We start from the raw sequence: 56,590 nt of genomic DNA, 5'->3' as shown, positions 1-56,590 counted from the left end.
TCTCGCTGGCGAGCATTTCGGCGCGGCGGATATCGGTGATGTCGACCAGCGTGCCGAGCACGCAAAGCGGCGTACCGTCGGCGCCGTTACAGATGCACACGCAAAAGAGTCCATGCCGGATGTCGGACTCGCCGTCTTCGAACTCCAGTTCGATCTGCGTGGCCGAGCCGCTCTGCAGCGCTTCGCGCGTCAACTGTTCGAGACGTGAGCTATTGTCCTTCCCCCAGGCATGCACGTCCGCGCTCGTGCGGCCGATCACGGCTTCGCGCCTGAGGCCTGTCGCCTGCTCGTAAGCCCTGTTGACGCCGATATAGCGCCCTTGCAAGTCTTTGGCGACGAGCGGATACGGGACCATTTCCATCATCGTCTGCTGGAAGTTCAGCTGCGACTCGAGCTCACTCTCGGTGCGCTCGCGTCGGCCCACTTCACGCTGCAGCAACACATAGGCGCGCAAGGTCACCAGCAGCACGACGCCGATGCCGATCAGCACGGGCAGCAGCCGCAGTGCCGTCACGCTCCAACCGCCTTGCGGCGGCGCGTCGCCCGTCACCCATTTCTGACGGATGCGCTGGCGCTCGGAAGCAGGCATGGCGAGCAGCGCGCGGTCTATCAGCCCCGTCAACGGCGCGAGGTCGTCACGAACCGCGAAGCCGACGGGAGCTGGCTCGCGCACCACGCCGACCACTTTCAGCACGCCCGCATATTCCCGTGTCAGCGCAGCGTCGATTTCCGCGACGTTGCCCACCAGCGCGTCGGCGCCGCCGGCGGCCAGCAGTTTCAGCGCGGCATCGAGATTGGGCGCGACCGTCGCGTGCGTCGCGACGACGCCGTACAACTCGAATGGCAACGCCCCCTGGCTATGCATCGACACCACGATGCGGCGCGCGGCAAAATCGTTGAGGCCGCGCGCAGCAGGTTCCGCCTCGCGCGCGACGATGACAAGCGGATAGGTTTCGTAGGCGCGGGTAAAAGTTGCGTGCTCCAGTTCGGAATCATTGCGCGTGGCAGTGGCGAGCAACGCGACGTTACCGCGGTTGAAGTCGGCAATCGTGGTCGGCCAGTCCTTCGCTGGAGCGCGGTGAAACGAGAGGCCGAGCGTGCGGCCCAGATAGTCGAGATAGTCGGCGGCGATACCCGCGGGACGGCCAAGCTCGTCGAGCGTGGTGAACGGCGCCCAGTCGGCGTCGAAGCCAACGGAAAGCGGCGGAAGCGACTTGAGCCACGCCTGCTCCTCACGGCTTAGCACGAGACTGGACACCGACGGCTCTGGTCGCGATTCGAAACTGCCGCCGATCCAGCGCGCCCGGATTGCGGCTTCGTCGTCCGGCCGCAACGCGGACAGCCCGCGGTCCAGCTTGTCGCGCAGCTCGCTTTTCGCGGCGGGCACGGCAAAGCGCATCTCGCTCGCCTGCCCCGTCTCCTCGAACGCGATACTGAGGTCACGGAATTCCGGGTCCGCCAGATAATGCCGCACGGCAGGCGTAAAACCGAAATAGGCGTCGTCGTCACCCCGCTTGATGGCGCGCAACGCGGCAAGCGTGTCGGCGAAGCTGTCGATACGTGCGCGCGGGAAACGCTCGCGTAGCACGGCGCCGAGCGCGAACCCCCGCTCGATAGCGACGCGCGCGCTTTGAATCTGTGCCTCGCCCGTGAAAGCCATCGCATTGCTCGCCCGCGTCACGACGGAAGTCGATCCCCGAAAATACGGCACCGAGAACGACAGGCAATGCTCGCGCTCCGGCGTGCGGGCTATGCTCATCAATACATCCACGCGATTCGCGCACGCGGCGGCAAGCAACTCGTTGAGGTCTGGAAACGACTTCGTCGTGATCTCGACGTCCGGCCCGACGACGGCGCGCAGATAGTCGACGCTCAGCCCGGTGATACGGCCTTCCTGAAACATCTCGAACGGCGACCAGCCGTTGGTGAGCACGCCGACTATCAGTCTGGACGGAAACGCTGGTGGACGCGCGCCAAGCGCGGCTTGGGCCGGCTGACCGCTCAGCAGTATCAACAGCAGCGCGAGGCTTGCCTTCAATGCCAGGCAAACTCCCGGCAACCAGGCGCGACGTGTGGCGTGAACACGAGAATGGGTGAAGATGCGCGATCGGTCCATGTGCGTACGCTCAGGCCGACTCGCCATGCCGGCCCCCCCGGGACGGCTGCGCGAAGATATCGCCCGGGTCGCCGGACAGATGCGAATGGAGCAAGCCGGCAAGCATGCCGCCCGCCAGCGGAGCCGCCCAGAAGAGCCACAACTGGTCGAGCGCCCAGTCGCCTACGAACAGCGCCGGTCCCGTGGAACGCGCGGGATTCAACGATGCATTGGTGATGGGCGTCGCAACGACGTAGCTCAGCATCAGCCATACGCCTGCCACGAGCGGATCGATCAGGTTCGCCGACTGGACATTGGAAACGAGCATGCGCACCAGCACGAACGCAAACGACATGGTGATTTCGACGGCCAGCGCGGAATGAAGCGGATAGTCGCCGGGAGAATGGTCGCCATATCCGTTCGCGCCGAACTCGCTTGCTGCGAGTTCGAAGCCGGGACGTCCGCTGGCGATGTAGACGAGCAGCGCCGCACCTGCGAGCGCGCCGAGCACCTGCGCGGCGATATACGGCGCGAGATAGCGAACGGGAAAGCGTTGCGCCGTCACGAAACCGACGGTGACGGCAGGATTGAAGTGGGCGCCCGAGAAGCGCCCGAGTACATAGGTCGCTGTAGCCAGCGCGAGACCGAATGCGAGCGGCGCAGCGAGAAGGCTATTCCCCTGCGCCCCAGCGTTGAGCATGGCCGTGCCGCATCCAACGAACACGAGCCACGCCGTCCCGGCACCTTCGACAACCAACCGCTTTCCCAGCCCTGACATGCATCCTCCCGTAACGGCTCGTCGCGGCAATTTTTTGAGACGGCTTACATACTTGCGCCGGGTGTCGATTGATTCGCATGACAAATCAATGTTGGCGCCGCTCCCCCGCGATCCGGGAGTCCAACAGAAGATTGTTGGCCCCGTGAACGAGATAGAGAATCAGACAACTCCTAAACCATTCAGGTGAGGCCGATCTGGCAGGCAAAGTCGATCACGTCAGCCTCCGTCTCGAGTCCGAGCTTGCGCATTGCATTGCGCTTCTGCGTGCTGATCGTCTTTGCGCTACGGTTCAGCCTGGCGGCAATCTGGCCGATGGTCAGACCGCTCACGTACATCGTGAAGACTTTCCATTCGCCTGCGCTCATCACGCCGGCCCGCGGCTGCGGTGTGCCCGCCTTCGCAATGGCGGCGCGCGCGTGATCTGACACGTAACCTTGACCAGTCAGCGCAGCGTCGATTGCGTGAACCAACGATGCGGTGATATCGCGCTTGTCGACGATCGCCGCAACGCCATGCTGCAGCAGCCCCATCAGGATGGACGGCTGATGAATCATGGTGAGCACGACAACCGGCAACTGAGGCGTCTGATGCAGCAACCGCCGCAGGAACTGGATCGCATTGCTTTCTCCGTCGATACCCGGCATGCCGATATCCGTTACGACGACGTCGCATGCGCATGCATCGAGCAGTTCGGCGAGCGCCTGCGTGTTCGCTGCTTCGCCCGCCACCGACACATGTGCGATCTGTTCAAGCAGACACCTGACGCCCACGCGTACACACGCGTGATCGTCGGCGACGATGACGCGAATCTTGTTTTCCATCTTGTTGTGATCTTGTTGATGGACCGTCACCGTACAGCGCGTTCCCCTCGAGGACGGTCACTTCGCCAGGGTTGCAGCTTCGCTGCGTCAGCCTCTTTTGCCCGACCCGCCGGGGCTGCTTGATGGATCGTCAGGCACCAATCCATGTTCGACGGCGAACCGGAATAAATCGGCATCGCTATGCAGCGACAGCTTGCGCATTGCAGTGCATTTCTGTGCGCTGATCGTCTTGACGCTGCGGCCGAGCCTCAGCGCAATTTCGGTCACGCCGCGCCCGGTCGCATAGTGCGTCAACACTTCGAGTTCGCGTCGCGAAAGAACCTGTCGGACATAGTCGATCCGGCGCGACAACGTGGCGTCGGCAAGCAACACGCGAATGGCGGGGCCGACATAGCATTCGCGCGCCAACGCGGTGATGATCGCCACATGGATCAGATCGATACGGTCGCGCTTGCTGAGGACCGCACCCACGCCCAGCGAAATCACCTTTTGCAGGCAATCCGCCGCGGTTTCCATGGTCAGCACCACGACCACGACGTCGGGATGACGTTCCTTGAACTGTCGAACCATTTCGACGCCGTCGCCATATACGCCGCCGGGCATGTGCAGATCCATGACGACCAGCTCGCATTTGATACGCTGCGCCTCGGCGAACAGCTCCGATGAGTCCGTTGCCTTCCCAACGATCTCGATATTGGGGAACCCCGACATCAGATTCTCCATCGCGAGCAGGACCAATGGATGGTCGTCGGCGATGACGGTGCGGATTGGCCGTGTCACATCCTTTCTGATATTCACGCGTGATCGCTCCCTGTGCTCTGTAGATTGGTATTGATTTGGCGAGCCTTTAGCCGGCTGAGGATCAGACATTCAACCGCTTCCCGACATAAGACTTCTCTGAATTTGAATGGACCTCTAACAACTACGCTTGATTAGCGGTCCTGTATAACTTTCTGTGCGAAACCGTACGCCCGCACGAACGCAAAAAGCCCTGGGTCGTTGCTGACGCCCAGCTTCGCCATTGCGTCGCGCTTTTGCCGGCTGACCGTCCGCACATCCCGCCCCAGGTCACGGGCGATTTCGGAGATCGACTTGCCGCGCACGAACATGCGGATCACCTCGGCCTGGCGTGGGGAAAGATTGCGCATGGGCGATATGCCAATCGGCTCACCGCTCGCTTCTGCGAGCGTCAGCAGGATCGACTGGCTGACGTAGGAACGGCCCGCGCCCGCCGCGCGGATAGCCGCGGCCAGTTCGTCCATTGATTCGCTCTTGTTGAGCATGCCGGTCACGCCGTCAGACATGATCGACCGGAGAATGGCCGCGTTAGTCAAACTGGTCAGCACGACGATGCGCACCTCCGGCCAGCCGCCCCGGATGCGCCGGATCAGCCGCAGCCCGTCGTCCGCGTCACCCGACGCATCCGGCATGGTCAGGTCCGTGACCAGCACATCGCATGAGGTCTTGCTCATCAGTTGAACGAGCGACGAAGGGTTCGTCGCCTCGCCGACGATCGTGAATCCTCCGTGCGCCACGAGCGTGGCCCGGATACCGAGCAGAACAAACGGATGATCGTCTGCCAGCATGATTCGAAGATTCACTATTGCCGCCTTGTTATTGGTTTGTGTTTGTCGATGTCGAAACGCTCATTTCGCAGCAACGTCGAAACGAGCTCGCTTTACGACAGCGCTCGCGACATATAGCGAATCATGTTCCGACAAATGAATCAAAACATTTACGTCAAAAACGGAATATCAGAGAGTTCCGAATCAATGGCCGATTCAAAGATAAACTACAAGGTTCGTTGAGTAATTACCGATTTCAGAATTCTCCATTGAGATAGCGCTTAACCATTTTCATCACGCTTTTTCCGAAATTTCCAAAGAGCTGCTAGGAAACCACAGCGCTCAGAACGACGGCACGCAGAGGCGATCGGCGCACCCGGCTCGCTCTCGCAACATCGCGCCAATGCATCTTAGATTCGCCTTGAGTACGAGGTACGTCGCAGAATCACGGTCACGAAATATGCTCGCGAGAGAAGAACTCCCTTAGAAATCGAAACCCGTTAAATCAACCACTAAAATAATTCCTACTTTCACAGCAGAAACATCAGACACATCAGATCGAATTTCATCCATAGGACGAACTCGATTAACTTCACCTCGAAGCAATACCGCAAATAAAAAAGGCGTCCGGCTCATCACCGGACGCCAAAAGAGATGTTCAGATAAGTGTCGACGCGATCACGCCCTGGCTCTCGACGCATAGCGCGCCGTGCGCACAGGGCGCGGGAAGATGGGCAGCGCAATCAGCGCGCACACGCTCGCGATCGCCCACACGGCCGGCCACGAGGTCGCCGCGAGCAGCGGCGGGATGGCGAGCGGCGTCACGAACAGGGTCATGAACGCGCACGTGTTGCCCATCGCCAGCGCGGTGCCGGCGCGGCGCGTGCCCGCGAGCGTCGCAAGTTCGGTGTAGGCGACGCCGTGCCATGCGGACGCGCTCACGCCACCGAGCACCACAATCGCCGCGAGCACGATCGCGATTGCGCCATGCGCGCCGTGCGCGCCGTTGGCGCCCGCGGCAATCAGCGCGAGCGTCGCGAACAGCAGCGCCGTCAACACGCTGCAAGCGCGCATGTACCGACGCCGGTTGCCGTGCCGGTCCGTCCAGCGCCCGCTCCACACGCGCGCGACGGCGGCGCCCGTCTGCACGGCGGCCATTGCCGCGCTGATCTCGAACACGCCTGCATGGCCGAAGTCGTGAAGAAAGACCGTCGCGAACGTTACGACGGCGAGCTGCGGCACGCACAGCACGCCGATGCCGAGCGCAACACGCCACACGCCGGCATCGCGCAGCGGCGAAACAGACTCGGCCGAGGAAGCCGCGGGCTCGCCGCCCGCCCCTGATTGCTGGCCGGCCGACGCAGCCGCGACGGGCGGCTCGTGCAGCCAGCGCCACGCGAACCACGCGGTCACCGCACACAGCACGGCGAGCACGCCATACACGGCGACGAAGCCGAAATGCGCGGCAAGCGAAGGCAACGCCAGCGCGCCCAATCCGCCGCCTGCGGGCACGGCCGTCTGCCGGATGCTCATCGCGAGGCCGCGCTCGCCTTCGCGAAACCACGCCATCACCGCGCGCCCGCTCGACCCATTGACGCTGCCGCCCAGCAGCCCGACGGCCAGCAATCCGAGCGCGAGCGGCACGATGCCGGGCGCATCGGCGCCGTGCGGCACCACGAAGCCTGCCATCGCGGCGAGCGCGGCGGCCGTCGTCAGGAGGCCGAGCAGCAGCACGCGCCGGTCGCCCCATCGGTCGGTGAGCAATCCCCATGGCAATTCGCTGACGGCGATGCCGAGCCCCAACATGCCGAGCACGAGGCCGAGCCCGCCGTTGCCTATGTGATAGCCATTGCGCAGAAAAATCGCCGTCGTCGGAATGCCCGAAAACGCGGCCGAAAAGCTCGCGTTCGCGGCAAAACCGACGCCCAGCACCTTCCAGCGGTGATTGCCGCCCATTGCAGATCCCTGTCCCACGCTCGCCTCCAGTTGTATCGGTTGGCGACCATCGTAGGATTGGACGATCAATCGGAAAAGCGGGAAAATAAGATGTCATCCATCGGAGAATCCGAAACATGAACCAACGTGCGTTCGACCTTGCGCAGTTGCGCACCTTCGTTGCCGTCGCGGAAGCGGGCAGCGTGTCGGCGGGTGCGGAGCGCGTGTTCCTGTCGCAATCGTCGGCGAGCGAGCAGTTGAAGAAGCTTGAAGAGCGCGCGGGCCAGCCGCTGTTCTTGCGCGGCAAGCATGGCGTCACCGCGACGCCCGCGGGCGCAAAGCTGCTCGACCACGCGCGCCGCATTCTGGCGATGAGCGAAGCGGCGTTCGAAGATCTGCAAGGCCGCTCGCTCGACGGCGAACTGCGCATCGCGATCACCGACTACTATCGGCCGCAGGATGTCGCGCGCGTGCTGAAAATGTTTTCGGAGCAGCATCCGCGGCTGCGGCTGCATGTAACCGTGCTGCCGAGCGCGGTGATCGACAGCAGCGTCGAAGACGACACGACGTTCGATATCGGCCTGTCGCTGCGCATCGTCGCGCCGGACACGAAGCGCGCAGTATCGAACCACCCGCACGCGGCGAGCACCGTCGTGCGGCGCGAAAAGCTGGTGTGGGCCATGTCCGCCGACGCCGAGCCGAGACACGTCGCCGCGCCTTTTCATCTCGTGCTGCTGCCGTCCACGTGTCAGCTGCAACGCTTCGTCGTCAGATTGCTGGACGAGAACAAGGTGCCGTATCTCGTCTCGCATTCGGCATCGGGCATGGCGGGTCTGCAACTGGCGTTGAAGGCAGGGCTCGGCATCTCATGTCTGAATGAATCGTCGATCGGCCCGGGCATGGTGCTGTGTCCGCCGGCCATCGGCCTGCCCCAGTTGCCTGCCGTCGAGTTCCATTTGCTGCCAGGACGTCCCGGCGAAAACGCACGCGTCACCGATGCGCGCGAAGCGTTCATGCGTCTGCTCGCGTGAATGCATTTGCAGTATCTGCACAAGTGCTTAGTTGACACGACAATTGCTGCAACTGTTTTTGCTGCGTTGAAACGCGCCCGATTGCCACCTATGATGATTGCAACGCCAACGTCATCCCGATGCCTTACTGTGTCGACGCGTTCGCCGCATCGACGGCAGGCGCGAGGCATACGCGCGTCAAACCGTACCCTCTTCTGCGGGCTTTTACGGGCTTGACTAGACTGTCGTCGCCGCGCATCAAGTATGCAAGAGAAGCAGTTATTCGCATGTCGTGGGTCGCTTATGCGGCAGCGGTAGAGAAGCAAAAGAGAAGAGCGCAATGCGTTTCTTCTCAAGGGTGCAACACAACGATACCTACAAACCCTATTTCCCTACGAGGCCAGTCGTGCATCGCAGAACCATCGGCTCTTCGATCCTTTTGCTGCTGTGCGCCCTTTGTGCGCGAGCGTCATCCGCAGCGTCGAATGACGCACCCGCGCCGTCGGCGATGGACGAGAAAATGCACGCCTGCACGACCTGCCACGGCGCGCAGGGCCAGGGACGCAACAACGATTACTTTCCGCGTATCGCGGGCAAGCCCGCCGAATACCTGTTCAATCAGTTAACGGCGTTTCGCGACGGCGGCCGCACCTATCCGCCGATGGGTTATCTGCTCGCATTTTTGCCCGACGAGTACCTGCACAAGATCAGTCAGTACTTCGCCGATCTGCAGCCGCCGTATCCGAATCCCGACACCAACCCGGTGCCTCAAGCGACGCTCGATTACGGCAAGCAGGTCGTCATGCAAGGCGACACGAAGCGCGGCATACCGGCGTGCGCCGCCTGTCATGGCGAGCGTTTGACGGGCCAGCAACCTGGCATCCCCGGTCTGCTCGGTCTGCATGCTAGCTATATCGCCGGGCAGATGGGCACGTGGCGCTCGGGCACGCGTCACGCGCTCGCACCGGACTGCATGCACACCATCGCCGTCAAGCTGAGCGACAAGGACATCACCGCCGTATCGAGCTGGCTCGCGCGCCAGCCGCGTCCCGCCGATCCGCGTCCCGTGCCGCGATTGCCCGGCAAGCTGCCGCTCGCATGTGGGAGCCAACCGGAATGAAGACTCTCTCCTTTAGCTCCGTGTCGATCAGCTCCGTGTATCGCATGCCGCGCGTCGCGCGCCGCATCGCCGTGTCGCTCGCCGTGGGCGCCATGTTCACGCTCGCCACGCTCGCGCCGAACTCGCCGCTCGTCGCCTGCGCGCATGCGGCAGAAGCCGCGCCGCCTGCTGGACCGGACACGCGCCCCGAGATCGTCAGGCGCGGCGAGTATCTTGCGCGCGCGGGCGACTGCGTGGCCTGTCACACAGCACCGCGCGGCAAGACGTTCGGCGGCGGCCTCGCGATGGAGACGCCGTTCGGCACGTTCTACACGCCGAACATCAGCTCCGACAAGGAGTACGGCATCGGCAAATGGACCGCCGACGAGTTCTTCAAGATGATGCGCACGGGTAAAAGTCCCGACGGCAAGCTGATCTATCCGGTGATGCCGATTGCGGCCTACACCAAAGTCACGCGCGAAGACTCCGACGCGATCTTCGCGTATCTGCAGTCGGTGGAACCCGTGCATCAACCGAGCCGCAAGCTGGAGCTGCGCTTCCCGTTCAATCAGCGCGAGCTGCTGATCGGCTGGCGCTCGCTGTATTTTCGCGAAGGCGAGTATCAGCCGAACCCGAGCCGTTCGGTCGAATGGAATCGCGGCGCGTATCTGGTGGAAGGGCTCGGCCACTGTTCGATGTGTCACACGAAGATCAATCTGCTCGGCGGCTCGTCGAAGAGCGAGCAGTTCGCGGGCGGCCTGATCCCCGTGCAGAACTGGTACGCGCCGTCGCTCACGTCCGACAAGGACGGCGGTCTCGGCGACTGGAGCATCAAGGACATCGTCGATCTGTTGCAGGCGGGCATCTCGGATCGCGGCGCGGTCTACGGCCCGATGGCCGAGGTCACGTATCACAGCCTCCAGTACCTGAGCGATGACGACGTCAAGGCGATGGCCGTCTATCTGAAGACGCTGCCCGACAACGACCCCGGCCGCAAGACGGGCCCGTCGGCGACCGTGAAGCCAACCGTGTTCGAGAACGGCCAGCGCATCTATATGCAGAAGTGCGCGACCTGTCACGGCGAGCACGGTGAAGGGCGACTGCAGCACTATCCGCCGCTGGCGCACAACCAGTCGATCGAAATGGACTCGGCCGTCAACCCGATTCGCATCGTGCTGAACGGCGGTTTCCCGCCCGGCACGCGGCGCAACCCCGAGCCGTATGGCATGCCGCCGTTCGCGCAGGAACTGAACGACACCGATCTCGCCGCCGTCGTCACGTATATCCGCACCGCGTGGGGCAATCATGGCCAGCCTGTGACGGCGAAGCAGGTCAATGAACTGCGCAAGGCGCCGTTGCGCTAGCACACATCAGTCGCATAAACCCTGTCTTCGGAGATATGGCAGATGGACCCTAACGTTCACTCCGGCGACCGTTCCGGCAACGCTTCGGACGACGAAGTCCAACGCATCGTCGCGCAAGGTCCGCACGGCGCAATCGCGGTCGCGGGCGTAGCGGCCGTGGTGGTGCTGGCAATCTGGATCGGCTTTTACTTTCTCGTGTTTCTGCCGCGCGGCGTCATTCACTGATCATGTCGACCCAACCTTCTCAATCGCCCGATAACGGCCACGACATCGCCGAGCGCTCTGAACGGCGCTGGGCCTGGTTCGTCATCGCGATCGTCGTGTTCATGCTCGTGGTCGTCGTGTATTCGGGCTTGCACTACGCGATGATGCCGCCGTCGCGCGTCGAAACCGTCGACCCGTCGCGGCTGCAAATGTCGGGCGAATTCGTCGAAAGCAATCTGGGAACAGGCGTCGATCCCGACGGCAAGGTCGTCGTGCGCTTCATCGCGCAGCAATACTCGTTCACGCCGCAATGCCTGGTCGTGCCCGCCGGCACGGACATCACGTTCCGCACGACCAGCGCCGACGTCGTGCATGGCCTGCTCGTCACGGACACGAACATCAACACGATGGTCGTGCCGGGCTACGTCGCGACGTTTTCCTCCTTCTTCGACAAACCCGCCGATCACCTGATGCCCTGCCACGAGTTCTGCGGCTTCGGCCACCAGACGATGTGGGCGCACGTGAAGGTAATCGACAAGGCTGCCTTCTTCGAACAGGCAAAACAACATCGGAGGCTCAGCTGTGTTTCACGCTAAGCGACTCGTTCTCGCGCACTTCTGGCTCGCGTTCATCGCGTTCGGAATCGCGCTGCTGCTGGGCGCATGGCAGATGCTCGTGCGCAGTCCGCTGCATCCGTGGATCGGCGAACCGGAGCTGTACTACCGCTCGGTGACGGCGCACGGCACCGTCATGGCCTACGTGCTGCCCACGCTGGTGGCGATGGGCTTCGGCTATGCGATCGTCGAACTCGCGCTGCAACAGGCGCTGGTGGGGTTGAAGTGGGCGTGGGGCGCGTTCATCCTGCTGGTGGTCGGCGCGGTGATGGCGATGATCCCCGTCGCGGCGGGCCAGGCATCGGTGCTCTTCACGTTCTATCCGCCGATGATCGGCAGCCCGTTCTATTACCTCGGCGTCGTGCTCGTGGTGGTCGGCTCGTGGATCTGGGTCGCGCTGATGGGCATCAACCTGCACATCTGGAAGCGCGCGAATCGCGGCAAGCCGGTGCCGCTCGCGATGTACGCGAACGTGGCGGGCGCGTATCTGTGGGCATGGACGGCCGTGGGCGCCGCGCTCGAAATCCTGTTGCAGATTCTGCCCGTCGCACTCGGCCTGAAGTCGACCATCGACGCGGGCCTGGCCCGCGTGCTGTTCTCGTGGACGCTGCACGCGATCGTCTATTTCTGGCTGGTGCCGTCGTATATCGCGTACTACACGCTGGTGCCGCGCGCGATTGGCGGCAGGCTGTATAGCGATTCGATGGCGCGCGTGTCGTTCATCCTGTTCCTCGTATTCGCGATGCCGATCGGCATTCACCACCTGTTCGCCGATCCGCAGGTCGGTGCGGGCTTCAAGTTCGTGCATGCCGTGTTCACGGGCATGGTGTCGGTGCCGACGCTGCTCACCGTGTTCACCATCTGCGCATCGGTGGAAATCGCCGGACGGCTGCGCGGCGGCAAGGGCGCATTCGGCTGGCTGAAAGCGCTGCCGTGGGACAACCCGATGATGCTCGTCATCGCGTTCTCGTTCATCATGCTCGGCTTCGGCGGCGCGGGCGGGCTCATCAACATGAGCTATCAGCTGAACGAGACCATTCACAACACGCAGTGGGTCACGGGGCACTTCCACCTGATCTTCGGCGGCGCGATCGTCATCATGTACTTCGCGATTGCGTATGAGTTGTGGCCGCAACTGACGGGCCGCGCGATCGGCTCGCTGAGCCTGATCCGCTGGCAGTTGTGGCTGTGGTTCATCGGCATGATGGTCGTCACGCTGCCTTGGCATTACGTCGGTTTGCTGGGCGCGCCGCGCCGCATGGCGTACTACGACTACAGCAACCCCGCGATTGCGCCGCAAGCCGTCTGGGTCGCCGTGTCGGCATTCGGCGGGTTGATTCTGGTGATCTCCGGGTTCCTGTTTCTCTACATTCTCGCGAAGGCGCAGTTCGGCGCGATCGAGCAGCCCAGGCAATTCCGCTTCAGCGCGCCTGTCCATCCCGTCGAACGCGTGCCCGCGGCGTTGAACAGCTTCGGCCTGTGGGTCGCGCTGATGATCGGACTGACGATCGTCAACTACAGCGTGCCCATCGCGCAACTGCTCGGCTTGCAGCAGACTTCGGTGCCGGCCGTATCGGTGGGAGCGCGGTCATGAACGAAGAACGCGTCTTCAGCCTCAGCAACCGGTGGTTCACGTCGAGCGTCGGCGGCGTGATCGTGATTGCCGTCGTGTCGATCCTGATCGGCTTTGTCTGGCTGCCGTCGAAGCATCCCGACTTCACGCAACGCGGGCTGTGGGCGACGATCTGCAGCGCAGCGGGCGCGCCGTCGAGCTGGTTCACGCAAAGCGACAACATCGCCGGCCCCGCGCCGAGCAACGTGCTCGTGCTGCCGCCTCTGCCGCCGTGGGGACGCACGCGCCCGAGCGCCGACTCGATCGGGCGTGGCGCTACGCTGGCGCAGAACTGCTCCATGTGTCACGGCGTCGAAAGCCTGATCCAGGTCACGGCGCCCGTGCTCGCCGGGCAATATGCCGACGTGGTCTACAAGCAGTTGCGCGACTACCAGAGCGGCCAGCGCGCGAACGCGATCATGCCGCCCATCATTGCGCATCTGAACGACCGCGATCTGCACGACCTCGCGAACTACTATTCGACGCTGCCCCGTCCCGCCGCCGTCGAGCAGGCAACCACGGATGACGCGACCATCCGCAAGTTCGTCAACGAAGGCTCGCCGATGCGCAACATCGCGCCTTGCGCGGCCTGTCATGGCGACCGCGACCGCAAGGGCGCCGCGCCCTGGCTGGGCGGGCAGTCGTCGGTGTATATGGCGGCGCAGCTGCGCGCGTTCGCCAACGGCGACCGTCATAACGACATCAACGAACAGATGCGCAACGTGGCGCGCAATATGACGCCGGAAGAGATCGACGGGGCCGCGAAGTATTACGCTGAAAGGCAGCCTTGAAGCGTTACGTCGAAAGACGAACGGCGGTGCAAGCCTGAAGGCTTGCACCGCCGTTTTGTTGTATGGCCGTGCATTTCTGTGCCGCGAGTGAATCGCACTTCGCGATTCACTCATGCCTGGCCACCGCGATCAAACCGCTTCCGCCGCCTCCATCTGCATCGCCACGTCCTGCCTGTGTGTCACGACATGGCGCGCTGCACCTCGCGACGCCGATGCCTGCCCGCTGTCCGTGCGGAACACGGCCACCGCTGTCGTCAGCCGGCGCGCCTGCTCTTCGAGCGAACTCGCCGCTGCCGCCGCCTGCTCGACGAGCGCCGCGTTCTGCTGCGTCACTTCGTCCATCTGCGCGACGGCGAGATTCACCTGATCGATGCCCGTGCTTTGCTCGGTCGCGGCCTCCGCGATCTCGCTCATGATCGCGCTGACACGCGCGATTGCATCGACGATGTCCGTCATCGTCGAGCCCGAACGCTGCACGAGGTCCGCGCCCGCCGTCACGCGCTCGTTCGATTCGCCGATCAGACCTTTGATCTCCTTCGCCGCTGCCGCGCTACGCTGCGCAAGCGAGCGCACCTCGCTCGCCACCACCGCAAAGCCACGGCCCTGCTCGCCTGCGCGCGCTGCCTCGACGGCCGCGTTCAAGGCGAGAATATTGGTCTGAAACGCGATGCCTTCGATCACGCCGACGATATCCGCAATGCGCCGCGAGTCGTCGACGATCTTCTGCATCGTGCCCACCACCTGCTGCGTGAGATCGCCGCCCTGCGCTGCGAGTGTCGATGCGCCCTGCGCGAGCGAGCTTGCCTGCTTCGCGTTGTCGGCCGTCTGCTTGACGGTCGACGTGAGCTCTTCGATGCTCGCCGCCGTTTCTTCCAGCGACGCCGCCTGCTCTTCCGTGCGCTGCGACAGGTTCGTATTGCCTGCGGCGATTTCGCTCACACCGGTATCGATCGAATCGGTGCCGTGACGCACGGTGTTCACCGTCGCGATCAGCGACTCCTGCATCTTGCGCAGCGCCGCCGCGAGACGTCCCATTTCGTTGTCGCTAACGTTGTCGATACGGCCCGTCAGATCGCCGTTCGCGATGCGCTGGAACTGTTCGATGGTGGCATCGACGGGATGGACGATGGCGCGAACCATCATCATGCGTCCGAGCCACGCGAAGATCAGCGTAGCCGCCATGCCGATCGCGACCGCGACGCTGATCGTGTAGAAGAGTTGCTGTGCTTCCTGGTAACGTTGCTCGGCGTGATCGAGCTGCAGCTTTTCGAGCGTCAGCATCGCCTTTTCATAAGCGCTGTAGAGCGGCGACAGCTTGTGCGCCTGAAGTTGCTGGAAGGCCGCCTTGTCGCCGGACTTGAGCGCCGCGAGCGCGGGCTCGGCGCCTTCGTGCAGGAACGCATCGCGCTTGTCCTGCATGTCCTTGATGAGACGCTGTTCGTCGGCGTCGTTGCTGGCCTTGCTGATGTAATGCGCAAGACGTTCGTTCGACACCTTCTGATACGTATCGAAACGCTTCAGCACCGCGTCGGCGCCTTCCTGATCGTTCAGCTCGATCAGCGAGGAGTAGGTTGCCAGCGCGAGACGCAGGCGCAACAGCTGGCCGGCGCTGCCTTCGAGATCCGCGACGGCGGGCGTATCGACGGTGTACATCTGTTGTAGCGACGCATTGCTCTCACGCAGCGATAACAGACCCGCCGCCGCGCCGATCAGCAATACCACGCCGAACAGCACGACCATCAACGTAAGGTATGCGCGAATCGAAAGACCTTTCAACATGAAGCATGTCTCCTATGGCCGCCTGGCGGGACTCGTCGAGTTCCACGGCAGGCTTGCTGCGCCCAGGCCCATAGGCAAGGTCCGCAACCCGATTAAAAATTAAGCAAACGCACCACATTTTCAGTTACGGCTGATTCGCGAAAAACTTTATGGCCTGTCAGGTCGCTTTCGACTGAAACGCTCGCTAATTGATCTGGCGCATAGACATGTGTCGCCTTGCTAAATATTTCTTCTCGCTATTTGGGTTTTCCGCGCTGGATTTAACAGTTCCGATAGGAACTTGCCCGCGCCGCAAAGTTGTTGGACATTAGCTAGGCGACGGCTATGTGGACCAGACTCATGCAAGAGACCTTGTCAGCGCTCGTGGTGTTCGCCCTGCTTCTGGCGGGAACGGGCGTCGGCTTTTTCGGCAAGGCTTATCTGCCTGAAGAGCATCGCAGGCACGAGACGCTTCAGCTGATCCAGCTCGTGATGACGATGCTCGTGACGTTCGCGGCGCTGGTGTTGGGCTTGCTCACGGCATCCGCGAAAAGCAGCTTCGATACCGTCGGCAACGACTTCCGCTCTTATGCCGCAGAACTGATCCAGCTCGACGCGGCGCTGCGTCAGTACGGTCCCGAGGCGCAATACTCGCGTACGCTGCTGCGCGCGTACACCGCTGCCGCGATCGCCGCGACATGGCCCGGGGAGGACCCGCCGTCGGGCGACTATCCACGATTCAAGTCGGATCTGAACCACGACAGGCTCGAAGGCATCGGGCTCGGCGAAATGCTGAATGAATCGTTTGTCGCCGTGCGCCAGCTGCAGCCGCTCGACAGCTACCAGCAACACACGCAGGCCGAATGCATCGCGCGTTTCGAGCGCGTCATCCAGGCCCGCTGGAAGTTGATCGAAGAAGCGCACAGCTCGATCTCGAAGCCCTTTCTCACCACGCTCACCTTCTGGCTGATGATCATCTTTCTATGCTTCGGCATCGTCGCGCCCCACAACGCGCTGGCCGTCGTGATGATCGTGCTGGGCGCGGTGTCGATTGCATCGGCCGTGTATGTGATCGTCGATCTCGACACGCCGCTGACGGGCCCGATCGTTTCCTCCAGCCTGCCGATGCGCGATGCGCTCGCGCATCTCGACCGCGCCTCCGCGCCCCCCTTGGTCGGCCATTAGGCGCTTGTTAGCCGACCTTCAGCCGACCTTCAGCCCGCCCGCCGCGTCGAAGATCTCGCGCAGCCATTGCGCGAACACCCGCACGCGTGACGACAACTGACGGCTTTGCGGGTAGAGCACGGTGACGGGCATCGGCGGCGGCGGAAATTGCGGCAGCACGACAACCAGGCTGCCCGCGGCGAGTTCGCTTTCCACGCGATAACGCGGCACCTGCACGAGACCCAGCCCAGCGACGGACGCGCCTGTGTACAGATCAGTGCCCGTCACGGAAACGATCGCCTCGATATTCACCTCGACGATGCGTTCATCGACGGTGAATTCGAGCGGCAGCGCGTTGCCCGTCGCACTCGACATGTAATTGACGGCGCGATGCGTGGTGAGCGCGGCGAGATCGTCGGGCATGCCGTGGCGTTCCAGATACGCCGGGCTCGCGACCGTCACCTGTTCGAGCCGCGCGACGCGCCGCCCGACCATCGACGAATCCTGCAGATTCCCCGCGCGCAGCACGCAATCGACACCCTCGCGCACCAGATCGACCAGCCGGTCGTCTTCGCCGATATGCAGCTCGATACCCGGATAGCGCGCGAGAAACGTCGGCAACGCGGGCACGATGAAATGCCGCGCGAGCGTGCCTTGCAAATTCACGCGTAACAAACCCTTGGGCGCGGCGTCGCGAAACGAACCCTCCGCTTCTTCCATGTCCGCGAGCAGACGTACGCAGCGGCGGTAATACGCTTCGCCGTCGTGGGTGAGGCGCACGGTGCGCGTCGTGCGTTCGAGCAGCCGCGCGCCGAGCCGCTGCTCCATCCGCTTCATCAGGTTCGTGACGGTCGCGCGCGGAATCTGCAGATCGTCCGCCGCACGCGTGAAGCTCTGCCGCTCGGCGATACGGACGAACACCTGCATTTCCTGAAAACGGTCCATGACGGTATGCGGCGGCTTGGCTTCCGCGCCATTGTTAAAGTGAATGGAATGATGATAACAACTTTCGGCTGATTATCTCTTTGTCGAGATATCCGATCATCCTTCTCACGCACTCACCACTTCAAGGAATCGGATCATGAACAACGTCAAGAATGCACAGGTTGCGATCGTCACGGGCGCGTCGCGGGGTATCGGCGCGGCCATCGCGCGGCGGCTCGCCAGCGACGGCTTTGCGCTCGTCGTGAACTACGCGGCAAGCTCGAAGGAAGCGGATGCGCTCGTCGCGGAGCTGAAGGCGCAGGGCGCGGCGGCGATTGCGGTGAAAGCGGATGTCTCGAATGCCGACGACGTGCGCCGCATGTTCGAAGCGACGGAACAGCAACTCGGCAAAGTCGACGTACTCGTCAACAACGCGGGCATCCTGAAGACGCTGCCGCTCGCAGAAACCAGCGACGCGCTGTTCGCGCAAACCTTCGATATCAACGTGCGCGGCACCTTCAACACGCTGCGCGAAGCGGCAACGCGGATGAATAGCGGCGGACGTATCGTCAACTTTTCGAGCACGACGCTCGCGCTGAACATGCCGGGCTACGCGATCTACAACGCAACCAAGGCAGCCGTCGAATCGTTCACGCATGTGTTCGCGAAGGAGTTACGCGGGCGGAACATTACCGTCAATGCCGTGGCGCCGGGGCCGGTAGCGACTTCGCTGTTTCTCGACGCCAAGACGGAGGAGCAGATTCAGACGTTCGCGAAGATGCCGCCGCTGCAACGTCTGGGACAACCGGACGATATTGCTTCCGTGGTCGCGTTTCTTGCAGGGGCGGATGGCGCGTGGGTGAACGGCCAGATTCTGCGGGCGAATGGCGGGGTGGCTTGAGGCTTCTCGCCCGCCGCTTTACACCGGATTTGCGTTTGCGATCCGGCCGAAACGTCGGCATGTAAAAAAACACCCCGCTCGATGGCGGGGTGTTTTTGTGTTCGTTCGTCGACGCTTGTGGTCGTGGACGGCTTCAGAACGGAATATCGTCGTCCATTTCGTCGAACCCGCCACCAGCCGGCGCGCTCGGACGGCTCTGACCGCCGCCACCGCCGCCCGACACACGGCCTGCACCACCGCCGCCGCCCGACATGCGGCCACCGCCGCCACCGCCGCGCTCCATTGATTCGCCACGGCTATAACCGCCGTCGTCGCCGCCACCACCGCCCGCGCCACCACGGCCGCCGAGCATCTGCATCTGTTCAGCGACGATTTCCGTCGAGTAACGGTCGGTGCCGTCCTGCGCCTGATACTTGCGCGTGCGGATGCGGCCTTCGATGTACACCGCCGAGCCCTTCTTCAGATACTCCGACACGATCTCAGCCAGGCGCCCGAAGAACGAAATGCGGTGCCATTCCGTCATTTCCTTGAATTCACCGGATTGCTTGTCCTTGTAGCGATCAGTCGTGGCAAGGCGAATGTTCGCCACTGCGTCGCCGCTCGGAAGATAACGGACTTCCGGATCGGCACCCAGATTGCCGACGAGAATGACCTTGTTCACGGATGCCATGAGTTTCTCCTGTTGATTCCGTTGCCGGCGACGCGGCGCCGATGGCGCCTCGCGCCCCAGCCGCCTGTGTCAGTGAACGGAAAGCGCGCCGCTGCGCCCCGATTGACCGCCGCCTTGTAAATTCGTGCCGTAAAAGCGTTACGCCTTGCGTGGCGGCTGTTTCATGCTGGCCGCGATTATAAGCCAGCAAGCGACAAGCCCTGAGCATGCAAAAAACACGGCGCTCTGTCCATCGACTTTCAAAAGCCAGCCGCCGATCACGCCGCCCATTGCAAGGCCGATCGACTGCGTGGTGTTGTAGACGCCCGCCGCCGCGCCCTTGCGGGTGCCCGGCGCCAGCTTCGACACCAGCGAAGGCTGCGAAGCCTCGAGAATGTTGAAACCGAGAAAGTAGACGAACAGAATCGCGGCCACAGTCAGAATGGTATGCGGTGCGATGCCGAGAAGTAACTGGCCGATCAGGATAAGACCAATCGCACCCAGCAGCACAGGCTTCATCTTGCCGCGCTTTTCCGCGGCGATGATCGCCGGGACCATCATCACGAACGCGAGGCCCATCACGGGCAGGTAAATCTTCCAGTGCGACGAGACGGGCAGGCCGCCCGCCTCCAGAATGCGCGGCACCACGAGAAACAGCGCCGTCTGCGTCGCGTGCAGCACCAGCACGCCGAAGTTCAGACGCAGCAGTTCCGCGTTGTGCAGGACTTCGCGGAACGGCGCGGGCACATGCACGGGCTTCGGCGCGTCGGGAACGATCCACAGCACGACGCCGATCGCCAGAATCGAGAAAATGCCGACCAGCGCGAACAGGCCGCTCATGCCGAGCCAGTGAAACACGATCGGCGCGCCGACGATCGCCACCGCAAACGACACGCCGATCGAGCCGCCCACCATCGCCATCGCCTTGGTGCGATGCTCTTCGGCCGTCAGGTCCGCGATGAACGCGATCACCGCCGACGACACCGCGCCCATCCCCTGGATCACCCGGCCGACGATGATCCACGTCATGTCGTGCGCGAACGCGGCGACGAAGCTGCCCAGCGCGAAGATCAGCAAGCCCATCGCGATGACCGGCTTGCGGCCGATCATGTCGGACACCCAGCCGTAGAAGATATAGAGCAGCGACTGCGTCACGCCGTACGCACCCAGCGCAATGCCGACCAGCAGCACGTTGTCGCCGCCCGGGATCGTCTTCGCGTAGATCGAGAAGACGGGCATGATCATGAAGAGACCCAGCATGCGCAGCGCGAAGATCGCGGCAAGCGACACGGTCGCGCGCAACTCGGGCGCGCTCATGCGTGTGGAGGTGGCGGACGGATTGGACATCGGGAACGATTATTGAATGAACGGGCAGCGAATGCGCGGTAGCCCGCATGCACGACGCACGCGCAGCCTCCGACGCTGACCGAGCTTACAACGGCTGCCTGGTGCCTTGCAGAAGGCAGAAATCGCCCTCACATACGAGCCATTCGCCACAACGCTGAACCGCGAAAAAACGACGCTTTCGTCTTTGTCAGCGCGCCGTTTGCGCACTGTCAGGAAGCCGTAACGGCGGTCTGGAAAAGTCGTTATAGTAGCAGGTTTAGCCTTCTCCTCTTCCCGCCGGTTCATGGAACAAATCCGTATCCGTGGGGCTCGGACCCACAACCTGAAGAACGTCAATCTCGACCTGCCGCGTCACAAGCTGGTCGTGATTACCGGCTTGTCCGGCTCGGGCAAATCGTCGCTCGCCTTCGACACGCTCTACGCCGAGGGCCAGCGCCGCTATGTGGAGAGCCTGTCCGCGTACGCCCGGCAATTTCTGCAACTGATGGAAAAGCCGGACGTCGATCTGATCGAGGGTCTGTCGCCCGCCATTTCGATCGAGCAGAAAGCCACCTCGCACAACCCGCGCTCGACAGTCGGCACGGTCACCGAAATCCACGACTACCTGCGACTCCTTTACGCACGTGTCGGCACGCCCTACTGCCCGGACCACGAAATTCCGCTGGAGGCGCAAAGCGTCTCGCAGATGGTGGACGCCGCGCTTGCGCTGCCCGAAGACACACGGCTGATGATCCTCGCGCCCGTCGTCGCGAACCGCAAAGGCGAGCACACGGAGCTGTTCGAAGACATGCAGGCGCAAGGCTTCATCCGGTTTCGCGTGCGCTCGGGCGGCGGCACGGCGAACGAAGGCGTCGCGAAAATCTACGAAGTCGACTCGCTGCCGCAGTTGAAAAAGAACGACAAGCACACCATCGACGTGGTGGTTGACCGTCTGAAGGTGCGCGCCGACGCGAAGCAGCGTCTGGCCGAATCGTTCGAAACCGCGCTGCGTCTTGCCGATGGCCGCGCGATCGCGCTCGAAATGGACACCGACAAAGAGCATCTGTTCAGCTCGAAGTTCGCGTGTCCGATCTGCTCGTATTCGCTGCAGGAACTGGAGCCGCGCCTTTTTTCGTTCAACAATCCGATGGGCGCGTGCCCGGAGTGCGACGGCCTGGGCCAGATCACGTTCTTCGACCCGAAGCGGGTGGTCGCGCATCCGTCGCTGTCGCTCGCGGCGGGCGCGGTCAAGGGTTGGGACCGGCGCAACCAGTTCTACTTCCAGATGCTGCAAAGCCTCGCGGCGTTCTTCGAATTCGATATCGACACCGCGTTCGAAGACCTGCCCGAAAAGGTCCGCCAGATCCTGCTGTATGGCTCGGGCAAGCAGACGGTGCCGTTCTCGTACATCAACGAGCGCGGCCGCACATCCGTGCGCGAGCATGTGTTCGAAGGGATCATTCCGAATCTGGAACGGCGTTATCGCGAGACCGATTCGGTCGCGGTGCGCGAGGAGCTGGCGAAGTATCAGAACAACCAGGCGTGTCCGTCGTGCGAAGGCACGCGTTTGCGCCGCGAAGCGCGTTTCGTGCGAATCGGCGCGGACAGTGACGCGCGCGGCATCTTCGAAGTCAGCGGCTGGCCGCTGCGCGACACGCTCGGCTATTTCCAGACGCTGCGGCTCGAAGGCGCGAAACGCGAAATCGCCGACAAGGTCATCAAGGAAATCGTCGCGCGTCTGATGTTCCTGAATAACGTCGGGCTCGATTACCTGTCGCTCGAACGCAGCGCCGAAACGCTGTCGGGCGGCGAGGCGCAGCGCATCCGTCTCGCGTCGCAGATCGGCTCGGGGTTGACGGGCGTGATGTACGTGCTCGACGAGCCGTCCATCGGCCTGCATCAGCGCGACAACGACCGCCTCATCTCGACGCTCAAGCATTTGCGCGATCTCGGCAACTCGGTGATCGTCGTCGAGCACGACGAAGACATGATTCGCATGGCCGATTATGTCGTCGATATGGGGCCGGGCGCGGGCGAGCACGGCGGCATGGTGATCGCCGAAGGCACGCCTGACGAAGTGCAGGCTGACCCGGCGTCGATGACGGGCCAGTATCTCGCGGGCGCGCGGCGCATCGAATTCCCCGACGACCGCAAACAGCCCGACGAACGCCGTCTGCGCATCATCGAGGCGTACGGCAACAATCTGAAGCACGTAACGCTCGATCTGCCCGTCGGTCTGTTGACCTGCGTGACGGGCGTGTCGGGCTCGGGCAAGTCGACGCTGATCAACGACACGCTGTATCACGCCGTCGCGCAGCATCTGTACGGTTCGTCGGCCGAGCCTTCGCCGTTCGAGGCGATCGAAGGGCTCGAACATTTCGACAAGGTCATCAACGTCGACCAGTCGCCCATTGGCCGCACGCCGCGCTCGAATCCCGCCACGTACACGGGCCTCTTCACGCCGATCCGCGAGCTGTTCGCGGGCGTCCCCGCCGCCAAGGAACGCGGCTACGATCCCGGCCGCTTCTCGTTCAACGTGAAGGGCGGGCGCTGTGAATCGTGCCAGGGCGACGGCGTGCTGAAGGTCGAAATGCACTTCCTGCCCGACGTATACGTGCCGTGCGACGTCTGTCACGGCAAGCGCTACAACCGCGAAACGCTCGACATTCTCTACAAAGGCCAGAACATCAGCGAAGTGCTGGAGATGACGGTCGAGCACGCATACGACTTTTTCAAGGCGGTGCCCGTCGTCGCGCGCAAGCTGAAAACGCTGCTCGATGTCGGTCTGGGCTATATCCGGCTTGGCCAGTCGGCGACCACGCTGTCGGGCGGCGAGGCGCAGCGCGTGAAGCTGTCGCTGGAACTGAGCAAGCGCGATACGGGTCGCACACTGTATATCCTCGACGAGCCGACCACGGGTTTGCACTTCCACGATATCGCGCTGTTGCTGGAAGTGATCCATCGGTTGCGCGATCAAGGAAATACCGTGGTCATCATCGAGCATAATCTCGATGTGATAAAAACTGCCGACTGGGTCATCGATCTCGGGCCCGAAGGCGGCGCCGGCGGCGGTCAGATCATCGCGCAGGGCACGCCGGAGCAGATTGCGAAGTCGAAGGCAAGTTTTACCGGACGCTACCTCGCGCCGCTGTTGCAGCGCGACAAGGCGGCAGGCGAAGCGGCAGCAGGCGCGGACAATGCGAAGCAGGTGGACAGCGAAGAATCTGATGAGGAAGCGGAGGCAACTGTCATCGAAGGCGCTGCAGAATCGGCGAAACCGGCCGTAAAACCGGCAAGGTCAAAAAAGGCCGTTGCCGCAGATGCGCCGAAACCGGCATCGAAATCGACAGCGAAACCAGCGGCAGGAACAGCAAGAGCAACGGGCAAGGCACGGGCGAAAGCCGGCAAGCCGAGCGTCAAAACCTGAGGTTGGAGACTATAGAAAGCCATGGCCAAGCGTAATCCGGCCCGTGATGACGGGCAGGTGCAGGATCTGCGCCCTCGCCCGGTCAGGCTGACCAGCGACATGAGCCTGCCGAAACTGTCGGCGGTCGAAATCGGCAGCTACATCGTCGCGCTCGTCGCGATGTGGGCGGTGCTCGAACTCAGGCTGCTCGGCGCGCTGCTCGCCGGCATGCTCGTGTACCAGCTCGTCCACACGCTCGCGCCCCGCATCGAAAAGCACATGTCGAGCGGGCGCGCGCGCTGGCTCGCGGTGGTGATTCTGTCGGCGGTGATAGTCGGTGCCCTCACAGGCTTCACCGTCGCCATCATCGAACACTTCGAGAAGGACGTGCCCAGCGTGCAGAAGCTGCTCGACCAGGCCATGTCGCTGATCGATCAGGCGCGCGGCCGTCTGCCGCAATTCGTCGCGCAGAACCTGCCCGTCTCCACCGAGCAGATGAAGGAAAAGGCCGCCGTGCTGATGCAGACGCACGCGAGCACGCTGTCGCAAGGCGGCAAGAACGCGGCGCGCATCTTCACGCATGTGCTGATCGGCATGATCATCGGCGCGATCATCGCGGTCGGCGCGACCCGGCATATGCAGCGGCTGCCGCTGTCCACAGCCTTCATCACGCGCGTCAGCCGTTTTGCCGACGCGTTCCGCCGCATCGTGTTCGCTCAGGTGAAGATCTCGGCGATCAACACCGTGTTCACGGGCATTTTCCTGTTGCTGCTGTTGCCGCTCTTTCACGCGCCGCTGCCGATGGCGAAGACGCTCGTGATCATCACGTTCATCGTCGGCCTGCTGCCTGTGATCGGCAATCTGATCTCGAACACGCTGATCGTGGCCGTGGCGCTTTCCGTGAGCTTTCCGGCTGCTGTCACGGCGCTGATCTTCCTGATCCTGATCCACAAGCTCGAGTATTTCCTCAACGCCCGCATCATCGGCGGACAGATCGAGGCGCGCGCGTGGGAACTGCTGATCGCCATGCTCGTGATGGAAGCCGCGTTCGGCATTCCGGGCGTGATCGCCGCGCCGATCTTCTATGCGTACATCAAGCGCGAACTGATCTATCTGCGGCTGGTTTAACGCTACGAAGGGCGAGCGCACGAGCACAAAGGGCGGCCTGAGGTCGCCTTTTTCATATCCGCGACGCAAACAAAGTGCGTTGAAAAGGCGTCTGCGTCATTTTGTCGCACCACCGTACGATCTCATTGACGGCACCGCGCCGAACGTCGCACGCACAGAAATAAACATCTCCCGTCCTTACGAAGCTCTTGCGGCATCCTCGTTCGCCCCATAAGATGCGAATCATTCTTATTCGCAAGGCATCGCGCCGTCATGTCCGTCATTTTTCCGCCGTCCACGGCCGTCATCTTCGACGGGAGCTGCGCATGAGACCCGTGCTCGTGCGTCTGCATCGATGGTTCGGCATCGGAACGGCGCTGTTTCTGTTCGTCGCGGGACTGACGGGCGCGCTGATCGCGTGGGATCACGAACTCGACGCGATGCTCAATCCGACCTTCTTCTATGCGCGCAGCGACGCACCGCCGCTGCCGTCGCTGGAACTCGCGCGCCGCGTCGAAGCGGGCGATCCGCGCCTCGAGGTGACCTATCTGCCGCTCTCCGTCGAACCGGGCCATGCGTTGCAGATGATGGTGCTGCCGCGCGTTGACCCGAAAACGAACCAGCCGTACACGCTCGACTTCAACCAGATCGCCGTCGATCCCGCGACAGGCGCAATCCAGAGCCGCCGTGAATGGGGGGCGCTGTCCATCGCGCGGCTCAATCTGATGCCGTTCATCTACAAGCTGCACTACACGCTGTTCCTGCCGTTCACGGGCGGCATCGACATCGGCACGTGGCTGATGGGGATGGTCGGGATCGTGTGGATTTTCGATAGCGTGATTGCCCTCGTGCTGTCGTTCCCGAGCGTGAAGGCGTGGAAGAAGTCGTTTGCGTTTCGTGTGCGGCGCGGCGGCTACGCGCTCACGTTCGACTTGCACCGCTCGGGCGGCGTCTGGATCTGGAGTTTGCTGCTGATGATGGCGGTGACGTCGGTATCGATGAACCTCTCGGCGCCTGTCGTGCAGCCGGTCGTCAAGTTCTTCTCGACGCTCACGCCCACGCCGTTCACCGATCCGTCGTTGCTGCCCAACGCAAAGCCGAACGAAGCTCCGATCGCACGCGAAGCGATCCTGAAGAAGGCGGTGCAGGCACGCGCGGACAAGCACATCGAAGCGCCGCCGGGCGCGATCTACTACGCACCGATGTTCCACGTGTACGGCATCGGCTATTTCGGCGCCGGCGACGACCACGGCGACGGCGGTCTCGGCAACGCGTGGACATACTGGAACGCGCAAAACGGCCAGCCGCTAGGCGCGCAAATTCCCGGCAAGGGAACGGCGGGCGACCTCTTCATGCAGGCGCAATTCCCGTTGCATTCGGGGCGTATTCTCGGCACGGGCGGGCGAATCCTGATCAGTTGTGTCGGCGTGATGGTCGCCGTGCTGAGCGCCACGGGTCTGCTGATCTGGCTGAAGAAGATGAACGCGCGCCGCCAGGCATCGAGCGCACGCAAGACAAAAACGCGGGTCGTTCAGACGCAGACGGAAAGCGCGGCTTCGCGCTGACGCATCATCCGCTTCGCCAAATAAAAAACCGGCGCTGCCGATCATGACACGCGCCGGTTTCAATCAAGGCAAGCCGTATCAGCGGAACACGACCGTCTTGCTGCCGTTCAGCACAATACGATGCTCGACGTGCCACTTCACCGCGCGCGCAAGCGTCACGCACTCGACGTCGCGGCCAATCGCCGTCAGTTGATCCGGCGTCATGCTGTGATCGACGCGCTCCACTTCCTGTTCGATGATCGGGCCTTCGTCGAGATCCGTCGTCACGTAATGCGCAGTCGCGCCGATCAGCTTCACGCCGCGATCGAACGCCTGGTAATACGGCTTCGCGCCCTTGAAGCTCGGCAGGAACGAGTGGTGAATGTTGATCGCGCGTCCCGCCAGCCGTTCGCACAGTTCCGGCGACAGAATCTGCATATAGCGCGCGAGCACGACCAGATCCGCCTTGCACTCGTCGATCACTTCGAGCACCCGCGCTTCCTGCTGCGCCTTTGCGTCCTTCGACGTCAGCGGGAAATGATGGAACGGAATGTCGTAGCTGGCGGCGAGCTGATAGAACTCCTTGTGATTGGAGATGATGGCGGGAATCTCGATGTTCAGTTGCCCCGTGCGATAGCGGAACAGCAAATCGTTCAGACAGTGGCCGATCTTCGACACCATGAGCACGACGCGCGGCTTCTCGTTCGCGTCGTGCAGTTCCCAGCGCATGCCGAACTGCTCGGCGAGCGTCGTGAACGCAGCGCGCAGCGCGTCGAGGCCAGGATCGCCGCCCACCTGCTGGAAGTGGACGCGCATGAAAAACTCACCCGTGTGGCTGTCGCCGAATTGCGCGGAGTCGAGGATGTTGCTGCCGCGCTCGAACAGAAAACCCGACACGGCGTGAACGATGCCGGGCCGATCGGCGCACGACAGTTTGAGAATAAAGCTGTGTTCGGTCGACATGACCTCGGTGACTCCCTTCTTCAGTGCGTGTTTCGTGGTGTACGTCAAGTCGCGTCGTCAGGCGAGAACGGGCGGTGCGAATAGCGCTTCGATGCCTTCGCATGCATCTTCGTCGATCCAGCGGCGGCGCAACAGACAATCGAGTGTCGCGAGACTTGCATCGACTGTCATCGCGCCTTCTTCGATCGCCTGCGCGACATCTTCGATGCGCGCCAGCCGATGCTCGCCGACTTCGCCGTCCTGATTGCGCGGCGCAAAGTCTTCAGGCAACGCGAGGTCGTAGATGAAGATCTGCTCGGCCTGCGTGCCTTCGGGCAGCGATTGCAGCACATGCGCGGTGCGTCCGGCAACAGCGCGCGCGGCGATCTCTTCCGGAATGCCCGCTTCTTCCCAGCACTCCTTGACGATAGTCTCGGCGAGGCTGAAGCCCCAGCCGATGCCGCCCGCGACGACGTTGTCGAGCATGCCGGGATCGGTTGCCTTCGTGTCGCTGCGGCGCGCGATCCATAGCTGCGGCGCGCGATCCGCATATTCTACGACGCCGTTCAGGTGCACCGCGTACGTCATCGTGCCGAAAAAGCGCGACGCCGCACGCTCGATATAAGCGAGGGGCGGCGCATCGAAGGCATTGCGGATCGCATACGTTTCATCTCGCCAGCCAGGAATGCGGCCCTCGGCGGCAAGCGCGCCGATCACCGAGCCGAGCGCCGCGCTGCGCAGATCGACGGTGCCGAACTGCGGGGAAAGCGCCACGCGCTGCGTGTCGATGTCAAACACATCGGGCCAGCGCTGGAGCAGCGGCACGTCGCTCACGCGAACCCAGCCGACTCGCTCGCCGTCGATCACAAACGGAACATGCAAGGCAGGATCGAAACGGCGCGCGGCGGCGATGCAAGGCAAAGACATGAAAACTCCAGACAGCGTGATGAATTGAGCGCGATGAATCAATCGCGCAGCGCGACGCGAATGCCGATCGCGATGAAGGTCGCGCCCGCGAGCCGGTCGAGCCACACGCCTACGCGCGGCCGGCGCTTGAGCCATCCGCCGATCATGCCGGCGCACACGCCGAACAGCGAGAACACGACGACCGTTTGCAACATGAACAGCGCGCCCAGTTCGAGCATCTGCAACGTGACGCCCTGCGCGCCATGCGGATCGACGAATTGCGGCAGGAACACGACGAAGAACAACGTTACTTTCGGATTCAGCATGTTGCCGATCACGCTCTGACGGAAGATCGACGCGAGCGGTTGCGGCGGACGCTCGTGCGCCGTTGCAAGACCTTTGCTGCGCAACGCCTTGATGCCGATCCAGATCAGATAGGCGGCGCCCGCGAGCTTGAGGACCTCGAACGCAACGGGCGACGAACGCAGCACGGCCGCGATGCCGAGCGCGGCGAGCGTCGTGTGAAACGAAATACCCGCCGCGAAACCGAGTGCCGCGACGAAGCCCGCTGCGCGTCCCTGCGAAATGCCGCGCGCGAGAACCTGCAGATTGTCGGGACCGGGCGCGAACGTGATCGCGATCGACGTCGCGAGGAAGAGCAGGAAGTTTGGCATCCGCTTAAGCTCCGTTCGAAGGGACGTACACAGAGACGTGCAAAGGAATCAATGGCCGCCGAACGTCGTGACGGTGAAAAGCGGCAGGCCGGCTTCACGCAGCAGCTTCGAGCCACCGAGATCGGGCAGATCGACGATCGCCGCGCCTTCGATCACCGTCGCCCCGAGACGCTCGAGCAGCTTCTTGCCCGCCATCATCGTGCCACCCGTTGCGATCAGATCGTCGACGATCACGACGCGGTCGCCCGGCTTGCAGGCGTCCTCATGAATCTCGACAGTCGCCGTGCCGTATTCGAGTTCGTACGATTCGGACACGGTCTTGTACGGCAGCTTGCCGACCTTGCGGATCGGGATGAAACCGAGGTTCAGCTCGTACGCGAGAATCGGCCCGATGATGAAGCCGCGCGCATCGAGCCCCGCGACATAGTCGAGCCTCTGGTCGATATAGCGCTGCACGAACAGATCGATCAGCACGCGCAGCGTTTTGGGGTTTTGCAGAAGCGGCGTGATGTCGCGGAACTGCACGCCGGGCTGCGGCCAGTCGGGCACCGTGCGGATCTGGCTGTTGATGTAATCGGCCGGATCGAAAGGCTGATTCGCAGGCGCGTTGGACATGATGACTCCAGACGGGTCCGTCAAGACCCTGATATTTCCAGTGAATTGCATGAATGCAGCGCGCGTTCGTCTAGCGTGGCGAACCTCGCGCGGCGTGATCTACGGTGAAATGACAGCAAGCGTCAGGCCGCTGCCGCGCCCGCGCGCCGATGCTTCGACAAACGCTCTTCCGCTTCGGCCAGCGCCTCGGGCAGGCCGCGCAGCACGACGATATCGCTTGCGCGCAGCTTGGTCGACGGATCGGGCTCGACGCCGCGTATACCGTGCCGGCGAATCGCCGTGACTTCGACGCCCAGATCGAACAGCCCGAGCTCTTCGAGCGTGCGTCCGACGGCATCCGCCTTTTCGTCGACGGGCACCGATTGTAGCCGCACCTGCTCGTGACCGTCGTCGTCATCGACGTCGTCCGCGCCGTGGAAGTAGCCGCGCAACAGACTATAACGCTCGTCGCGCAGCTCCTCGACACGCCGCACGACGCGCCGCATCGGCACGCCCATCACGACCAGCGTGTGCGACGCGAGCATCAGGCTGCCTTCGACGATCTCCGGAATCACTTCCGTCGCCCCTGCGGCGAGCAGCTTTTCGAGGTCGGAGTCATCGACGGTGCGCACGATCACGGGCAGCGTCGGTTCGAGCTCGTGGATGTTGTGCAGCACGCGCAGCGCGGACGGCGTGTTCGCATAGGTGATCGCGACGGTCGCCGCGCGATGGATACCCGCAGCAAGCAGCGACTCGCGCCGCCCGGCGTCGCCGAACACGACCGACTCGCCCGCCGCAGCCGCCGCCGCGACGCGGTCGGGATCGAGGTCGAGCGCGACGTACGAAAGGCCTTCGTGCTCCAGCATGCGCGCAAGGTTCTGCCCGGCGCGGCCGTAACCGCAGATGATCACGTGGCCGCTCTGCTTGAGACTTTGCGTCGCGATGCGCGTCATCTGCAGCGATTGCATCATCCATTCCGTCGACGACACGCGCAACACGAGACGGTCGGCGTTCTGGATCATGAACGGCGCGGCGAGCATCGACAGCAGCATCGCGGCGAGAATGGCCTGCAACAGCGTCGCGTCGACGAGATGTTTGTCGAGAATCAGATTGAGCAGCACGAAACCGAACTCGCCCGCCTGCGCGAGCCCGATGCCCGTGCGCATCGCCACGCCCGGCGTCGCGCCGAACAGGCGCGCGAGCCCCGTGATCATCACCGCTTTCAGCAGCACCGGGCCAATCAGGAACGCCAGCACGATCAAGGGATGCTGCCAGATCACCATCGGATTGAGCAGCATGCCCGTCGTCACGAAGAACAGACCGAGCAGCACGTCGCGAAACGGCTTGATGTCCTCTTCCACCTGATGCCGGTAAGGCGTCTCGGCGATCAGCATGCCCGCGATGAACGCGCCGAGCGCGAGCGACAGGCCGAATTTATCCGTGATGAACGCGGCGCCGAGCGTGACGAGCAGCAGGTTCAGAATGAACAGTTCCTGCGAGCGCCGCCGCGCGACCACGTTGAACCAGCGCGTCATGAACTTCTGGCCGACGATCAGCAGCAGCGCCAGCGCGATCACGATCTTGATCGACGCGATGCCGAGCGCCGCCATCAGGTCTTCCGAGTTGCCGCCGAGCGCCGCGATGATGATGAGCAACGGCACCACGGCCAGATCCTGGAACAGCAGCACGCCGAAGATATTACGGCCATGCTCGGTTTCGATTTCGAGCCGCTCCGCGAGCATCTTGCTGACGATGGCCGTCGACGACATCGCGAGCGCGCCGCCCAGCGCGACGCTCGCCTGCCACGAGATATGCACCCAGCGCTCGAATACAAAGCCGAGCGAGACCGCGACGGCAATCGTGCCGAGCACCTGCAACAGGCCGAGGCCGAAGACGAGCCGGCGCATCGAGCGCAACTTGGCGAGCGAGAACTCCAGCCCGATCGAGAACATCAGGAACACGACGCCGAATTCGGCGAGGTTCTGCGCGCCGACCGAATCCGGCACGATGCCGAACGCGTGCGGCCCCACCACGATCCCGACGGACAGATAGCCCAGCATCGGCGGCAGGTTCAGATAGCGGAACACGACGACGCCCACCACTGAAGCCAGCAGCAGGAACAGCGTCATTTCGAGCGGGGAAATCATCGGCAAAAGCGCATGGAAGAGAGCATCCTGGTTCGTCGGCGGAGCCACGCGCAAACGCCCGCGCAGCAAGGTTCAGGGGCCCGTGAAGGCAATGTCCGGAAAGGTCGTTCCCGGCGCGGCGAACAAGCGCCTTTGCTATACTCCCCGGATGATAGCGAAAATCAATGGCGACCGGGCACTTGCGCTCGCTCGCGACGTGCTGGACATCGAAGCAGAAGCCGTGCGCTCGCTTCGCGATCATCTCGACGATGCGTTCCTCGAAGCAATCGACTTCATTCTCGGCTGCCGCGGGCGTGTGGTCGTGTCCGGCATCGGCAAATCCGGTCATATCGCGCGCAAGCTCGCAGCGACGCTCGCGAGCACGGGCACGCCCGCGTTCTTCGTGCATCCCGCGGAAGCCAGCCACGGCGATCTCGGCATGGTGACGGCCGACGACGTCTTCATCGGCATGTCGAATTCCGGCGAATCGGAGGAACTGGTTGCGATCCTGCCGCTCGTCAAGCGCCTCGGCGCGAAGATGATCGCGATGACGGGCCGCCCCGGTTCGAGCCTCGCCACGATCGCCGACGTGCATCTGTACTGCGGCGTCGAAAAGGAAGCGTGCCCGATGAATCTCGCGCCGACGGCCAGCACCACGGCTGCGCTCGCGCTCGGCGATGCGCTCGCCGTTGCCGTGCTCGAAGCGCGCGGCTTCGGCGCCGACGATTTCGCGCGCTCACATCCCGGCGGCGCGCTGGGCCGGCGTCTGCTCACCTACGTGCGCGACGTGATGCGCACGGGCGACCAGGTGCCGAAGGTGCTGTCGGACGCGACCGTACGCGACGCGCTGTTCCAGCTGACGGCCAAGCGCATGGGCATGACGGCCATCGTCGACGAAAACGAGCGCGTCAAAGGCATTTTCACCGACGGCGATCTGCGCCGCGTGCTCGAGCGCGACGGCGATTTCCGCGCGCTGTCAATCAGCTCCGTGATGACGCACGGCCCGCGCACGATCGGTCCCGACCGGCTCGCGGTCGAAGCCGTGGAACTGATGGAGCGCCACCGGATCAATCAGATGCTCGTCGTCGATGAAGCAGGCAAGCTGATCGGCGCACTCAACATGCACGATCTGTTTTCGAAGAAGGTGATCTGATGGCCACCGCCCTGACCGCAGCCGAACGCGCAAGCCGCGTGAAGTTGATGATTTTCGACGTCGATGGCGTGCTCACCGACGGCAGCCTGCTGTTTACGGCCGAAGGCGACACGATGAAGGCCTTCAACTCGATGGACGGTCACGGCGCCAAGCTGCTGCGCGAGGCAGGCATCGACACGGCGATCATCACGGGGCGCAAGTCGGGCATCGTCGAAAAGCGCGCGGAAAATCTGCGCATCACGCATGTGTATCAGGGCGTCGAGCACAAGCTCGCGGCATTTGAAGCGTTGCTGAAGGAAACGGGCCGCACGCCGGAAGAATGCGGCTACATGGGCGACGACTGGGTCGATCTCGCCGTGATGCTGAAAGTCGGCTTCGCGGCCGCACCGGCAAACTCGCATCCCGAAGTGATCGCCCGTGCGCACTGGGTCAGCGAAGCGCGCGGCGGCCACGGCGCGGTGCGCGAAGTGTGCGACGCGCTGCTGCGCGCGCAAGGCCGCTATGACGCGCTGCTCGCCGCCGCATGCAGCGGCGAGGTGCAGCGAGGCCTTGTCGGATGAACCAGTTTCGCTGGACCTCGCTGATCCCGCTCGTCGCGATGGCGGCGCTCGCCGGCGTCACGTACTGGCTGCTGCAGGCTACGCTGCCGCGCCAGGACGAAGGCGTGGTCAGGCCGAAACAGCACACGCCGGACTATTTCGCGGATAACTTTTCGATATCCGAACTCGACCAGTCGGGCGCAACGCAATACCGCCTCACCGCGTCGAAGCTCGTCCACTACGAAGATAACGAAGTGAGCGACCTCACCATGCCCGCCATTCGTGCGTTCCAGCCGGGCAAACCCGTCGTCACGGCGACGGGCGACCGGGGCACGGTGAACGGCGACGCGTCGATCGTCGATCTGTACGACAACGCGCGTATCGTGCGCGACGCGGGTTTTGGCGACCCGAGAATGCAGGCCGATTCCTCGCATTTCCGCGTGCTCGTGAACGACGATGTGATCGAGACGGAAAAGCCGGTTAAACTTCAGCGCGGCCAGTCGATCATGACGGCCAGCGGTATGAACTACAACAATGTCACCCGGGTCATCCAGCTATTCGGCAACGTGCGTGGCGCCATCGCCCCCGTCGACTCCGGCAGTTCCCAGAAGCAACCCGGGTAAATCCAATTCCAGCGTGACTGCATGAACGAATCGTTCCCCCGTTTTGAGTCCGGCCGCATGCGCGCGTTTCGCACGAGCCGCGCCGGGCTTGCGGCACTGTTGATCGCCTTGCCGCTTGCCGGTATTGCGCCGCTCGCGCACGCCGAACGTGCCGACAAGGACAAACCGCTCAATATCGAAGCGGACAACATGACGTATGACGACCTCAAACAGGTCAACATCTTCACCGGCCACGTGGTCGCGACCAAAGGCACGATCGTGATCAAGGCGGACCGCGTCGAAGTGACGCAGGACCCGCAGGGCTATCAATATGCAACGGGCACGTCGACGGGCAAGAACCTCGCGTACTTTCGCCAGAAGCGCGACGGCGTCGATGAATACATCGACGGTGATGCCGAACGCATCGACTACGACGGCAAGCAGGACCTCACCACGCTGACGACGCGCGCAACCGTGCGCCGCCTGCAAGGTCTGAACACGATCATGGACGAAGTGCACGGCAGCGTCATCACGTACGACGGCCAGAACGACTTCTACACGGCGAAGGCCGGCAAGGACGTCGCAGGTCCGGGCAATCCGAACGGCCGTGTGCGCGCCATGCTGTCGCCGCGCAACGGCGGCGCCCAGCCGATCACCGGGCCGTCCACCACACTACAACCGACCAACCAGTTCCAGGGACAAGGATCGACGAAGCCGTGAGCGCCCCCGCCCTTCCCAACCGAAAGCCGGCGGGCACCAGCAGTTCGCTCGTCGTCCGCAATCTGAAGAAGCGCTATGGTTCGCGCACGGTCGTCAAGGACGTCTCGCTCGACGTGAAGAGCGGCGAAGTGGTCGGCCTGCTCGGCCCGAACGGCGCCGGCAAGACCACGTCGTTCTACATGATCGTCGGCCTGGTGCCGCTCGACGCCGGCGAGATCGATCTCGACGGCAAGTCGATCAGCCTTCTGCCCATTCACAAGCGCGCGTCGCTCGGCCTGTCGTATCTGCCGCAGGAAGCGTCCGTGTTCCGCAAGCTCTCCGTCGAGGAAAACATCCGCGCGGTGCTGGAGCTGCAGGTCGGCGAGGACGGCAAGCGTCTGTCGAAGGACGCGATCGCGTCGCGCACGGAAGCGCTGCTCGACGAACTGCAGATTGCGCACTTGCGGGAGAACCCGGCGCTGTCGCTGTCGGGCGGCGAGCGCCGCCGCGTCGAGATCGCGCGCGCCCTTGCGACCAATCCGAGCTTCATCCTGCTCGACGAACCGTTCGCGGGCGTCGACCCCATTGCGGTGCTGGAAATTCAGAAGATCGTGAAGTTCCTGAAGCAGCGCAACATCGGCGTGCTCATCACCGATCACAACGTCCGCGAGACACTCGGTATCTGCGATCACGCATATATCATCAGCGACGGTAGCGTGCTCGCAGCCGGCGCGCCCGGCGACATCATTGAAAACGAGAGCGTGCGCCGCGTCTATCTGGGCGAACACTTCCGCATGTAACGCCCGCAAGCGGCTCGTGCACGCCGCTTGCAGCGCCCTCACGGCCTGATCCCAGGCCGTTTCATAACACGGGTTCAGTAATTTTGACGGGCTACGCTGGCGCGTTGTCGCTTACGTAGTTGCGCGCGGTTTGCGCGCGTTATCGGCCGTCCGCGCCAAAATCTGGGACACGCGCGTTTTTGCGGGTGTCGCAAGGTATCGCGGTCGTGGCAAACTCTCTACAATGAATCACACATTGCCATGAAAGCCAGCCTCCAACTTCGCCTGTCGCAGCATCTTGCGCTGACACCACAACTGCAACAGTCCATCCGGCTGCTGCAGCTGTCTACGCTCGAACTGCAACAGGAAGTGTCGATGGCGATCGCCCAGAATCCGTTGCTCGAAACGGAGGACGACTGGATCGCGAGTCCGTTGCGCGTCGCCGCCGACGGCACTGTCATCGCGCAGACCTCGCAGAACACGTCGCCGGAAGAGATGTCGGGCGCGCCGCCGTCCTCGTCGTCGTCGACGTCCTCCGGCGAAAGCCAGGAAGGCGGCGAGCCACAGGGTGTGGACGAATACAACGGCATGGGTTCGGATGCGAACTCGGACGCCAACCAGTGGAATCTCGACGACTACGGCCGTTCGGGCAACGCATCGGACGACGACGATCTGCCGCCGCTGCAAATCCACGAATCGACCACGACGCTGCGCGATCACCTGACTGCTCAACTTCGCGTAACGGGAGCAAGCGCGCGGGACCGCGCGCTCATCACGTTCCTGATCGAGTCGCTCGACGACGACGGCTATCTGACGGCCACCTTCGACGAAATCCTCGCCGATTTGCCGGAAGAACTCGAAGTCGATACCGACGAACTCAACGCGGCCCTCGCCTTGCTGCACAGCTTCGACCCAGCGGGGGTCGGCGCGCGTTCGGCGTCGGAATGCCTGCGTTTGCAGTTGGGCCGGCTCGAGCCGTCGCCCACGCGCACGCTCGCGCTCGACATCGTCGCGCATCACCTGGAACTGCTCGCCGCACGCGACTTCACGCGACTGCGCAAATACCTGAAGGCAAGCGACGACGATCTGCGCGAAGCGCATGCGCTGATCCGCTCGCTGGAGCCGTTCCCCGGTGCGGCCTACGGCAAGGCCGAAGCGGACTACGTCGTGCCCGACATCATGGTGCGCAAAACGGCACAGGGATGGCAGGCCGAACTGAATCCGGAAGTCGTGCCGAAACTGCGTATCAACCATCTGTACGCGAATATCCTGCGCAACAATCGAGGCGATCCGGGCAGCGGTTCGCTGCGGCAGCAACTGCAGGAAGCGCGTTGGCTGATCAAGAATATCCAGCAGCGCTTCGAGACGATCCTGCGTGTCGCACAGGCAATTGTGGAGCGTCAAAAGAACTTTTTCGCCCACGGCGAAATTGCCATGCGCCCCTTGGTTTTGCGGGAAATAGCTGATACGCTGGGTTTACACGAGTCGACGGTCTCGCGTGTGACAACCGGCAAGTACATGCTCACCCCATTCGGGACGCTTGAATTTAAGTACTTCTTCGGATCGCACGTGTCCACCGACACGGGGGGCGCGGCCTCTTCAACGGCCATTCGCGCACTCATCAAGCAACTGATAGGAGCGGAAGACACCAAATCTCCTCTTTCAGACAGCCGCATTGCCGAACTGCTGGCGGAACAGGGTTTCGTCGTCGCTCGCCGTACCGTTGCGAAATACCGCGAAGCACTGAAAATCCCGGCAGTCAATCTGCGCAAGTCTCTTTAGCCCGCTACCTCCTGTGGCGGGTATTTTCCGGCCGCGCCGCTGTTTGGCGGAGCAGGCTGGCCGATGCGACCTGCCAGCAGCCTGTCAAACGGGGGACGGCGTGGCAGATCGAGGGAATCGACCGGCGCTCGCGCGATTCATGCGGACCAGGCGGCCACTAGCTTGGAGAAGCACTATGAATCTGAAGATCAGTGGACACCATCTCGATGTAACGCCAGCGTTGCGAGAATACGTGATCACCAAACTTGACAGGGTGCTAAGACATTTCGATCAGGTGATCGATGGCAGTGTGGTCCTCTCGGTCGACAACCACAAGGAAAAGGAAAAGAGGCAAAAGGTTGAAATCAACCTGCATCTGAAGGGCAAGGATATCTTCGTCGAAAGCTGTGATGGCGACCTCTACGCCGCGATCGACCTGATGATCGACAAGCTGGACCGGCAAGTCATTCGTCACAAGGATCGCCTGCAGGGCCATCAGCACGAGGCAATCAAGTATCAGCCACTGGCGGCACAACCCGAAGTGCCACCGCAATAAGCCAGTAGAGGCTTTTGCTTAGCCCCGCGAACCGCCCGATATCGGGCGGTTTTTGTTTGGGCGCATGTTGCTCGCGGCACGCGGTGTTGCATGCGCGTGGTTGGCAGTCCCGGACGATCCGCGGGGCACACCAATTTGAGTCATGGCGCGGCGCACCATCGGTAGCAACCCTGTTCTATAATAAATCGGTTACCTTCGGGGTCTTTGTCCAGCCCGAGCCCTGCACAAAGGGATCATTGCGGGTCTCAAGAGCAGGGCTCATCGCGCGTCGCTGGATTCGCCATGAGCAGCTGCGAGGCATGGAACGCTTTTCAAACGCCACAGCGAGGAGAATCCAGGCGACCTTTGCGCCTGTCAACATGAATCGTTTAGCCAAATATCTTCCCCTCGAAAACGTCGTCGTCGGTCTCGCGGTTACAAGCAAGAAACGCGTATTCGAGCAAGCGGGCCTGATCTTCGAAAACCAGAACGGCATCGCCCGCAGCACAGTGACTGACAATCTGTTCGCGCGCGAACGCCTCGGTTCAACGGGGCTCGGCGAAGGCGTGGCGATCCCGCACGGCCGCATCAAGGGCCTCAAGCAGCCGCTTGCCGCGTTCGTGCGGCTCGCCGATCCGATCCCGTTCGAATCGCCGGACGGCCAGCCCGTTTCGCTGCTCATCTTCCTGCTCGTCCCCGAACAGGCGACGCAGCAGCACCTTGAAATCCTGTCGGAGATCGCACAACTGTTGTCGGATCGCGAAGCGCGCGAACGGTTGCACACAGAAGAGGACCGCGAGGCGTTGCATCGCCTGCTGACTCAGTGGCAACCTTGACGTATTCGCGGCATTTCGCGGCTGAAATGCGCAGGAGCCACCAGCGCGTTTGATTCGAGGCTTGCGGCGAAGTCCGGCAAACCCGCATCGCCGCGAGCCGAACATGTTCCGTGCACGCCGTCGCAGCGCTGGCAACAGCGCACCGGCAACAGCCGACGCGCAGCAGGCGGGCGGCAGACCAGAACGCCAGCAGCACCCTAGCGGCACATACGAGGTCAGGGAGTCAGGGATTCATGGATACGTCCAGCATCAACGCCCAAAGCATTTTCGACGACAACGCCGCCGCGCTGAAACTCAGCTGGCTGACGGGGCATGAGGGCTGGGAGCGCGGCTTCTCGGCGGAAACGGTTGCGACTGCAACGTCCAGCGCCGACCTCGTCGGCCACCTTAACCTGATCCACCCGAACCGGATCCAGGTGCTCGGCGAAGCCGAAACCAACTACTACCAGCGTCAATCCGACGAAGACCGCTCGCGCCACATGGCCGAGCTGATCGCGCTCGAGCCGCCGTTCCTGGTTGTCGCGGGCGGCGTCGCCGCGCCGCCGGAACTGGTCCTGCGATGCACGCGCTCGTCGACGCCGCTGTTCACCACGCCGATGTCGCCCGCTGCGGTGATCGACAGTTTGCGGCTCTACATGTCGCGCATCCTTGCGCCGCGTGCAACGCTGCACGGCGTGTTTCTCGACATTCTCGGCATGGGCGTGCTGCTCACGGGCGACTCGGGCCTGGGCAAGAGCGAACTCGGCCTCGAACTGATCTCGCGCGGCCACGGTCTGGTCGCCGACGACGCCGTTGACTTCGTGCGCCTCGGCCCGGATTTCGTCGAAGGACGCTGCCCGCCGCTGCTGCAGAATCTGCTCGAAGTGCGCGGCCTCGGCCTGCTCGACATCAAGACGATCTTCGGTGAAACGGCCGTGCGCCGGAAAATGAAGCTGAAGCTGATCGTCCAGCTAGTACGCCGTCCGGACGGCGAATTCCAGCGCCTGCCGCTCGAGAGCCAGACCGTCGATGTGCTCGGCCTGCCCATCAGCAAGGTTACGATCCAGGTGGCGGCCGGCCGAAATCTCGCCGTGCTGGTCGAGGCGGCCGTACGCAACACGATCCTGCAACTGCGCGGTATCGACACGCTCCGCGACTTCATGGATCGTCAGCGCCTCGCCATGCAGGACCCCGACAGCCAGTTTCCCGGCAAGCTGATCTGACGTAATGGGCGCAAAGCCGCGGCGGCACAGCGGGTGACACCGGATGCTATGATGAACCCAACGGATTCCACGACTCCATGCGCATTATCCTGATCACCGGTATCTCCGGCTCCGGCAAGTCTGTCGCTTTGAACGCGCTCGAAGACGCGGGCTACTACTGCGTCGACAATTTGCCGCCGCGCTTTTTACCCGAACTCGCCGCGTACCTCGCGGGCGATGGCCAGGACCGGCTAGCGGTGGCGATCGACGCGCGCTCGGGCGCCTCGCTCGACGACATGCCGCAAATGATCCGCGATCTCGCCGGTCAGCACGATGTGCGCGTGCTGTTCCTGAACGCCAGCACGCAGGCACTGATCCAACGCTTTTCCGAAACACGCCGCCGCCATCCGCTGTCGGGGTCGCCCGCACACGATGCCGACGTCGGCGTATTGACGTCGCTTGCCGAAGCGATCGAGCGCGAGCGCGAACTGGTCGCGGGCCTCGCCGAATTCGGCCATCAGATCGATACCAGCAACTTGCGGGCAAACGTTTTACGCGCGTGGGTCAAGCGTTTCATCGAGCAGGAGCACACTGGGCTGGCGCTGATGTTCGAGTCGTTCGGCTTCAAGCGCGGCGTGCCGCTCGACGCCGACTTCGTGTTCGACGTGCGCACCCTGCCGAACCCTTACTACGACCGCGAACTGCGTCCGCTGACGGGACTCGACAAGCCTGTCATTGATTTCCTCGATGCACTGCCCGTCGTTCAACAGATGATCGGCGACATCGAGTCGTTTCTGCAGAAATGGCTGCCGCATTTCCGCGACGACAATCGCAGTTATCTCACCGTTGCAATCGGTTGTACGGGCGGACAGCACCGCTCGGTATTCATCGCCGAAACGCTTGCCGCGCGTTTCGCGAGCGAAGCAAACGTGTTAGTGCGGCATCGCGATGCGCCGATCAACGTCGACGACTCATCGAAACTGGTCGCCTGAGTTATCCGATGGTGGCCCGACCGGCCGTCGCTCGCAGCGGCGGCCCTAACCGAAGCGTTGCGCCATGTCCTCTACACCGTCCGTGCTTGCCGATGTGCCGCTGTTTCCTTTGCACACCGTCCTCTTTCCCGATGGACTGCTGCCGCTGAAGATCTTCGAGGCACGCTATCTCGACATGGCGCGCGACTGTCTGCGCGACCACACGTCGTTCGGCGTGTGTCTGCTGAAAAGCGGCGGCGAAGTCGCGCAGCCCGATGAGCCGTCCGTGCCGGAGAGCGTCGGTTGTCTCGCGGAAATCGACGTTTGCGATGTCGACGAGTTCGGCATGCTGCTGATTCGCGCGCGCGGCACCGAGCGTTTCCGGCTGCTGTCGCATCGCGTTGAATCAGGCGGGTTGCTGGTCGGGATGGCCGAGTTGATCGGCAGCGACGTCCCGCTCGAAGGCACCCATTACATGGAAAAGTTCGGCGCGTGCGCGGAAGTGCTCGAGCGCATCATCGCGACGATCCGCGAGCGCGACGCCGAGAGCCTGCCGTTCCTCGAGCCGTTCAGGCTCGACGATCCGACATGGGTGTCGAACCGCCTGTCCGAAGTGCTGCCTGTCGCGCTGAAGGCGCGGCAAAAGCTGATGGAACTGCAGGACGCCGGGGCACGGATCGACATCGTGCATCACTACATGCAGCAGCATCAGCTGCTGTAGCGCCGGCGTTCAGATCAGCGAGCCCTGCAGGGCTTCGAGCAGCTTGCGCACGGGCGCGGGCACGCCATACGCGTCCAGTTCGTTCAGCGAGATCCATACGGTGTCGGCGTCGCGCGCGCTCGCGACTGTCGCCGCATGGTCGAACTCCGCGATGCGCGGCTCGATGTCGAGCCTGAAGTGCGTGAACACATGCGTGAGCGGCGCGAGCGGCGACACGTCTGCTGTCGCGCCGAAGTCGCGCGCGAGTTGCACGAGCGCCGCTTCATCCGCTGCTTCCGGCAGGCTCCACAAGCCGCCCCAGATGCCCGACGGCGGGCGTTTTTCGAGCATCACCGTGTCGCCGTCGCGCAGCAGCAGCATCCACGTGCGGCGCGTCGGCACCGTTTTCTTCGGGCGCGCCGCCGGTAGTTCGCGCTGACGGCCCGTCACGTTCGCCACGCAATCGACCGCAAACGGACAGCGCACGCAATCTGGTTTGCCGCGCGCACACAGGGTCGCGCCGAAATCCATCAGCCCCTGCGTGTAGGCGCTGATGTCGTCGTCGGTCGCATTCACGGGCAGCAGCGACTCCGCCAGCAGCCACATCCCGTTCTCGACTTTCTTCTCGCCCGGAAAACCTTCGACGCCGAACACGCGCGCAAGCACGCGCTTCACGTTGCCGTCGAGAATCGTCGCGCGCGCGCCGAATGCGAACGATGCAATCGCGGCCGCTGTTGATCGTCCGATACCCGGCAACTCCGCCAGCGCTTCCACGCTCTCGGGAAACCGCCCGCCGTGCTGCTCGACGACGACCTGCGCGCAGCGATGCAGATTGCGCGCGCGCGTGTAGTAGCCAAGGCCGGCCCACAGCGTCATCACGTCGTCGGCGGGTGCGGCGGCGAGGGCGGCAACATCCGGAAAACGCGCGAGAAAGCGCGCGTAGTACGGGATCACCGTCGACACCTGCGTCTGCTGCAGCATGATTTCGGACAGCCAGATCCGATATGGATCGCGCGTGTTTTGCCACGGCAGGTCGTGACGGCCGTGTTCGCGCTGCCATGCGATCAGGCGCACAGAGAAATCGGACAGCGTTGGTATCCTGGGAAAAACAGTCGAGGAAGCGGGAACGGACATGAACGGATCAGCGTTGGCAGGTCGGACAGTAGTAAGTGGAGCGTTGCCCCTGCACGATCTGTTTGATCGGCGTGCCGCATACGCGGCATGGCAGACCCGCGCGATCATAGACGAAATAGTCGAGCTGGAAGTAGCCGCTTTCGCCGTTGCTGCCGACGAAGTCGCGCAACGTGCTGCCGCCCTTCTCGATCGCGGCGGCAAGCGTGATGCGCACGGCGTCTGCAAGCAGACCGTAACGAACGGACGAGATCCGGCCGGCGGCCGTGGTCGGCCGGATACCCGCGCGAAACAGGCTTTCAGATGCGTAAATGTTGCCCACGCCGACGACGATATCGCCCGCAAGCAGCGCCTGCTTCACCGAAATCTTCCGCCCGCGCGTCTTTCGATGCAGCAGCGCGCCGGAGAACGACGGTGCGAACGGCTCGACGCCCAGATCCGCCAGCAACGGATGTTCGAGAACGTCGCCTGCCGAGCGCGTGTGCCATAACACAGCGCCAAAGCGGCGCGGATCGCGGAAGCGCAAAATGAAGTCGTCGAACACCCAGTCGACATGATCGTGCTTCGCAGCGGCCGGCGGATGCGGCACGTTGCGCAGCACCCTGAGCGTCCCCGTCATGCCGAGATGCACGATGAACCAGCCTTCGTCGATCTCGAACAGCAGGTACTTGCCGCGCCGCGCTACCTTGTGGACCAGCCGGCCCTGCAGCAGACGTGCGAAACCTGGCGGAATCGGCCAGCGCAGTGCCGGCGTGCGCACGTCGACTCGCTTGACACGCTGTCCGGCTACATACGGCTCGATTCCGCGTCGGGTAACCTCGACTTCTGGTAACTCTGGCATGTGTTGAGACCTGATATCGCTAACAACCGGCTTGCGCTCACCGTCGGAGTGATCGGGCGCAAAAAATGGAACGAAGTGGATACTGGACGTATCCACAAGGAGCACGACGCGGCGAATGGCCCTTCCGGCGTCCCGCCGAACAAGGCGTGTTGCAAGCGGCAGATTGCGCCTCGACGGCCACACGCCCTTTATGGGCGCGAATGGCCGCGACTGGTCTGCTACTTGCGTCCGCGGTTATGCGCTTATTGTAGCGAGCGCGTTACAATCGACTGAAACATTGAACGGATATGTATGAACCTGTCCATCGTTAAGCAGTTTTTGAAGCGCCGGACCGGTGCGAACGGCGTGCCGCACGCTGTTTCCGCACGCCGGCTGCTGGGTGTGGCCGTGCTGGCTGTCTGGGCGCTCGGCGCATTGCCCGCGCATGCGCAGGATCAATCGCCCGATGCGGATGACAACACCGTCTCCGTGCAAGATGCTTTCGGCCCGGATTCCGCCGACGAAAAAGCCAATCTGCCCAGCGTCGCGCTGACGAGCCAGATTGTGTTCCAGGTACTCGCGGCAGAAGTCGCGCTGCAGCGCAATCAACCCGCGCCCGCGTATCAGACCTACCTCTCGCTCGCGCGTGACACGCACGACCCGCGCATGGCGCAGCGCGCGACTGAAATCGCACTGGCCGCGCAGAGTCCGTCGGATGCGCTGACGGCTGCGCAATTGTGGCAACAGTATGCGCCGCAATCGGAACGCGCCGCGCAACTGGATGCGTCGCTGCTCGTGTTGTCGGGCAAGCCTGACGACGCGAAGCCGATGCTCGCGAAGGAACTCGCGAAGATTCCGCCTGAAAACCGCGGCAACGGCATTCTCGCGCTGCAACTTCTGATCTCGCGCGGACCGAACCGGATCGGCGGCCTGCACGTGCTGCAGGATCTCGTCGCGAACGACCTGAACCGCCCCGAAGCGCAATTCGCGATCGCGCGTCAGCAACTCATTGCCGACGATGCGCCCGGCGCGCGCAAATCGCTCGAACAGGCGCTCAAGCTGAAGCCCGACTATCTGCCCGCGGCATTGATGCTGTCGCAGATGGGGCCGGAGGAGCGCAAGGAAGGCATCGCGTCGATCGAGAAGTACGTGCAGGCGAATCCGAAGTCGCACGAGGCCCGCCTTGCGCTCGCGCAAATGTATCTGGCCAGCGACCGCCTCGACGACGCGCAGAAACAGTTCGAGTTCATGCAGAAGGACAACCCGAACGATCTGACGCTGCTGATGGCGCTCGCGCTCATCAAGATCCAGCAGAAGAACCTGCCCGAAGCGCAGAACTATCTGCAGCAATATGCGCAAAAGGCCGAGAAGACGCCGGGCGCCGATCCGGGCCAGGCGTATATCTATCTCGCGCAGTTGTCGCTTGAACAGAAAGATACGGCAGGCGCGAACCGCTGGCTGGACAAGATTCCCGCCACGAGCACCCAATACATTCCCGCGCAGATCACCCGCGCGCAACTGCTGCAAAGAGACGGCAAATCCGATGACGCGCGCAAGCTGCTCGCCGGCATTCGCACGCAGGACCCGCATGAGCAGGCGCTGATCGCACGCACCGACGCGGCGATCCTGTTCGATGCGAAGCGCTATCCGGAGGCTGAAGCGCGCCTCGCCCAGGCCACCACCGATTTCCCCGACGACCCCGATCTCACGTACGACTACGCGATGGCTGCCGAGAAGAACGGCCATTTCGACGTAATGGAAACGCAGCTGCGCAAGCTGATGCGCACGCAACCCGACAACGCGCAGGCGTATAACGCGCTCGGCTATTCGCTCGCGGACCGCAACCAGCGTCTGCAGGAAGCGGACAAGCTGGTCGAGAAGGCGCTGGCGCTGTCGCCGAACGACGCGTTCATCATGGACAGTGTCGGTTGGGTCAAGTACCGGCTCGGCGATACGTCGGATGCGATCCGCGTACTGCGCAAGGCCTACGATCTGCAACCCAACGCCGAAATCGGCGCGCATCTGGGCGAAGTGCTGTGGAAGAGCGGCGATCAGGATCAGGCGCGCGCTGCATGGCGTGATGCCCGCAAGCTCGAACCCGACAACGATACGCTCGTCAAAACGCTCAAACGTTTTCAGGTGAACGATCTCTGATGCATTTTTCTTTTCCTGTGTTTTCTTCTCCGGCGCCGCGCCGCGCGGCGCTGGGTCTCGCAGCCGCAGCCATCGTCGCCTTGTCGGGCTGCGCATCCGTCAAGCCGCAAGGTCCTTCCACGTCGAATGCCGCGACTGCCGTCACCGCGCAGACGAGCCGCGCGTATCACGGTCGCTTTGCCGTCCAGTACGTCGACCAGAACGGGCAGCAGCGTAACGCCTATGGCAATTTCGACTGGCAGGAACGTGGCGATACTGTCACGCTGCAGCTGCGCAACCCGCTTGGACAGACAATGGCGATCGTCACGTCGTCGCCGTCGGCCGCCACGCTCGAACTGCCGAACCGCCAGCCGCTGACGGCCGATAACGTCTCCACGCTGATGCAGAACGCGCTGGGCTTCGCGCTGCCTGTCGAAGGGCTGCGTTACTGGCTGCAGCCATCGGTTGCGCCGACATCGAAGGCGACGACCGAGAAAGATCCGCAGCAGGAAACGCGTCTGAAGGAGATTCAACAGGACGGCTGGACGATCGACTATATCGCCTATGCCGATGCGCCCGCAGCGGGCGTGAAGCGCGTGAATCTCGCGCGCACCGAACCACCGCTCGACATCAAGCTCGTGCTCGACCAGTAACCCGCACGCGCGCCTTGCAAAGACTCATGATCGAAACGAACGACTCGCTGCGCGACTGTCTCGCTCCAGCGAAGCTGAACCTCTTCCTGCACATCACCGGCCGTCTGCCGAACGGATATCACGCACTGCAGACGGTGTTCCAGTTGCTCGACTGGGGCGACACGCTGCACTTCACGCGTCGCGACGACGGCGCGATCACGCGCGGCACCGACATCGCCGACGTTCCCGCCGATACCGACCTCACCGTGCGCGCCGCAAAGCTGCTGAAGGAACACACGGGCACGCGCCTCGGCGTGAACATCGAGATCGACAAAGTACTGCCGATGGGCGCAGGCCTTGGCGGCGGCAGTTCCGACGCGGCGACGACGCTGCTCGCGCTGAACCGTCTGTGGAAGCTCGATCTGCCGCGTGCGGAGCTTCAGGCACTCGCATTGAAACTCGGCGCCGACGTGCCGTTTTTTGTTTTTGGAAAAAATGCATTCGCGGAGGGTGTCGGAGAAGCACTTGAGCATGTACAATTGCCGCCGCGCCACTTTCTGGTGGTGACACCGAGAGTTCATGTTCCAACGTCAGCAATTTTTTCAGAAAAAGCGTTGACAAGAGATACAAAGGCTCTCATAATTACGGACTTTCTTGCACAGCAAAGTTGCAACGCAGAATGGCCTGATAGCTTCGGCCGGAATGACATGCAACAAGTTGTCGTGGGAAAATACGCGGAAGTTGCGCAGGTGCTTAGATGGTTTGATAACATCGCGCCGGCGCGGATGACGGGATCAGGCGCAAGCGTTTTTGCAGCGTTCCGTAGTAAAGATGAAGCAGTTGCGGCGCAAGCCAAACTGCCAGTCGAATGGAACAGCGCAGTGACGGCAAGTCTGGATACGCATCCACTCTTTACTTTCGCGGCATAAGTTTCGCGGCACTGAATGGCCTACACGTTCAGTGAAGCTCAAAGTTAGTGTAGGGGAGTCGCCAAGTTGGTTAAGGCACCGGATTTTGATTCCGGCATTCGAGGGTTCGAGTCCTTCCTCCCCTGCCAAAATTTCTCGCAGTTCCTCGCCTCCCACAGCCTGAAGCAGGTGCATGATGAGCAGCCATGACGGCCTGATGGTTTTTACTGGCAACGCAAATCCCGCGCTTGCACAGGAAGTCGTCAAAATCCTCGGTATCCCCCTCGGCAAAGCAATGGTTTCCCGTTTCTCGGACGGTGAGATCCAGGTCGAGATTCAGGAAAACGTGCGTGGCAAGGACGTCTTCGTCCTTCAGTCCACCTGCGCGCCGACCAACGACAATCTGATGGAACTGATGATCATGGTCGATGCGCTCAAGCGCGCATCCGCAGGCCGGATCACCGCAGCCATCCCCTACTTCGGCTATGCCCGTCAAGATCGACGCCCGCGTTCGGCGCGCGTTGCCATCTCGGCGAAGGTCGTGGCGAACATGCTGGAAATCGCTGGCGTCGAGCGGATCATCACGATGGATCTGCACGCTGACCAGATTCAAGGTTTCTTCGACATCCCCGTCGACAACATCTACGCCACGCCCGTGCTGCTCGGCGATCTGCGCAAGCAGAATCACGAGAACCTGCTGGTCGTGTCGCCGGACGTCGGCGGCGTGGTTCGCGCGCGTGCGCTGGCCAAGCAACTGAACTGCGATCTCGCCATCATCGATAAGCGTCGTCCGAAGGCGAACGTCGCCGAAGTGATGAACATCATCGGTGAAGTCGACGGCCGTACCTGCGTGATCATGGACGACATGGTCGACACGGCGGGCACGCTCTGCAAGGCAGCGCAAGTGCTGAAAGAACGCGGCGCGACGAAGGTGTTCGCTTACGCCACTCACCCGGTTCTGTCGGGTGGCGCTGGTCCGCGCATCGCTGCATCGGCGCTCGACGAACTCGTCGTCACCGACACGATCCCGCTCAGCGAAGAAGCCCGCTCGTGCGCAAAGATCCGTTCGCTGACCAGCGCGGGTCTGCTGGCAGAGACGTTCTCGCGTATCCGTCGCGGCGACTCGGTGATGTCGCTGTTCGCGGAAGGCTAAACGTATTCGCGAAGGCGCCGCATGACGAATGCGGCGTTTTTGCATTTGGCGTGAACGAACGAAGGTTCATGCCGGTTTGTCTGGGTCTTCAGCCCGTCACGGGTAGCAAGGCCCGTTTTACTGCCTGGTCGCGGGCAGATAATGGAGATTCAAATGAAAGTAGTCGCTTTCGAGCGTAATTTGCAAGGTACGGGTGCGAGCCGCCGCCTGCGTAACTCGGGCAAGGCCCCGGGCATCGTGTACGGCGCTGGCGAACCGCAACTGATCGAACTCGATCACAACGCGCTGTGGCACGCTCTGAAGAAAGAAGCATTCCACTCGTCGATCCTCGACCTGGAAGTGGCAGGCAAGTCGCAACAGGTTCTGCTGCGCGACGTGCAATACCACCCGTTCCGTCAGATCATCCTGCACGTGGACTTCCAGCGCGTCGACGCGAAGAAGAAGCTGCACACGAAGGTGCCGCTGCACTTCATGAATCAGGAAAGCAACCCGGCTGTGAAGCTGGGCGGCGCGATCATCTCGCACGTCATCAACGAAATCGAAATCGAATGCCTGCCGGGCGCTCTGCCGGAGTTCATCGAAGTCGATCTGGTGAAGATCGAAGCGGGTCAATCGCTGCATGCAACGGACATCGTTCTGCCGGCTGGCGTCGCACTGGTTGCGCACCTCGTTGCAGAAAACCCGGTGATCGTTTCGGCGCCGGTTCCCGCTGGTGCACAGTCGGAAGAAGCGTCGGCTGAAGGCGAAAAGCCGGCAGCTGAATAAGGCCGCTATCCTCTCGATCCGTTTCAATGGAACGGTCGACGTAACCCGCCGCGGTTCGCCCCGGCGGGTTTTTTTTCGGTTTTTTCAGGCTGCGTGGCACGCCGCGCGGCCCACTTGAACATGATCAAGCTGATCGTCGGGCTCGGCAATCCGGGCGCTGAATACACCGCGACGCGGCACAACGCCGGCTTCTGGCTCGTCGACCAACTGGCGCGCGAAGCCGGCGCGACGTTGCGCGACGAGCGGCGCTTTCACGGCTTCTATGCGAAAGCGCGTCTGTATGGCGAGGAAGTGCATCTGCTGGAGCCGCAGACGTACATGAACCGCTCGGGTCAATCGGTCGTCGCGCTCGCGCATTTCTTCAAGATCCTGCCGGATCAGATTCTCGTCGCGCATGACGAACTCGATCTGCCGCCCGGCACCGTGAAGCTCAAGCTTGGCGGCGGCAGCGGCGGGCACAATGGCCTGAAGGACATCTCCGCGCATCTGTCGACCCAGCAGTACTGGCGCTTGCGCATCGGCATCGGTCATCCGCGCGACCTGATTCCCGAGAGCGCACGTGCGGGCGCGAAGCCCGACGTCGCGAACTTCGTGCTGAAGCCGCCGCGCAGGGAGGAGCAGGACGTGATCGACGCGTCGATCGAACGCGCGCTCGCGGTGATGCCGACCGTCGTCAAGGGCGAACTCGAACGCGCAATGATGCAGTTGCATCGCAATTCGTGACTGCCTGCCGCCACGGATAACAGAGGAGCAGAACTTGAGCCGCTACTGGAGCGATATCGTTCACCGCTTGACCCCGTACGTGCCGGGCGAGCAGCCCGCGCTCGCGCATCCCGTGAAGCTGAACACCAACGAGAATCCGTATCCGCCCTCGCCCGCCGTGGTGAGCGCGATTCGCAACGAGCTTGGCGAGTCCGCCGAGTCGCTGCGCCGCTATCCCGATCCGACGGCGCGCGTATTGCGCGAGACTGTCGCCGCGCATCACGGGATGAAGGTGGATCAGGTGTTTGCGGGCAACGGTTCGGATGAAGTGCTCGCCACGGTGTTTCAGGCGCTTCTGAAGCACGACAAGCCGATTCTCTTTCCGGACGTCACATACAGCTTCTATCCGACCTACGCGCGTCTCTACGACGTCGCGTACCGGACGATTCCGCTCGACGATGCCTTTCAGATCCGTATCGACGACTACACGCAACCGAATGGCGGCATTCTCTTTCCGAATCCGAATGCGCCGACTGGCCACGCGCTGCCGCTTTCGGACATAGAACGGCTTGTCGCATCGAATCCTAGTTCTGTCGTCGTTATCGACGAAGCATATGTGGACTTCGGCGCGCAATCTGCGGTATCGCTGATCGGCAAGTATCCGAATCTTCTCGTCGTGCATACGACGTCGAAGTCGCGCTCGCTTGCGGGAATGCGCGTGGGCTTCGCGTTCGGCGATGCTGCGTTGATCGATGCGTTGAACCGCGTGAAGGACAGCTTCAATTCGTATCCGCTAGACCGTCTCGCGCAGGCGGCCGCGACCGCGGCATACCAGGACGACGCGTGGTTCCGCGAGTCCACCGAAAAGGTCATCGCGAGCCGCGAACGGCTGACGGCGCAATTGACGGCGCTGGGTTTCGAAGTCGTGCCGTCGTCGGCGAATTTCGTGTTCGCTCGTCACGAGGGCTATGACGCCGCGACGCTGGCGGCACAACTCAGGGAAAAGGAAATCTTCGTGCGGCATTTCAAGCTGCCGCGCATCGATCAGCATCTGCGCATCTCGATCGGCACCGACGCCGAGTGCGACACGCTGCTGGATGCGTTGAAGAACATGTTGGGCGGGTACGTCGGCTAAGGCGCCGCCGACAAAACAACGGCGCGCTGTTAGACAGCGCGCCGCTTCCAGATGCTTCCAGATGCGCCTCCGGATGAATCAGGCGTTCTTCGCGGCTTGCAGCCCGTTGTACTTCTCCATCAACTGGTCCTGCGTCTCCAGATGCTCCGGATTGCGCGGAATACATTCGACGGGACATACCTGCACGCATTGCGGCTCATCGAAATGGCCAACGCATTCGGTGCACTTCTTCGGGTCGATCACATAGATTTCCGGGCCCATCGAAATCGCGTCGTTCGGGCACTCGGGCTCGCAAACGTCGCAATTGATGCACTCGTCGGTAATCATCAGGGCCATGCTGTTCTCACTTCATGCCGGCACGCATGCTCCACATGCCGGCTAACGATCCGTAATCCGCAATTTTACGCCTGACGAACAGACCACGCTGAGCGTCCGGTTATCGCGGACAACGCGTGCGTTGCGTTGTGTCAGGCGCACAAGGATCACGGCTTGGCGGCGCGCGCCTCTTCGAGCACGGCAACCTTGTCCTGCAGCCGCTTTTCCACGGACGGGAACACGAACTTGCTCACATCCCCGCCCAGTTGGGCGATTTCGCGGACGATCGTGCCCGAGATGAACTGGTACTGATCGGACGGCGTCATGAACATGGTCTCGACGTCCGGCAGCAGATAGCGGTTCATGCCCGCCATCTGAAACTCGTACTCGAAGTCCGACACGGCGCGCAGCCCGCGCACGATCACGCGCGCATTGTTGACGCGAACGAAATCCTTCAATAGCCCCTTGAAGCTCATCACCTGAACGTTCGGATAGTGGCCTAGCACTTCGTTCGCGATCTCGAGCCGCTCTTCGAGTGTAAAGAAGGGCCGCTTGTTGCGGCTGTCCGCCACGCCGACCACCAGCGTGTCGAAAATGCTCGATGCACGACGCACGAGGTCTTCGTGACCGCGCGTGAGCGGATCGAACGTACCCGGATACACGGCGACAACCATGGGATTTCTCCTCTCTACAGACTAGAAGGCGTGCCGGAACACGCCCCGCAGGGCTCGTCTGACGACGACACCGCGCGCGTAACGGCAAGCCGCCCGGCGCTTGTTATGGAACGCGCATTATTCCTCATTTTCGCGCTGCAGCAAATGATAGTGGACAGCGCCTGCCTTGCCCTGCCGCACCACGGTCCAGCCTTCGAGCGCCGCATGTCCGGCGGCATCGAGCGAGTCTCCGGATTCGACATACAGGAAGCCATCCGCGCTGATCAGCGGCGCGGCGAGTTCGAGCGCGCGGTCGAGCAGATCTTCGCCGAACGGCGGATCGAGGAACACGACGTCGAACGAGCCGGGCGCGAGGCTCGCGGCAAGACGCAACCCGTCGGCTTCGGCGATTTCGATTGCGCCTGCTGCCAGTTTGGCCTGATTCGCCCGCAGTTGCGCCGCCGCGCGCGCGTTGCGCTCGACCATCAGCACGCGCGCCGCCCCGCGCGACGCGGCCTCGAAGCCGAGCGCGCCGCTGCCGGCGAACAGATCGAGACAGCGCTGGCCGTCGAGCCGCTGCCCGAGCCAGTTGAACAGCGTTTCGCGGACACGGTCGGGAGTGGGCCGCAGACCGTCGAGGTCGATCACGGGCAGCGGCGTACGCTTCCAGTCGCCGCCGATAATGCGGATAGCGTGTGGCTGGCCACGGCCGGAAGGCGCGCTTTTCGCACCGGTTTTTGCGCGTGAGGGGGAAGTACGGGACATACGGTTCGTGTGTTGAGCGTGCGCCCGCCGATCGTCGATGAAAACCTTGATCCGCGGGCCGGAGCGCCAACGTTACCACACGCGCGCGCAGTCGCCTTCGTCAAAGTTCACTACGGCGGTGCACGCGTGCCGGCGCTCACGACGCGGCCTGACGCGCCTGATAAAATATGCGGCTTCCAGCGCTTCGCATCATTCGCTGCCATGCGGACGCCGCCGAACTGTCGCGTGGCTCGCGCCGTTCGTCGCCACGCGTCGCCGGGTCAAAGCAGGAATCCGGCGCAATCTCACTCCAGTCCAGACCATGTTCAGCTTTTTCAAACGATTCAAGGGTTCCAAGGCGCCCGACGACACGCCTGAAGCGCCGCACGCCGATTCCGGCGCCGACGTCGAGATGCAGGACGGGGCTGCGCCGGAAGCGCCCGCCGCCGCGCGTTCGCAAGCCGTCCCGGACTCGGCCGATGCGCCTGAATTCGATCCCGATTACGTCCCCGACGCCGCCGACTTCGAAGATGCGGACGACGAAGCCGCGGAAATCATCCCGCCGCCCGTGCCCGAAGCGGCCGAAAAGCGCTCGTGGCTCACGCGCCTTCGCAGCGGCCTGTCGAAGACCAGTTCGAGCATCACCGGGATCTTCGTCGGCGCGAAGATCGACGAAGACCTGTATGAAGAACTCGAAACGGCGCTGCTGATGTCCGACGCTGGCGTCGACGCGACGGAGTTTCTGCTCGAAGCACTGCGCGAGAAAGTGCGCGCGGAGCGACTCACCGATCCGCAGCAGGTCAAGGGCGCGCTACGCACGCTGCTGGTCGAGTTGCTCAAACCACTGGAAAAATCGCTGACGCTCGGCCATTACCAGCCGACCGTGATGATGATCGCGGGCGTCAACGGCGCAGGCAAAACGACGAGCATCGGCAAGCTCGCGAAGCATATGCAGCACTTCAACCAGTCGGTGCTGCTCGCCGCGGGTGACACGTTCCGCGCCGCCGCGCGCGAACAGCTCGCGATCTGGGGCCAGCGCAACAACGTGACGGTCGTTCAGCAGGAAAGCGGCGACCCCGCTGCGGTGATTTTCGATGCCGTCGGCGCCGCGCGCGCCCGCAAGATCAACGTGGTGATGGCGGACACGGCCGGCCGTCTGCCGACGCAGCTTCATCTGATGGAAGAACTGCGCAAGGTGAAGCGCGTAGTCGGCAAAGCGATGGACGGCGCGCCGCACGAGGTGCTGCTTGTCATTGACGCCAACACCGGTCAGAACGCACTCGCCCAGGTGAAGGCTTTCGACGATGCGCTCGGTCTGACGGGCCTGATCGTGACGAAGCTCGACGGCACGGCGAAGGGCGGCATTCTCGCGGCGATCGCGCGGCAACGCCCTGTGCCTGTGTACTTTATCGGCGTCGGTGAAAAGGTCGAAGATCTTCAGCCGTTCAGCGCCGAAGAGTTTTCGGATGCCCTGCTGGGTTGACGTTGTGGTCTTCTGAAGCTGGCAGCGATTGAAATATAAAGGGCGTCATGCATTCGCATGACGCCCTTTCTTCATTGCCTCAGCGCTTCATTCGGCATCGGGCTGCACGCCCGGTTCCGCGCGCGCGAACGCGTCGAGCGTGTTCGCATGCTCGCAGATGCGCCGGATGGTCGGATACGGGCTCATATCGACATTGAACCGGCTCGCGTTGAACACCTGCGGTACGAGGCAGATATCGGCGATGGTAGGCGTGTCGCCGAAACACAGCTTGCCCGCACGGCCGTCCGCGACGAGATATTCTTCGAGCGCGGCAAAGCCCGAGCTGATCCAGTGGTGATACCACGCGTCCTTCACCTCGTCGTTCACGCCCACGGTGCGCTTCAGGTACTTCAGCACGCGCAGATTGTTCAACGGATGAATCTCGCATGCGAGCTGCTGAACGATCGAGCGGACATACGCGCGATCAATAGGCTTCGACGGCAGCAGGGGCGGCTCGGGATGCGTCTCGTCGAGATATTCGACGATCGCGAGCGACTGCGTGATCACATGGTCTCCGTCCACCAGCGTGGGAACGACGGCATCGTGATTGAGCTTGCAGTACTCGGGCTTGAACTGCTCGCCGCCGTCGCGCAACAGATGCACGGGCTGGTACTCGTAAGGCAGGTTCTTCAGGTTCAGCGCGATGCGCACGCGATACGACGCCGAACTGCGAAAGTAGCTGTACAGCTTCATTGTGTTGTGCTCCCCCTGAATGGCGTTGTCGAGCTCAGACGACGCGCACGCTGAACTCGCCCAACCCGTCCACGCCGCCCTTCATCAGATCGCCCTGCACGATCGCGCCGACGCCTTCCGGTGTGCCCGTGAAAATCAGATCGCCCGGTTGCAGTTCGAACAGCGTCGACAGATACGCGATCGTCTCGGCGACGGACCAGATCAGTTGCGACACGTCCGAACGCTGCTTTTCCTCGCCGTTGACGGACAGCCAGATCGCGCCCTTGCCGATGTGACCGACTTTCGAAACGGGATGGATCGGGCCGAGCGGCGCCGAATGGTCGAAGCCCTTTGCCGTATCCCACGGACGGCCCAGCTTCTTCGCTTCCGCCTGCAGATCGCGGCGCGTCATGTCGAGACCGAGCGCGTAGCCGTAGACGTGATCGAGCGCGCTGTCCGCCGAGATGTTCTTGCCTGCCTTGCCGATTGCCGCAACGAGTTCCATTTCGAAGTGCACGTTCTTCGACTGCGCCGGATAGGGAAATTCGCCCGTGGCGCCCGGCGCGACATACAGCACGGCGTCGGCAGGCTTGGCGAAGAAGAACGGCGGTTCGCGGTCGGGATCGTGGCCCATTTCGCGCGCGTGCGCCTCGTAATTGCGACCGACGCAGTAAATACGGCGCACTGCGAATTGATCGTCCGATCCGACGACCGGCACTGCCGTCACCGGCGCTGGCGCAAACACGTAACCCATTCCATTCTCCGTCTTTTGTTGGGCCGCTCCGATGCGGCGAAGCAATGAGTGTAGCGCGCCGCCGTTTCCCGCGTAGCCTGGCCGAACGGCCAGGTGGCGCGCGCTGAAGCCGTCCCGTAAGGTTCGTGGCAGGCGATGAATTTGCTCGCATTCTGCAGGCTCACCCGGCGTGCGATACTCGAAAGGAAAACGTAGCGCCCGGTAGCACCGCTCGCGGCGCGCGCAAAGCGTCGTTGCCCGCCGTCCCCACATTCTGATTTGCCCGATGACCGATCTCACCGACACCACTCCATTGCCCTGCGCCCGATTCATCAAGGAAATCGGCCGCGGCCCCAACGGCGCGCGTGCGCTGACGCCGGAGGACACGCTCGCGCTCTACACGGCGATGCTCGACGGCCGCGTCGGCGACCTGGAACTGGGCGCGATCCTGTTGGCGTACCGTGTGAAAGGCGAATCCGCCGACGAACTGGCCGCCATGCTCGCGGCCGCCCATGCTTCGTTTGCGCCCGTCAACGTGAAGCACGGCGCGTATCAGGCCGTGTCGATCCCGAGCTACAACGGCGCGCGCAAACAGCCGAATCTCGTGCCGCTGCTGGCATTGCTGCTCGCGCGCGAGGGCGTGCCCGTGCTGGTGCATGGCGTGACGGAGGACCCTGGCCGCGTGACGAGCGCCGAAATCTTTGCGCATCTGAACCTCGCACCCGCCCAGACGCATGCGGATATCGAAACGAGTCTGGCGAACCAGCGGATCGCATTCGCCCCCATCGGCACACTCGCGCCGAAGCTGGCGCGGCTGCTGTCGCTGCGTCGGCGGATGGGCGTGCGCAATTCGACCCACACGCTCGTGAAGATTCTTCAGCCCTTCGCGCCGGCGGGCCTGCGGCTC

General features: G+C 62.9%; 54 protein-coding genes and 1 tRNA gene (1 of these 55 cut by a window edge). 33 read left to right on the top strand and 22 right to left on the bottom strand.

The features are described from left to right. The 6 genes from KFO72_RS17560 to KFO72_RS17535 form a co-directional block, all read right to left on the bottom strand. A protein-coding gene (locus tag KFO72_RS17560) for an ATP-binding protein (RefSeq protein WP_412101786.1) crosses the window boundary here: on the bottom strand, positions 1–2,143 show its 5' end (the start). Its footprint begins 2,345 nt before the window's first position; the window shows 2,143 of its 4,488 coding nt (coding positions 1–2,143); its start codon is at positions 2,141–2,143; the stop codon falls past the left edge of the window. Further along, positions 2,127–2,873 carry an aquaporin gene (locus tag KFO72_RS17555; protein ID WP_054929684.1) on the bottom strand — a complete coding sequence of 249 codons (747 nt, stop codon included), beginning with the start codon at positions 2,871–2,873 and terminating at the stop codon, positions 2,127–2,129. Before KFO72_RS17555 ends, KFO72_RS17560 begins: the two co-directional genes overlap by 17 nt. Before the next feature lie 179 nt (positions 2,874–3,052). Beyond that, positions 3,053–3,694: a response regulator transcription factor gene (locus KFO72_RS17550; RefSeq protein ID WP_060599291.1), complete on the bottom strand. Its 642-nt coding sequence runs from the start codon at positions 3,692–3,694 to the stop codon at positions 3,053–3,055. 87 nt (positions 3,695–3,781) lie between these two features. After that, on the bottom strand, positions 3,782–4,492 hold the full coding sequence (locus tag KFO72_RS17545; protein WP_060599292.1) for a response regulator transcription factor: 711 nt from the start codon (positions 4,490–4,492) through the stop codon (positions 3,782–3,784). 134 nt (positions 4,493–4,626) lie between these two features. Continuing rightward, the gene (locus KFO72_RS17540; protein ID WP_054929681.1) at positions 4,627–5,280 is read right to left on the bottom strand and encodes a response regulator transcription factor; all 654 of its coding nucleotides are present in this window, start codon (positions 5,278–5,280) and stop codon (positions 4,627–4,629) included. Between the two features lie 657 nt (positions 5,281–5,937). Beyond that, the gene (locus tag KFO72_RS17535) at positions 5,938–7,215 is read right to left on the bottom strand and encodes an MFS transporter (protein WP_225032677.1); all 1,278 of its coding nucleotides are present in this window, start codon (positions 7,213–7,215) and stop codon (positions 5,938–5,940) included. Between the two features lie 116 nt (positions 7,216–7,331). Between KFO72_RS17535 and KFO72_RS17530 the strand changes: the two genes are divergently transcribed. The 7 genes from KFO72_RS17530 to KFO72_RS17500 all read left to right on the top strand — a co-directional run bounded on the left by KFO72_RS17530 (position 7,332) and on the right by KFO72_RS17500 (position 13,888). Further along, a complete protein-coding gene (locus KFO72_RS17530; RefSeq protein ID WP_225032671.1) occupies positions 7,332–8,225 on the top strand; it encodes a LysR family transcriptional regulator in 894 nt (297 codons plus the stop codon). A 385-nt stretch (positions 8,226–8,610) separates the two neighbouring features. Beyond that, positions 8,611–9,324 carry a c-type cytochrome gene (locus KFO72_RS17525; RefSeq protein ID WP_035986656.1) on the top strand — a complete coding sequence of 238 codons (714 nt, stop codon included), beginning with the start codon at positions 8,611–8,613 and terminating at the stop codon, positions 9,322–9,324. Then, a complete protein-coding gene (locus tag KFO72_RS17520; protein ID WP_225032670.1) occupies positions 9,321–10,667 on the top strand; it encodes a c-type cytochrome in 1,347 nt (448 codons plus the stop codon). The genes KFO72_RS17525 and KFO72_RS17520 overlap by 4 nt, the downstream gene beginning before the upstream one ends. Positions 10,668–10,709: 42 nt before the next feature. Beyond that, entirely contained in the window at positions 10,710–10,892 is a 183-nt protein-coding gene (locus KFO72_RS17515) for a hypothetical protein (RefSeq protein ID WP_054929676.1), read from the top strand. A 2-nt stretch (positions 10,893–10,894) separates the two neighbouring features. Further along, a complete protein-coding gene (locus tag KFO72_RS17510) occupies positions 10,895–11,467 on the top strand; it encodes a cytochrome C oxidase subunit II (protein ID WP_225032669.1) in 573 nt (190 codons plus the stop codon). After that, entirely contained in the window at positions 11,454–13,079 is a 1,626-nt protein-coding gene (locus KFO72_RS17505) for a b(o/a)3-type cytochrome-c oxidase subunit 1 (protein ID WP_054929674.1), read from the top strand. The genes KFO72_RS17510 and KFO72_RS17505 overlap by 14 nt, the downstream gene beginning before the upstream one ends. Next, positions 13,076–13,888, top strand: coding sequence for a c-type cytochrome (locus tag KFO72_RS17500; protein ID WP_054929673.1), 813 nt, complete (start codon positions 13,076–13,078; stop codon positions 13,886–13,888). Before KFO72_RS17505 ends, KFO72_RS17500 begins: the two co-directional genes overlap by 4 nt. Before the next feature lie 129 nt (positions 13,889–14,017). Here KFO72_RS17500 and KFO72_RS17495 read toward each other — a convergent pair whose 3' ends face one another. Further along, complete coding sequence (locus KFO72_RS17495; protein WP_054929672.1) at positions 14,018–15,667, bottom strand: methyl-accepting chemotaxis protein; 1,650 nt, start codon at positions 15,665–15,667, stop codon at positions 14,018–14,020. 339 nt (positions 15,668–16,006) lie between these two features. On the opposite strand from KFO72_RS17495, the gene KFO72_RS17490 reads away from it, so the two are divergent. Continuing rightward, positions 16,007–16,831 (top strand): hypothetical protein, encoded by an 825-nt coding sequence (locus KFO72_RS17490; RefSeq protein ID WP_054929671.1) that lies wholly within the window; start codon positions 16,007–16,009, stop codon positions 16,829–16,831. Between the two features lie 18 nt (positions 16,832–16,849). On the opposite strand, the gene KFO72_RS17485 is transcribed toward KFO72_RS17490, so the two are convergent. Then, positions 16,850–17,755, bottom strand: coding sequence for a LysR family transcriptional regulator (locus KFO72_RS17485; RefSeq protein ID WP_225032668.1), 906 nt, complete (start codon positions 17,753–17,755; stop codon positions 16,850–16,852). Positions 17,756–17,891: 136 nt separating this feature from the next. On the opposite strand from KFO72_RS17485, the gene KFO72_RS17480 reads away from it, so the two are divergent. Beyond that, the gene (locus KFO72_RS17480; protein ID WP_225032667.1) at positions 17,892–18,635 is read left to right on the top strand and encodes an SDR family oxidoreductase; all 744 of its coding nucleotides are present in this window, start codon (positions 17,892–17,894) and stop codon (positions 18,633–18,635) included. 133 nt (positions 18,636–18,768) lie between these two features. Here KFO72_RS17480 and KFO72_RS17475 read toward each other — a convergent pair whose 3' ends face one another. Together KFO72_RS17475 and KFO72_RS17470 are read right to left on the bottom strand one after the other, a co-directional pair. After that, complete coding sequence (locus KFO72_RS17475; protein WP_054929668.1) at positions 18,769–19,305, bottom strand: single-stranded DNA-binding protein; 537 nt, start codon at positions 19,303–19,305, stop codon at positions 18,769–18,771. A gap of 138 nt (positions 19,306–19,443) precedes the next feature. Next, positions 19,444–20,631 carry an MFS transporter gene (locus tag KFO72_RS17470; RefSeq protein WP_098021490.1) on the bottom strand — a complete coding sequence of 396 codons (1,188 nt, stop codon included), beginning with the start codon at positions 20,629–20,631 and terminating at the stop codon, positions 19,444–19,446. 283 nt (positions 20,632–20,914) lie between these two features. Here KFO72_RS17470 and uvrA point away from each other — a divergent pair, with 283 nt between their 5' ends. From uvrA to KFO72_RS17455, 3 genes are all read left to right on the top strand, one after another. Then, the gene (gene uvrA / locus KFO72_RS17465; RefSeq protein ID WP_054929667.1) at positions 20,915–24,037 is read left to right on the top strand and encodes an excinuclease ABC subunit UvrA; all 3,123 of its coding nucleotides are present in this window, start codon (positions 20,915–20,917) and stop codon (positions 24,035–24,037) included. A 21-nt stretch (positions 24,038–24,058) separates the two neighbouring features. Then, the gene (locus tag KFO72_RS17460; RefSeq protein ID WP_054929666.1) at positions 24,059–25,144 is read left to right on the top strand and encodes an AI-2E family transporter; all 1,086 of its coding nucleotides are present in this window, start codon (positions 24,059–24,061) and stop codon (positions 25,142–25,144) included. 305 nt (positions 25,145–25,449) lie between these two features. Continuing rightward, the gene (locus KFO72_RS17455) at positions 25,450–26,688 is read left to right on the top strand and encodes a PepSY-associated TM helix domain-containing protein (RefSeq protein WP_225032666.1); all 1,239 of its coding nucleotides are present in this window, start codon (positions 25,450–25,452) and stop codon (positions 26,686–26,688) included. Positions 26,689–26,766: 78 nt separating this feature from the next. On the opposite strand, the gene purU is transcribed toward KFO72_RS17455, so the two are convergent. The 5 genes from purU to KFO72_RS17430 form a co-directional block, all read right to left on the bottom strand. Continuing rightward, the gene (gene purU, locus KFO72_RS17450) at positions 26,767–27,630 is read right to left on the bottom strand and encodes a formyltetrahydrofolate deformylase (protein WP_035987621.1); all 864 of its coding nucleotides are present in this window, start codon (positions 27,628–27,630) and stop codon (positions 26,767–26,769) included. A gap of 57 nt (positions 27,631–27,687) precedes the next feature. After that, positions 27,688–28,536, bottom strand: coding sequence for an NUDIX hydrolase (locus tag KFO72_RS17445; RefSeq protein WP_225032665.1), 849 nt, complete (start codon positions 28,534–28,536; stop codon positions 27,688–27,690). 38 nt (positions 28,537–28,574) lie between these two features. Further along, positions 28,575–29,189 carry a LysE family translocator gene (locus KFO72_RS17440; protein WP_054929663.1) on the bottom strand — a complete coding sequence of 205 codons (615 nt, stop codon included), beginning with the start codon at positions 29,187–29,189 and terminating at the stop codon, positions 28,575–28,577. A 48-nt stretch (positions 29,190–29,237) separates the two neighbouring features. Next, positions 29,238–29,804 carry an adenine phosphoribosyltransferase gene (locus tag KFO72_RS17435; protein WP_054929662.1) on the bottom strand — a complete coding sequence of 189 codons (567 nt, stop codon included), beginning with the start codon at positions 29,802–29,804 and terminating at the stop codon, positions 29,238–29,240. Positions 29,805–29,926: 122 nt separating this feature from the next. Then, a complete protein-coding gene (locus KFO72_RS17430; protein ID WP_054929716.1) occupies positions 29,927–31,930 on the bottom strand; it encodes a monovalent cation:proton antiporter family protein in 2,004 nt (667 codons plus the stop codon). A 148-nt stretch (positions 31,931–32,078) separates the two neighbouring features. On the opposite strand from KFO72_RS17430, the gene kdsD reads away from it, so the two are divergent. The 11 genes from kdsD to KFO72_RS17375 all read left to right on the top strand — a co-directional run bounded on the left by kdsD (position 32,079) and on the right by KFO72_RS17375 (position 41,686). Beyond that, positions 32,079–33,062, top strand: coding sequence for an arabinose 5-phosphate isomerase KdsD (gene kdsD, locus KFO72_RS17425; RefSeq protein ID WP_054929661.1), 984 nt, complete (start codon positions 32,079–32,081; stop codon positions 33,060–33,062). Beyond that, on the top strand, positions 33,062–33,622 hold the full coding sequence (locus KFO72_RS17420) for a KdsC family phosphatase (protein WP_054929660.1): 561 nt from the start codon (positions 33,062–33,064) through the stop codon (positions 33,620–33,622). The genes kdsD and KFO72_RS17420 overlap by 1 nt, the downstream gene beginning before the upstream one ends. Beyond that, a complete protein-coding gene (lptC, locus tag KFO72_RS17415) occupies positions 33,619–34,224 on the top strand; it encodes an LPS export ABC transporter periplasmic protein LptC (protein WP_054929659.1) in 606 nt (201 codons plus the stop codon). The genes KFO72_RS17420 and lptC overlap by 4 nt, the downstream gene beginning before the upstream one ends. Before the next feature lie 21 nt (positions 34,225–34,245). Continuing rightward, complete coding sequence (gene lptA / locus KFO72_RS17410) at positions 34,246–34,923, top strand: lipopolysaccharide transport periplasmic protein LptA (RefSeq protein WP_054929658.1); 678 nt, start codon at positions 34,246–34,248, stop codon at positions 34,921–34,923. Continuing rightward, the gene (gene lptB / locus KFO72_RS17405; RefSeq protein WP_035986723.1) at positions 34,920–35,702 is read left to right on the top strand and encodes an LPS export ABC transporter ATP-binding protein; all 783 of its coding nucleotides are present in this window, start codon (positions 34,920–34,922) and stop codon (positions 35,700–35,702) included. The genes lptA and lptB overlap by 4 nt, the downstream gene beginning before the upstream one ends. A gap of 240 nt (positions 35,703–35,942) precedes the next feature. Continuing rightward, positions 35,943–37,463, top strand: coding sequence for an RNA polymerase factor sigma-54 (locus KFO72_RS17400; protein WP_054929657.1), 1,521 nt, complete (start codon positions 35,943–35,945; stop codon positions 37,461–37,463). 175 nt (positions 37,464–37,638) lie between these two features. Beyond that, the gene (gene hpf / locus KFO72_RS17395; RefSeq protein WP_012399744.1) at positions 37,639–37,998 is read left to right on the top strand and encodes a ribosome hibernation-promoting factor, HPF/YfiA family; all 360 of its coding nucleotides are present in this window, start codon (positions 37,639–37,641) and stop codon (positions 37,996–37,998) included. Positions 37,999–38,297: 299 nt separating this feature from the next. Beyond that, complete coding sequence (locus tag KFO72_RS17390; protein WP_028365018.1) at positions 38,298–38,813, top strand: PTS sugar transporter subunit IIA; 516 nt, start codon at positions 38,298–38,300, stop codon at positions 38,811–38,813. Between the two features lie 233 nt (positions 38,814–39,046). Then, complete coding sequence (gene hprK, locus KFO72_RS17385) at positions 39,047–40,015, top strand: HPr(Ser) kinase/phosphatase (protein WP_007579699.1); 969 nt, start codon at positions 39,047–39,049, stop codon at positions 40,013–40,015. 77 nt (positions 40,016–40,092) lie between these two features. After that, positions 40,093–40,986, top strand: coding sequence for an RNase adapter RapZ (gene rapZ, locus KFO72_RS17380; RefSeq protein WP_060599302.1), 894 nt, complete (start codon positions 40,093–40,095; stop codon positions 40,984–40,986). 64 nt (positions 40,987–41,050) lie between these two features. Beyond that, the gene (locus KFO72_RS17375; RefSeq protein WP_054929655.1) at positions 41,051–41,686 is read left to right on the top strand and encodes an LON peptidase substrate-binding domain-containing protein; all 636 of its coding nucleotides are present in this window, start codon (positions 41,051–41,053) and stop codon (positions 41,684–41,686) included. A 9-nt stretch (positions 41,687–41,695) separates the two neighbouring features. On the opposite strand, the gene mutY is transcribed toward KFO72_RS17375, so the two are convergent. Then, positions 41,696–42,799, bottom strand: coding sequence for an A/G-specific adenine glycosylase (gene mutY / locus KFO72_RS17370; protein WP_107200753.1), 1,104 nt, complete (start codon positions 42,797–42,799; stop codon positions 41,696–41,698). A 7-nt stretch (positions 42,800–42,806) separates the two neighbouring features. Next, positions 42,807–43,637 (bottom strand): bifunctional DNA-formamidopyrimidine glycosylase/DNA-(apurinic or apyrimidinic site) lyase, encoded by an 831-nt coding sequence (gene mutM / locus KFO72_RS17365; RefSeq protein ID WP_054929654.1) that lies wholly within the window; start codon positions 43,635–43,637, stop codon positions 42,807–42,809. Between the two features lie 291 nt (positions 43,638–43,928). Between mutM and KFO72_RS17360 the strand changes: the two genes are divergently transcribed. The 8 genes from KFO72_RS17360 (at position 43,929) to hisC (ending at position 51,044) form a co-directional block, all read left to right on the top strand. Then, the gene (locus KFO72_RS17360) at positions 43,929–45,770 is read left to right on the top strand and encodes a tetratricopeptide repeat protein (protein WP_225032664.1); all 1,842 of its coding nucleotides are present in this window, start codon (positions 43,929–43,931) and stop codon (positions 45,768–45,770) included. Next, positions 45,770–46,402 (top strand): lipoprotein insertase outer membrane protein LolB, encoded by a 633-nt coding sequence (gene lolB, locus KFO72_RS17355; RefSeq protein ID WP_054929652.1) that lies wholly within the window; start codon positions 45,770–45,772, stop codon positions 46,400–46,402. The genes KFO72_RS17360 and lolB overlap by 1 nt, the downstream gene beginning before the upstream one ends. A gap of 26 nt (positions 46,403–46,428) precedes the next feature. Then, a complete protein-coding gene (gene ispE, locus KFO72_RS17350) occupies positions 46,429–47,310 on the top strand; it encodes a 4-(cytidine 5'-diphospho)-2-C-methyl-D-erythritol kinase (RefSeq protein WP_054929651.1) in 882 nt (293 codons plus the stop codon). A 51-nt stretch (positions 47,311–47,361) separates the two neighbouring features. Beyond that, positions 47,362–47,438, top strand: a tRNA-Gln gene (locus tag KFO72_RS17345). 47 nt (positions 47,439–47,485) lie between these two features. After that, a complete protein-coding gene (locus tag KFO72_RS17340; protein ID WP_035987628.1) occupies positions 47,486–48,442 on the top strand; it encodes a ribose-phosphate pyrophosphokinase in 957 nt (318 codons plus the stop codon). 153 nt (positions 48,443–48,595) lie between these two features. Then, entirely contained in the window at positions 48,596–49,207 is a 612-nt protein-coding gene (locus KFO72_RS17335; protein WP_054929714.1) for a 50S ribosomal protein L25/general stress protein Ctc, read from the top strand. Positions 49,208–49,327: 120 nt separating this feature from the next. Then, positions 49,328–49,930 (top strand): aminoacyl-tRNA hydrolase, encoded by a 603-nt coding sequence (gene pth / locus KFO72_RS17330; RefSeq protein WP_035986745.1) that lies wholly within the window; start codon positions 49,328–49,330, stop codon positions 49,928–49,930. A gap of 34 nt (positions 49,931–49,964) precedes the next feature. After that, positions 49,965–51,044, top strand: coding sequence for a histidinol-phosphate transaminase (hisC, locus tag KFO72_RS17325; RefSeq protein WP_225032663.1), 1,080 nt, complete (start codon positions 49,965–49,967; stop codon positions 51,042–51,044). A 78-nt stretch (positions 51,045–51,122) separates the two neighbouring features. Here hisC and KFO72_RS17320 read toward each other — a convergent pair whose 3' ends face one another. The 3 genes from KFO72_RS17320 to rsmD form a co-directional block, all read right to left on the bottom strand. Next, positions 51,123–51,380 carry a YfhL family 4Fe-4S dicluster ferredoxin gene (locus KFO72_RS17320; protein ID WP_054929648.1) on the bottom strand — a complete coding sequence of 86 codons (258 nt, stop codon included), beginning with the start codon at positions 51,378–51,380 and terminating at the stop codon, positions 51,123–51,125. Positions 51,381–51,526: 146 nt separating this feature from the next. Next, entirely contained in the window at positions 51,527–52,033 is a 507-nt protein-coding gene (gene coaD / locus KFO72_RS17315) for a pantetheine-phosphate adenylyltransferase (RefSeq protein WP_054929647.1), read from the bottom strand. A 117-nt stretch (positions 52,034–52,150) separates the two neighbouring features. Further along, positions 52,151–52,777, bottom strand: a complete 627-nt coding sequence (gene rsmD / locus KFO72_RS17310; protein ID WP_060599305.1) for a 16S rRNA (guanine(966)-N(2))-methyltransferase RsmD — start codon at positions 52,775–52,777, stop codon at positions 52,151–52,153. Between the two features lie 301 nt (positions 52,778–53,078). Here rsmD and ftsY point away from each other — a divergent pair, with 301 nt between their 5' ends. Continuing rightward, positions 53,079–54,239, top strand: coding sequence for a signal recognition particle-docking protein FtsY (gene ftsY / locus KFO72_RS17305; protein WP_107200749.1), 1,161 nt, complete (start codon positions 53,079–53,081; stop codon positions 54,237–54,239). A gap of 87 nt (positions 54,240–54,326) precedes the next feature. On the opposite strand, the gene maiA is transcribed toward ftsY, so the two are convergent. Continuing rightward, positions 54,327–54,971 (bottom strand): maleylacetoacetate isomerase, encoded by a 645-nt coding sequence (gene maiA, locus KFO72_RS17300; RefSeq protein WP_225032662.1) that lies wholly within the window; start codon positions 54,969–54,971, stop codon positions 54,327–54,329. A 34-nt stretch (positions 54,972–55,005) separates the two neighbouring features. Continuing rightward, the gene (locus KFO72_RS17295) at positions 55,006–55,704 is read right to left on the bottom strand and encodes a fumarylacetoacetate hydrolase family protein (protein WP_107200747.1); all 699 of its coding nucleotides are present in this window, start codon (positions 55,702–55,704) and stop codon (positions 55,006–55,008) included. Positions 55,705–55,969: 265 nt separating this feature from the next. On the opposite strand from KFO72_RS17295, the gene ybiB reads away from it, so the two are divergent. After that, positions 55,970–56,590 (top strand): DNA-binding protein YbiB (ybiB, locus tag KFO72_RS17290; RefSeq protein WP_225032661.1); only part of this gene is annotated, 621 nt, incomplete at its 3' end.

The sequence above is a fragment of the Paraburkholderia sp. XV genome (assembly GCF_020177535.1).
GTDB classification, from domain to species: Bacteria; Pseudomonadota; Gammaproteobacteria; order Burkholderiales; family Burkholderiaceae; genus Paraburkholderia; species Paraburkholderia caribensis.
Note: the sequence above shows the minus strand (reverse complement) of the source record. Positions and strands in the feature narration are given on the sequence as shown.

What these genes read in the sequence shown, in the direction of transcription:
- hpf (WP_012399744.1), top strand. Translation starts at nt 37,639, where the DNA reads ATGAATCTGAAGATCAGTGGACACCATCTCGATGTAACGCCAGCGTTG.
- lptA (WP_054929658.1), top strand. Translation starts at nt 34,246, where the DNA reads ATGAACGAATCGTTCCCCCGTTTTGAGTCCGGCCGCATGCGCGCGTTT.
- KFO72_RS17430 (WP_054929716.1), bottom strand. Translation starts at nt 31,930, where the DNA reads ATGATTTCCCCGCTCGAAATGACGCTGTTCCTGCTGCTGGCTTCAGTG.
- rapZ (WP_060599302.1), top strand. Translation starts at nt 40,093, where the DNA reads ATGCGCATTATCCTGATCACCGGTATCTCCGGCTCCGGCAAGTCTGTC.
- KFO72_RS17420 (WP_054929660.1), top strand. Translation starts at nt 33,062, where the DNA reads ATGGCCACCGCCCTGACCGCAGCCGAACGCGCAAGCCGCGTGAAGTTG.
- KFO72_RS17535 (WP_225032677.1), bottom strand. Translation starts at nt 7,215, where the DNA reads ATGGGCGGCAATCACCGCTGGAAGGTGCTGGGCGTCGGTTTTGCCGCG.
- KFO72_RS17530 (WP_225032671.1), top strand. Translation starts at nt 7,332, where the DNA reads ATGAACCAACGTGCGTTCGACCTTGCGCAGTTGCGCACCTTCGTTGCC.
- mutM (WP_054929654.1), bottom strand. Translation starts at nt 43,637, where the DNA reads ATGCCAGAGTTACCAGAAGTCGAGGTTACCCGACGCGGAATCGAGCCG.
- kdsD (WP_054929661.1), top strand. Translation starts at nt 32,079, where the DNA reads ATGATAGCGAAAATCAATGGCGACCGGGCACTTGCGCTCGCTCGCGAC.
- KFO72_RS17335 (WP_054929714.1), top strand. Translation starts at nt 48,596, where the DNA reads ATGAAAGTAGTCGCTTTCGAGCGTAATTTGCAAGGTACGGGTGCGAGC.
- KFO72_RS17485 (WP_225032668.1), bottom strand. Translation starts at nt 17,755, where the DNA reads ATGGACCGTTTTCAGGAAATGCAGGTGTTCGTCCGTATCGCCGAGCGG.
- KFO72_RS17295 (WP_107200747.1), bottom strand. Translation starts at nt 55,704, where the DNA reads ATGGGTTACGTGTTTGCGCCAGCGCCGGTGACGGCAGTGCCGGTCGTC.
- KFO72_RS17480 (WP_225032667.1), top strand. Translation starts at nt 17,892, where the DNA reads ATGAACAACGTCAAGAATGCACAGGTTGCGATCGTCACGGGCGCGTCG.
- coaD (WP_054929647.1), bottom strand. Translation starts at nt 52,033, where the DNA reads ATGGTTGTCGCCGTGTATCCGGGTACGTTCGATCCGCTCACGCGCGGT.
- lolB (WP_054929652.1), top strand. Translation starts at nt 45,770, where the DNA reads ATGCATTTTTCTTTTCCTGTGTTTTCTTCTCCGGCGCCGCGCCGCGCG.
- KFO72_RS17475 (WP_054929668.1), bottom strand. Translation starts at nt 19,305, where the DNA reads ATGGCATCCGTGAACAAGGTCATTCTCGTCGGCAATCTGGGTGCCGAT.
- KFO72_RS17540 (WP_054929681.1), bottom strand. Translation starts at nt 5,280, where the DNA reads ATGCTGGCAGACGATCATCCGTTTGTTCTGCTCGGTATCCGGGCCACG.
- KFO72_RS17455 (WP_225032666.1), top strand. Translation starts at nt 25,450, where the DNA reads ATGAGACCCGTGCTCGTGCGTCTGCATCGATGGTTCGGCATCGGAACG.
- KFO72_RS17445 (WP_225032665.1), bottom strand. Translation starts at nt 28,536, where the DNA reads ATGTCTTTGCCTTGCATCGCCGCCGCGCGCCGTTTCGATCCTGCCTTG.
- hprK (WP_007579699.1), top strand. Translation starts at nt 39,047, where the DNA reads ATGGATACGTCCAGCATCAACGCCCAAAGCATTTTCGACGACAACGCC.
- KFO72_RS17490 (WP_054929671.1), top strand. Translation starts at nt 16,007, where the DNA reads ATGCAAGAGACCTTGTCAGCGCTCGTGGTGTTCGCCCTGCTTCTGGCG.
- uvrA (WP_054929667.1), top strand. Translation starts at nt 20,915, where the DNA reads ATGGAACAAATCCGTATCCGTGGGGCTCGGACCCACAACCTGAAGAAC.
- KFO72_RS17390 (WP_028365018.1), top strand. Translation starts at nt 38,298, where the DNA reads ATGGAACGCTTTTCAAACGCCACAGCGAGGAGAATCCAGGCGACCTTT.
- KFO72_RS17515 (WP_054929676.1), top strand. Translation starts at nt 10,710, where the DNA reads ATGGACCCTAACGTTCACTCCGGCGACCGTTCCGGCAACGCTTCGGAC.
- KFO72_RS17340 (WP_035987628.1), top strand. Translation starts at nt 47,486, where the DNA reads ATGAGCAGCCATGACGGCCTGATGGTTTTTACTGGCAACGCAAATCCC.
- ftsY (WP_107200749.1), top strand. Translation starts at nt 53,079, where the DNA reads ATGTTCAGCTTTTTCAAACGATTCAAGGGTTCCAAGGCGCCCGACGAC.
- KFO72_RS17520 (WP_225032670.1), top strand. Translation starts at nt 9,321, where the DNA reads ATGAAGACTCTCTCCTTTAGCTCCGTGTCGATCAGCTCCGTGTATCGC.
- KFO72_RS17360 (WP_225032664.1), top strand. Translation starts at nt 43,929, where the DNA reads ATGAACCTGTCCATCGTTAAGCAGTTTTTGAAGCGCCGGACCGGTGCG.
- KFO72_RS17375 (WP_054929655.1), top strand. Translation starts at nt 41,051, where the DNA reads ATGTCCTCTACACCGTCCGTGCTTGCCGATGTGCCGCTGTTTCCTTTG.
- KFO72_RS17435 (WP_054929662.1), bottom strand. Translation starts at nt 29,804, where the DNA reads ATGTCCAACGCGCCTGCGAATCAGCCTTTCGATCCGGCCGATTACATC.
- lptC (WP_054929659.1), top strand. Translation starts at nt 33,619, where the DNA reads ATGAACCAGTTTCGCTGGACCTCGCTGATCCCGCTCGTCGCGATGGCG.
- KFO72_RS17495 (WP_054929672.1), bottom strand. Translation starts at nt 15,667, where the DNA reads ATGTTGAAAGGTCTTTCGATTCGCGCATACCTTACGTTGATGGTCGTG.
- KFO72_RS17510 (WP_225032669.1), top strand. Translation starts at nt 10,895, where the DNA reads ATGTCGACCCAACCTTCTCAATCGCCCGATAACGGCCACGACATCGCC.
- KFO72_RS17500 (WP_054929673.1), top strand. Translation starts at nt 13,076, where the DNA reads ATGAACGAAGAACGCGTCTTCAGCCTCAGCAACCGGTGGTTCACGTCG.
- mutY (WP_107200753.1), bottom strand. Translation starts at nt 42,799, where the DNA reads ATGTCCGTTCCCGCTTCCTCGACTGTTTTTCCCAGGATACCAACGCTG.
- KFO72_RS17470 (WP_098021490.1), bottom strand. Translation starts at nt 20,631, where the DNA reads ATGTCCAATCCGTCCGCCACCTCCACACGCATGAGCGCGCCCGAGTTG.
- maiA (WP_225032662.1), bottom strand. Translation starts at nt 54,971, where the DNA reads ATGAAGCTGTACAGCTACTTTCGCAGTTCGGCGTCGTATCGCGTGCGC.
- KFO72_RS17550 (WP_060599291.1), bottom strand. Translation starts at nt 3,694, where the DNA reads ATGGAAAACAAGATTCGCGTCATCGTCGCCGACGATCACGCGTGTGTA.
- KFO72_RS17555 (WP_054929684.1), bottom strand. Translation starts at nt 2,873, where the DNA reads ATGTCAGGGCTGGGAAAGCGGTTGGTTGTCGAAGGTGCCGGGACGGCG.
- rsmD (WP_060599305.1), bottom strand. Translation starts at nt 52,777, where the DNA reads ATGTCCCGTACTTCCCCCTCACGCGCAAAAACCGGTGCGAAAAGCGCG.
- pth (WP_035986745.1), top strand. Translation starts at nt 49,328, where the DNA reads ATGATCAAGCTGATCGTCGGGCTCGGCAATCCGGGCGCTGAATACACC.
- KFO72_RS17440 (WP_054929663.1), bottom strand. Translation starts at nt 29,189, where the DNA reads ATGCCAAACTTCCTGCTCTTCCTCGCGACGTCGATCGCGATCACGTTC.
- KFO72_RS17320 (WP_054929648.1), bottom strand. Translation starts at nt 51,380, where the DNA reads ATGGCCCTGATGATTACCGACGAGTGCATCAATTGCGACGTTTGCGAG.
- ispE (WP_054929651.1), top strand. Translation starts at nt 46,429, where the DNA reads ATGATCGAAACGAACGACTCGCTGCGCGACTGTCTCGCTCCAGCGAAG.
- purU (WP_035987621.1), bottom strand. Translation starts at nt 27,630, where the DNA reads ATGTCGACCGAACACAGCTTTATTCTCAAACTGTCGTGCGCCGATCGG.
- KFO72_RS17460 (WP_054929666.1), top strand. Translation starts at nt 24,059, where the DNA reads ATGGCCAAGCGTAATCCGGCCCGTGATGACGGGCAGGTGCAGGATCTG.
- KFO72_RS17400 (WP_054929657.1), top strand. Translation starts at nt 35,943, where the DNA reads ATGAAAGCCAGCCTCCAACTTCGCCTGTCGCAGCATCTTGCGCTGACA.